At 41.9% G+C, this 51,501-nt stretch carries 49 protein-coding genes (1 of these 49 cut by a window edge); 19 read left to right on the top strand and 30 right to left on the bottom strand.

Features of this window, described 5'->3' with window-relative positions:
• Window positions 1-220 precede the first annotated feature (220 nt).
• The 9 genes from AB4167_RS13405 to AB4167_RS13365 form a co-directional block, all read right to left on the bottom strand.
• On the bottom strand, window positions 221-2,398 hold the full coding sequence (locus AB4167_RS13405) for a polysaccharide biosynthesis tyrosine autokinase (protein ID WP_136987081.1): 2,178 nt from the start codon (window positions 2,396-2,398) through the stop codon (window positions 221-223).
• Between the two features lie 170 nt (window positions 2,399-2,568).
• A complete protein-coding gene (locus AB4167_RS13400) occupies window positions 2,569-3,009 on the bottom strand; it encodes a low molecular weight protein-tyrosine-phosphatase (protein WP_017069276.1) in 441 nt (146 codons plus the stop codon).
• 99 nt (window positions 3,010-3,108) lie between these two features.
• A complete protein-coding gene (locus AB4167_RS13395) occupies window positions 3,109-4,242 on the bottom strand; it encodes a polysaccharide export protein (protein ID WP_372136644.1) in 1,134 nt (377 codons plus the stop codon).
• A 725-nt stretch (window positions 4,243-4,967) separates the two neighbouring features.
• Window positions 4,968-7,235: a YjbH domain-containing protein gene (locus AB4167_RS13390; protein ID WP_136977328.1), complete on the bottom strand. Its 2,268-nt coding sequence runs from the start codon at window positions 7,233-7,235 to the stop codon at window positions 4,968-4,970.
• A complete protein-coding gene (locus AB4167_RS13385; RefSeq protein ID WP_372136643.1) occupies window positions 7,235-8,158 on the bottom strand; it encodes a capsule biosynthesis GfcC family protein in 924 nt (307 codons plus the stop codon). The genes AB4167_RS13390 and AB4167_RS13385 overlap by 1 nt, the downstream gene beginning before the upstream one ends.
• 21 nt (window positions 8,159-8,179) lie before the next feature.
• The gene (locus AB4167_RS13380; protein WP_372136642.1) at window positions 8,180-8,884 is read right to left on the bottom strand and encodes a YjbF family lipoprotein; all 705 of its coding nucleotides are present in this window, start codon (window positions 8,882-8,884) and stop codon (window positions 8,180-8,182) included.
• Window positions 8,885-9,004: 120 nt separating this feature from the next.
• Window positions 9,005-9,250 carry a hypothetical protein gene (locus AB4167_RS13375; protein WP_017060480.1) on the bottom strand — a complete coding sequence of 82 codons (246 nt, stop codon included), beginning with the start codon at window positions 9,248-9,250 and terminating at the stop codon, window positions 9,005-9,007.
• Between the two features lie 268 nt (window positions 9,251-9,518).
• Entirely contained in the window at window positions 9,519-10,067 is a 549-nt protein-coding gene (locus AB4167_RS13370) for a sugar transferase (protein ID WP_136977412.1), read from the bottom strand.
• A 112-nt stretch (window positions 10,068-10,179) separates the two neighbouring features.
• Window positions 10,180-11,124 carry an SDR family oxidoreductase gene (locus tag AB4167_RS13365; RefSeq protein WP_136977332.1) on the bottom strand — a complete coding sequence of 315 codons (945 nt, stop codon included), beginning with the start codon at window positions 11,122-11,124 and terminating at the stop codon, window positions 10,180-10,182.
• Window positions 11,125-11,295: 171 nt separating this feature from the next.
• Between AB4167_RS13365 and AB4167_RS13360 the strand changes: the two genes are divergently transcribed.
• From AB4167_RS13360 to AB4167_RS13350, 3 genes are all read left to right on the top strand, one after another.
• Entirely contained in the window at window positions 11,296-13,188 is a 1,893-nt protein-coding gene (locus AB4167_RS13360; protein WP_136977334.1) for a nucleoside-diphosphate sugar epimerase/dehydratase, read from the top strand.
• A 73-nt stretch (window positions 13,189-13,261) separates the two neighbouring features.
• Window positions 13,262-14,290, top strand: coding sequence for a CDP-glycerol glycerophosphotransferase family protein (locus tag AB4167_RS13355; protein WP_136977336.1), 1,029 nt, complete (start codon window positions 13,262-13,264; stop codon window positions 14,288-14,290).
• Window positions 14,291-14,338: 48 nt separating this feature from the next.
• Window positions 14,339-15,652 (top strand): polysaccharide pyruvyl transferase family protein, encoded by a 1,314-nt coding sequence (locus AB4167_RS13350; RefSeq protein ID WP_240698151.1) that lies wholly within the window; start codon window positions 14,339-14,341, stop codon window positions 15,650-15,652.
• Between the two features lie 46 nt (window positions 15,653-15,698).
• On the opposite strand, the gene AB4167_RS13345 is transcribed toward AB4167_RS13350, so the two are convergent.
• From AB4167_RS13345 to ispD, 5 genes are all read right to left on the bottom strand, one after another.
• Window positions 15,699-17,915, bottom strand: coding sequence for a CDP-glycerol glycerophosphotransferase family protein (locus AB4167_RS13345; protein WP_136977338.1), 2,217 nt, complete (start codon window positions 17,913-17,915; stop codon window positions 15,699-15,701).
• Between the two features lie 23 nt (window positions 17,916-17,938).
• A complete protein-coding gene (locus AB4167_RS13340) occupies window positions 17,939-18,670 on the bottom strand; it encodes a hypothetical protein (RefSeq protein ID WP_136977340.1) in 732 nt (243 codons plus the stop codon).
• Window positions 18,660-19,736 carry a CDP-glycerol glycerophosphotransferase family protein gene (locus AB4167_RS13335; protein ID WP_136977342.1) on the bottom strand — a complete coding sequence of 359 codons (1,077 nt, stop codon included), beginning with the start codon at window positions 19,734-19,736 and terminating at the stop codon, window positions 18,660-18,662. The genes AB4167_RS13340 and AB4167_RS13335 overlap by 11 nt, the downstream gene beginning before the upstream one ends.
• A 124-nt stretch (window positions 19,737-19,860) precedes the next feature.
• On the bottom strand, window positions 19,861-21,024 hold the full coding sequence (locus tag AB4167_RS13330) for a CDP-glycerol glycerophosphotransferase family protein (protein WP_136977344.1): 1,164 nt from the start codon (window positions 21,022-21,024) through the stop codon (window positions 19,861-19,863).
• Window positions 21,012-22,388 carry a 2-C-methyl-D-erythritol 4-phosphate cytidylyltransferase gene (ispD, locus tag AB4167_RS13325; protein WP_136977346.1) on the bottom strand — a complete coding sequence of 459 codons (1,377 nt, stop codon included), beginning with the start codon at window positions 22,386-22,388 and terminating at the stop codon, window positions 21,012-21,014. Before ispD ends, AB4167_RS13330 begins: the two co-directional genes overlap by 13 nt.
• 208 nt (window positions 22,389-22,596) lie before the next feature.
• On the opposite strand from ispD, the gene AB4167_RS13320 reads away from it, so the two are divergent.
• From AB4167_RS13320 to AB4167_RS13300, 5 genes are all read left to right on the top strand, one after another.
• Window positions 22,597-23,031: a rhodanese-like domain-containing protein gene (locus tag AB4167_RS13320; protein ID WP_136977348.1), complete on the top strand. Its 435-nt coding sequence runs from the start codon at window positions 22,597-22,599 to the stop codon at window positions 23,029-23,031.
• Between the two features lie 106 nt (window positions 23,032-23,137).
• Window positions 23,138-23,605, top strand: a complete 468-nt coding sequence (gene secB / locus AB4167_RS13315) for a protein-export chaperone SecB (protein ID WP_009847959.1) — start codon at window positions 23,138-23,140, stop codon at window positions 23,603-23,605.
• A gap of 178 nt (window positions 23,606-23,783) precedes the next feature.
• On the top strand, window positions 23,784-24,848 hold the full coding sequence (gene gpsA / locus AB4167_RS13310; protein ID WP_136977350.1) for an NAD(P)H-dependent glycerol-3-phosphate dehydrogenase: 1,065 nt from the start codon (window positions 23,784-23,786) through the stop codon (window positions 24,846-24,848).
• A gap of 47 nt (window positions 24,849-24,895) precedes the next feature.
• A complete protein-coding gene (gene cysE, locus AB4167_RS13305; protein WP_136977352.1) occupies window positions 24,896-25,717 on the top strand; it encodes a serine O-acetyltransferase in 822 nt (273 codons plus the stop codon).
• A gap of 84 nt (window positions 25,718-25,801) precedes the next feature.
• On the top strand, window positions 25,802-26,953 hold the full coding sequence (locus AB4167_RS13300; protein ID WP_136977417.1) for a murein hydrolase activator EnvC: 1,152 nt from the start codon (window positions 25,802-25,804) through the stop codon (window positions 26,951-26,953).
• A 62-nt stretch (window positions 26,954-27,015) separates the two neighbouring features.
• On the opposite strand, the gene AB4167_RS13295 is transcribed toward AB4167_RS13300, so the two are convergent.
• Together AB4167_RS13295 and AB4167_RS13290 are read right to left on the bottom strand one after the other, a co-directional pair.
• Window positions 27,016-27,654 (bottom strand): TetR/AcrR family transcriptional regulator, encoded by a 639-nt coding sequence (locus AB4167_RS13295; RefSeq protein WP_017063104.1) that lies wholly within the window; start codon window positions 27,652-27,654, stop codon window positions 27,016-27,018.
• A gap of 108 nt (window positions 27,655-27,762) precedes the next feature.
• Window positions 27,763-28,926: a nucleotide sugar dehydrogenase gene (locus AB4167_RS13290; RefSeq protein WP_136977354.1), complete on the bottom strand. Its 1,164-nt coding sequence runs from the start codon at window positions 28,924-28,926 to the stop codon at window positions 27,763-27,765.
• 152 nt (window positions 28,927-29,078) lie between these two features.
• On the opposite strand from AB4167_RS13290, the gene rfaD reads away from it, so the two are divergent.
• The 4 genes from rfaD (at window position 29,079) to AB4167_RS13270 (ending at window position 33,190) form a co-directional block, all read left to right on the top strand.
• Window positions 29,079-30,020 (top strand): ADP-glyceromanno-heptose 6-epimerase, encoded by a 942-nt coding sequence (gene rfaD / locus AB4167_RS13285; protein ID WP_136977356.1) that lies wholly within the window; start codon window positions 29,079-29,081, stop codon window positions 30,018-30,020.
• Window positions 30,021-30,154: 134 nt separating this feature from the next.
• Window positions 30,155-31,108 carry a lauroyl-Kdo(2)-lipid IV(A) myristoyltransferase gene (lpxM, locus tag AB4167_RS13280; protein ID WP_136977358.1) on the top strand — a complete coding sequence of 318 codons (954 nt, stop codon included), beginning with the start codon at window positions 30,155-30,157 and terminating at the stop codon, window positions 31,106-31,108.
• Between the two features lie 77 nt (window positions 31,109-31,185).
• The gene (locus AB4167_RS13275) at window positions 31,186-32,499 is read left to right on the top strand and encodes an O-antigen ligase (protein ID WP_240698152.1); all 1,314 of its coding nucleotides are present in this window, start codon (window positions 31,186-31,188) and stop codon (window positions 32,497-32,499) included.
• Window positions 32,486-33,190, top strand: a complete 705-nt coding sequence (locus AB4167_RS13270) for a glycosyltransferase family 32 protein (RefSeq protein WP_136974374.1) — start codon at window positions 32,486-32,488, stop codon at window positions 33,188-33,190. Before AB4167_RS13275 ends, AB4167_RS13270 begins: the two co-directional genes overlap by 14 nt.
• A 60-nt stretch (window positions 33,191-33,250) precedes the next feature.
• Here the strand turns inward: AB4167_RS13270 and AB4167_RS13265 are convergent, their stop codons facing one another.
• From AB4167_RS13265 to AB4167_RS13245, 5 genes are read right to left on the bottom strand one after another with little or no spacing between them, the layout of a single operon-like run.
• Window positions 33,251-34,327, bottom strand: coding sequence for a glycosyltransferase (locus AB4167_RS13265; protein ID WP_240698153.1), 1,077 nt, complete (start codon window positions 34,325-34,327; stop codon window positions 33,251-33,253).
• Window positions 34,327-35,379: a glycosyltransferase family 52 gene (locus AB4167_RS13260; RefSeq protein ID WP_240698154.1), complete on the bottom strand. Its 1,053-nt coding sequence runs from the start codon at window positions 35,377-35,379 to the stop codon at window positions 34,327-34,329. The genes AB4167_RS13265 and AB4167_RS13260 overlap by 1 nt, the downstream gene beginning before the upstream one ends.
• The gene (locus tag AB4167_RS13255; RefSeq protein WP_136977364.1) at window positions 35,379-36,458 is read right to left on the bottom strand and encodes a glycosyltransferase family 4 protein; all 1,080 of its coding nucleotides are present in this window, start codon (window positions 36,456-36,458) and stop codon (window positions 35,379-35,381) included. Before AB4167_RS13255 ends, AB4167_RS13260 begins: the two co-directional genes overlap by 1 nt.
• Before the next feature lie 10 nt (window positions 36,459-36,468).
• Window positions 36,469-37,260, bottom strand: coding sequence for a glycosyltransferase family 2 protein (locus tag AB4167_RS13250; protein ID WP_017069246.1), 792 nt, complete (start codon window positions 37,258-37,260; stop codon window positions 36,469-36,471).
• 9 nt (window positions 37,261-37,269) lie between these two features.
• Window positions 37,270-38,301 (bottom strand): UDP-N-acetylglucosamine 2-epimerase, encoded by a 1,032-nt coding sequence (locus AB4167_RS13245; protein WP_136977365.1) that lies wholly within the window; start codon window positions 38,299-38,301, stop codon window positions 37,270-37,272.
• A 132-nt stretch (window positions 38,302-38,433) separates the two neighbouring features.
• Between AB4167_RS13245 and waaA the strand changes: the two genes are divergently transcribed.
• A complete protein-coding gene (gene waaA, locus AB4167_RS13240) occupies window positions 38,434-39,696 on the top strand; it encodes a lipid IV(A) 3-deoxy-D-manno-octulosonic acid transferase (protein ID WP_136977366.1) in 1,263 nt (420 codons plus the stop codon).
• 56 nt (window positions 39,697-39,752) lie between these two features.
• Here the strand turns inward: waaA and AB4167_RS13235 are convergent, their stop codons facing one another.
• Window positions 39,753-40,466 (bottom strand): 3-deoxy-D-manno-octulosonic acid kinase, encoded by a 714-nt coding sequence (locus tag AB4167_RS13235; RefSeq protein WP_136977368.1) that lies wholly within the window; start codon window positions 40,464-40,466, stop codon window positions 39,753-39,755.
• A gap of 96 nt (window positions 40,467-40,562) precedes the next feature.
• Here AB4167_RS13235 and AB4167_RS13230 point away from each other — a divergent pair, with 96 nt between their 5' ends.
• Together AB4167_RS13230 and coaD are read left to right on the top strand one after the other, a co-directional pair.
• On the top strand, window positions 40,563-41,627 hold the full coding sequence (locus AB4167_RS13230; RefSeq protein ID WP_136977370.1) for a glycosyltransferase family 9 protein: 1,065 nt from the start codon (window positions 40,563-40,565) through the stop codon (window positions 41,625-41,627).
• Between the two features lies 1 nt (window position 41,628).
• Window positions 41,629-42,111, top strand: a complete 483-nt coding sequence (gene coaD, locus AB4167_RS13225; protein WP_048661322.1) for a pantetheine-phosphate adenylyltransferase — start codon at window positions 41,629-41,631, stop codon at window positions 42,109-42,111.
• 73 nt (window positions 42,112-42,184) lie between these two features.
• Here the strand turns inward: coaD and AB4167_RS13220 are convergent, their stop codons facing one another.
• The 6 genes from AB4167_RS13220 to radC all read right to left on the bottom strand — a co-directional run bounded on the left by AB4167_RS13220 (window position 42,185) and on the right by radC (window position 46,204).
• On the bottom strand, window positions 42,185-43,189 hold the full coding sequence (locus AB4167_RS13220; protein WP_136977372.1) for an NAD-dependent epimerase: 1,005 nt from the start codon (window positions 43,187-43,189) through the stop codon (window positions 42,185-42,187).
• 91 nt (window positions 43,190-43,280) lie between these two features.
• Window positions 43,281-44,090 (bottom strand): bifunctional DNA-formamidopyrimidine glycosylase/DNA-(apurinic or apyrimidinic site) lyase, encoded by an 810-nt coding sequence (mutM, locus tag AB4167_RS13215; protein ID WP_136974382.1) that lies wholly within the window; start codon window positions 44,088-44,090, stop codon window positions 43,281-43,283.
• Window positions 44,091-44,092: 2 nt separating this feature from the next.
• Window positions 44,093-44,617, bottom strand: a complete 525-nt coding sequence (locus tag AB4167_RS13210) for a hypothetical protein (protein ID WP_032546317.1) — start codon at window positions 44,615-44,617, stop codon at window positions 44,093-44,095.
• Between the two features lie 203 nt (window positions 44,618-44,820).
• The gene (rpmG, locus tag AB4167_RS13205; RefSeq protein ID WP_002535344.1) at window positions 44,821-44,988 is read right to left on the bottom strand and encodes a 50S ribosomal protein L33; all 168 of its coding nucleotides are present in this window, start codon (window positions 44,986-44,988) and stop codon (window positions 44,821-44,823) included.
• A gap of 13 nt (window positions 44,989-45,001) precedes the next feature.
• On the bottom strand, window positions 45,002-45,238 hold the full coding sequence (gene rpmB, locus AB4167_RS13200; RefSeq protein WP_004728407.1) for a 50S ribosomal protein L28: 237 nt from the start codon (window positions 45,236-45,238) through the stop codon (window positions 45,002-45,004).
• Between the two features lie 291 nt (window positions 45,239-45,529).
• Complete coding sequence (gene radC, locus AB4167_RS13195) at window positions 45,530-46,204, bottom strand: DNA repair protein RadC (protein ID WP_017071069.1); 675 nt, start codon at window positions 46,202-46,204, stop codon at window positions 45,530-45,532.
• Between the two features lie 223 nt (window positions 46,205-46,427).
• Between radC and coaBC the strand changes: the two genes are divergently transcribed.
• The 3 genes from coaBC (at window position 46,428) to lpxL (ending at window position 49,419) form a co-directional block, all read left to right on the top strand.
• Window positions 46,428-47,669 carry a bifunctional phosphopantothenoylcysteine decarboxylase/phosphopantothenate--cysteine ligase CoaBC gene (gene coaBC / locus AB4167_RS13190; RefSeq protein WP_136977374.1) on the top strand — a complete coding sequence of 414 codons (1,242 nt, stop codon included), beginning with the start codon at window positions 46,428-46,430 and terminating at the stop codon, window positions 47,667-47,669.
• A 139-nt stretch (window positions 47,670-47,808) separates the two neighbouring features.
• The gene (gene slmA / locus AB4167_RS13185) at window positions 47,809-48,399 is read left to right on the top strand and encodes a nucleoid occlusion factor SlmA (protein WP_004741428.1); all 591 of its coding nucleotides are present in this window, start codon (window positions 47,809-47,811) and stop codon (window positions 48,397-48,399) included.
• 39 nt (window positions 48,400-48,438) lie between these two features.
• Window positions 48,439-49,419, top strand: coding sequence for an LpxL/LpxP family Kdo(2)-lipid IV(A) lauroyl/palmitoleoyl acyltransferase (gene lpxL, locus AB4167_RS13180; protein WP_017063085.1), 981 nt, complete (start codon window positions 48,439-48,441; stop codon window positions 49,417-49,419).
• Window positions 49,420-49,496: 77 nt separating this feature from the next.
• On the opposite strand, the gene pyrE is transcribed toward lpxL, so the two are convergent.
• Window positions 49,497-50,138, bottom strand: coding sequence for an orotate phosphoribosyltransferase (gene pyrE / locus AB4167_RS13175; RefSeq protein ID WP_017059267.1), 642 nt, complete (start codon window positions 50,136-50,138; stop codon window positions 49,497-49,499).
• Between the two features lie 232 nt (window positions 50,139-50,370).
• The gene (gene rph / locus AB4167_RS13170) at window positions 50,371-51,087 is read right to left on the bottom strand and encodes a ribonuclease PH (protein ID WP_019826449.1); all 717 of its coding nucleotides are present in this window, start codon (window positions 51,085-51,087) and stop codon (window positions 50,371-50,373) included.
• A 248-nt stretch (window positions 51,088-51,335) separates the two neighbouring features.
• Here rph and AB4167_RS13165 point away from each other — a divergent pair, with 248 nt between their 5' ends.
• Window positions 51,336-51,501, top strand: partial view of a YicC/YloC family endoribonuclease gene (locus AB4167_RS13165; protein WP_017059268.1) — the 5' end (the start) only. The gene runs 701 nt beyond the window's last position; 166 of the gene's 867 nt are visible here — the first part of the coding sequence; the start codon lies at window positions 51,336-51,338; its stop codon lies beyond the right edge, outside the window.

Genomic DNA, 51,501 nt, shown 5'->3' with positions numbered 1-51,501 from the left:
GTCTTCGAATAATTTGAAGATTGGATAAAGAATAGATACGGGTGGCGGGTAGACGGGATTCGAAGAGCTAAAAGAGCAGATTCGAGCAGCGGGTAAACGAGTAACAAGAGATGAAGAACGGATTCGAGATGCGCTTTTCGTATCTCGCCACTCGCATCCCGTTACTGTCTTTAGCTCTTCGTTTACCCGGTTACTCGCATCTCGTTACTGCTCTTTAACTTTATTTCTTGTCGCTCGAATATGCGTAATTATAGTAACCGTAGCCGTAGCCGTAAGAGCTTGATGCTTTCTTCTCGATGGCGTTGAAGATAACGCCTTTCACTTCGATGCCCGATTGTTCGAAGCGGTTGCGAGCTACATCGATCTCTTTAATGGTGTTTTGACCGTAACGCGCCACCATTAATGTGGTGCCAGCGAAGGCGCCGACAATGCTTGGGTCGGTTACCGCAAGTACGGGCGGGGTATCAACAATCACCAAATCATACTCTTTTGATGCCCATTCCATTAGTTCTGCAAAGCGTGGGTGCATCAGCAGCTCTGATGGGTTCGGTGGCACTTGGCCGCGAGTAATAATATCTAGGTTCTCTACCGGTGTGGTTTTCACTGATTGAGCGAACTCTTGCTTGCCGCTCAGCACATCAGAAAGACCATTGTCCCAGTTCACACCAAAGCTTTGTTGTAGGTAACCTTTTCGCATATCGGCATCAATCAACAATACTTTCTGGCCTGTTTTTGCGGCTACTGCGGCAAAGTTAGTCGAGATGAATGATTTACCGATGCCTGGCGCAGGGCCAGAAATCATCAAGATGTTGTTTTTCGCTTCTAGCATCGCGAAGTGCAAGCTGGTGCGAAGGCCACGCAGCGCTTCAATCGAAAGATCGGCAGGGTTCGATTCAGCAAGCAGTGCTTGAGTCCCCTTGGTCTGCTGTTTCTTCGATTTAAAGCGGTTGGTTAGTTCAATCTGTAAATCAGATTTTGGTACCGCTGCGTAAACAGGCAGGCCGATTTGTTCAATTTGGTCTGGGCTTTCCACACCACGGTGGAACGCTGCTTTTACTAACACAAACGCGACACTTAGCATGCCACCCAGTAGCGTCGCTAATACAACAATCAATGGCTTCTTCGGTTTAACGGCGCGAGCGTAAGCTTGCGCGTCATCTAAGATACGAACGTTACCGACCGTACCGGCTTTAATAATGCTCAGTTCTTGAACCTTGTTTAAAAGCTGGATGTAGATCTGTTGGTTTACTTCAACATCACGTGTCATACGTAGTACTTCACGTTGTGTTTTCGGCAACTTTTGTACTTGCTTGTTTAAGCGCTCTTTCTCACCCATCAGCGTTTTACGCTTATCAAGCAGAGCTTTATATGCCGGGTGATCTTTAGTAAAGCGTTGGCTGATTTCACTCTCTTTAAACGTCAGTTCATTCAATTGCGCTTCAAGCTCTACCATTACCTTCAGGGTTGATTGTGCTTCTAAGCCCAAGTCGATCGATTCGTTCTTTTGGCGGTAATTATTTAGTACGTCTTCATAACCAGTTAGCTCAGATTTAATACCAGGAAGGTGGCTCTCTAAGAACTGTAAGCTCTTCTCTGCTTCTGCTGAATTGCGCTTCACGTTTTGTAAGAAGTAGATCTGGCTAATGTGATTGAGGATTTCAGAAATCTGCTGTTTGTTTTCGCCTTCAAAGCTTAGCTTCAGAATACCGGTTTGCTTACCTTGCTCAGACAAAGACAAAGAAGCTTTCAACCATTCGATCGCTTCTAGTCGGCTACGTTGACTAATAGAGAATTCAAAATCGTTATGTGATTCAAAACCTGCCACAAACAAGCTGTAGTCGTCTGCTGTTGCTAGCTCACCCACTTTGCCTTTTAGGATAACGCGCTCATCGTCGCGAACTAATTGGTAAGTGCCCTGCTCGGCATCTAGGATCTGGATCGTGTGCCCGTAGTCGCTCGCATAGCTTGGCATGTTGAAACGGCTAACCGCAATGTGGTTGATGTCGCCAGTTAAGCGTGCAAAGCCTTTGCCGACGATTGGCGCATAGTTAGGTGAGGTCACAGTCGTTAAGTTAAACTTATCAACCGTTTCACCCAAGATCATACGCGATTTGATGATCTCGACTTCGGTTGTAGCTGAAGATTCTTGAGAGAACAATTCACCCATATCACCAACCATAGAAGATATGCCACCAGAGCTTTTCTCTTCAATTTGGATCAGGGCATCCGCTTTGTATATCGGCGTCGAAAGCAAAGCAAACGCAATACCAAACACAGCAAAAACGAATGTGGTGAGCATGATTAGCCATTTAGCATCTAATAAGATGCCAAGCAGTTTTCCTAAATCTATCTCATCAGAGTTATCTGTATGCGATTGCTGAGAGGGTTGTGTTGTCATTTGTTTGCTACTTCCTAAAGTATTGCTATTTAAGAGACGATATATACGCTCCGCGTACTTCTCTTTTATATTATTCCGTTGGTGGCTTTGCCATGCCTACATTTAGAGCATGACATTTAAAAAGCTGTCTATTTAAAACCTACTGCATCTAAAATCTATTGCATTTAAACCTACAGTTTTTTTGCCCAAGCTTGCGCCGCTTCGTCAATCAGCTTATAAGCGTGTTCAAACGCCTCACGACTTTGACGATAAGGGTCAGGAATGTCTTTCTGGCCAATCCACTGACCAAACAGCATCGTTTTTCCGCGAGCCTCCGGCGATATTTGAGTAAGCGCTTCTAAATGGCCCTTCTCCATCACCAAGATCAAGTCATACTGAGCACAAAGCTGTGGCGTAACTTGCTGAGACTGATGGTTTTCAACATCAACCCCATTTTCAGCGGCGATTAAAATGGCAGTGTCGTCTGCAGGCTTACCAATTAAACGGCTTTTCTCAGCCGCAATACCGGCAGAGGCCACTTCTTTGTTGGGCAGCAAGTTTTGTAAAACTCGCTCTCCCGTCGGGGAACGACAAATGTTGCCCACGCATACGACTAAAATTTTATTAAACATAATGGTCTCTAATTGTATTGGGCTTATAAGCTGGGTTTACTTTTAGATGTAAAAATCAGGTTACACGCACAATGCAACCTGATGATTAATCTTCAGTTATTACCAATTACGAACGCGCAACATACCTTCGGTTAGGTCGTTGAAGCCTGAAATGGTTGGTACAAGCTGACCGATTACACGGTTCCAGCGGCTGATTGGCGCTGCCGTTACGTAAACAATATCATAAGGCTTTAAATCAAACTCGGTGCCAATCACTAAAGCTGATGCATCTTCCATATTGAGTTGGTAGATGTCTGCCATGCGTTCTGATTTATCATCAGAAGTTCGGATCACAAACACACCCGTTGCATCTGCCGTCAGCTGGTTAATACCACCTACGTTGCTGAGTGCTTCCGTTAGGCTCATGCCTACACGGTCGATCTTCAACAGTTGTGGGTCATTCACTTCGCCCATCACGAATACTTTTTGGTTGTCATTACGCGGTACGTGAACAATATCACCGGCTTGAAGTAAGCGGTTTTGAGTTAAGTCACCACGTTGCATCAAACCATAAAGCGAGATGTTTTCTTCCACGCCATTACGGGTTAATGAAACATTGCGCCAATCTGCATCTTCAGACAAACCACCAGAGCGGTTCACTGCATCTAGTAAAGTTAATGGAATATTAGTAATCGGCTGTTGGCCAGGTTTTGAAACCTCACCCGTAATGTAGGTTTTCTTAGATCGGAAAGCCGCTACGTTCACATCGACTTGAGGGCTTTCGATGTATTTCGCCAAACGTTCCGCTATATCAGAACGAATTTCACGAACCGTTTTTCCTGCCACTTCGACTGTACCAATGTACGGGTAGAAGATGGTGCCGTCAGCATGAACCCAGTTACCCGCTTCAGTACTACTACGGTAAGAACCCGCAGGAATCGTCAGTTCAGGGTGATCCCAGATCGTGATATTTAAGATATCGCCCACGCCGACTTTGTATTCATACTTTGCGATGTCTACGTCGAGTTCAGGGTTGGCTTGTGACACCGACAATGTACCCGTTTGGTAAGTCGATACTGATTGAGCTGTCAGTGGGTAAAGGTTAACCACATCAGAGATATCAGATTCTTGCTGTTCCTCTGAAGGCTGAATCACATTCTTGTTGCCAGTAGAAAGGTGAGTTCCTGGAGTAGTACACCCTGCAAGCAATGCAGGAAGGAGCGCTAAAAGGAGACGATTTTTATTAATCTTCATGTTAACCAAGTCATAGAAACGGAATGTGTCGTGATATCCCAAAGGACACCCAAAGAAGTTAGAACAAACAATTTTATCAGCTACGCAGCATTTAATAGAGTTAAGGAGGGCTATTACTGTGATATCGCTCCCACTTAATATCAAAGATAGGAACGCTACCGCCCTTTGATATTCCGCGACATCACACTGCGTAGTTAATCTGCCTCTATCTATCTGGAATTGAGATAGAGGTTTTTTGTCATAAACCGAGCCAAAGATCGGACTTTCACCCGGTTATTTTATTGCGTATGCATTATCCACAATTTGTGTTTATTATCAACCTAGTTGAATGGTTAAAGAGCAGATACGGGATTCGAGTGAACGAGTGGCGAAGAGCTAAAGAGCAGATGAGAGTAGCGAGATACGAGTAAACGAAGAGCCTAAAGCCGTGTCGGGATGCTTTTAGCTCCTCCCCTTTATCACAACTGTTGCTTGGCAGAAAATACCAACATAAGGGGAGGCTGGGAGGGGTTGGTAACACATAGATTAATATCCCCCTCTAACTCCCCCTTTGATGAACATCACCGATCAAAAACGAACGGCGTTCAAGGGGGAGAACCAAAAGCTAGACCCAATGAATATCACGATATCTTAAGCTATTCGTTATTCGATTATTCGATTATTCGAGACTGCTCTTTCCCCGCTCTTCGTATCCCGCTTACTCGTCACCCGCATCTGCTTTCGATCTACTTAACGCTACTCGGCCTTTGGAACCAAGGTGAGCGAGCATCGGTTTGATCGAACAAGTTGTATTGCTTGTTCAGCACTTGGCCGCCGTCACGCGTGATCGGTAACCAGGTAAAACCTGCGCGGCTTGAGCTTGGTTTCACAGTAACAAGATCGAACGGAATCGATACATAGAAGCCTTTGGTGTAGCTGCCTTCACCGTATTCTTCGGTTGTCATGTCGGTTAAGCTAACAAACGCACCAGCAATCACGCCGCTCTTGAACTGCTTAGAGAAGTCGACACGAGTCCCGACATCACCCGCAAGAAATTTACCGACCCCCACTTTGAGTAAGGTATCGCTCAATAAATCCCATTGTGGGGTGTAATAACCAGTGATAAAGCCCGTCGTGCCTTTATCGATCACTTTGTACGTTCGGTTGCTGTTATCAGGATTGACTTGGATCTCTTCATCAAACGTGCCAAACCAGCTTTCTGGATCGCGCTGGCTTATTGCAGTCATGTCTGCACCAATGGCCCAGTTTTGGTTGAATGGTCGATACAGGATTTCGCCACCCACACCCGCAAACATGCTTTCAAGGTACCCCCCGTAAGCTTGGGTGTAGACACCGCTGCCGTAGTCTTCAAACCACGTCAGTTGTAAGCGATCTAAGCGAACCGGATCGTCAACGTAAGAGCGGAATAAGGTTCTTACTCTTGGCGTTTGGTCAGTGCCGTCTGATGGGACGGTATAGTTAAACTTGTCGTAGTTATCGACTAAGTTAACGTACAAAGAGCCCGACAGTTCAACATTGTTTAACGCCCAGAACGAAGCGTTGGTGTATAAACCCAAACTGTATAAATAGAAGTTTTCAGCCGAACCGAACGATTGCGCTAGGTTTGGTGAAATCGACACATCGAATCGCTCACGCCCATCATGATAGATAACGGATTTCTTACGCTCTAATTCGTGTGTATCGGTTGCATCACTGGTTTGAGCATTAAGGTAATTGTTGTTCGCCGCCGCTTTGAACGCTTGGGCACTGACCGTTGTCTCGGTGAGTTCCATCGATTTATCGTTTTCGATTATTTTGTAAGTATCAATGTAACTTGGCACCGCGTTGGCAATCACGGTCGCACCGCGCTCAAGGGCGATATCTCTGTCTCGGTATTTAACCTGAGTACCCTTTACCACAATACTATTATCGTCGACCAAGATTTGTGCTTGTTCATAGCCCGCGATCGTTTCAAGTTCTTCTGCAAGGGCCGCCATATCAATATCGTCAACCGTATCGACACCACTTGGGCGCAATTCTGCTGTTTCAGTATCTCGCCACACCGAATACATTTCATTGAAGTTGGTAGAAAGATCGAAGCCAAGGGTTAAAGTATCGCCTCGCTCATAGCTGACTTTCGCCGAACCCCAATCAGTGAAATGGTACACAGCACCCACGTTCCATGGCGTGTGCTGTGTCATGTCGACACCACCACGTACTACAGGGAAGTCTTGAGAGTAATCGTTGCCATCGTATTCAAGCTTTAAGGTTAACGGCTTATAAGGGGTTTGGTATTCAAAGCCGCCATAAATTGCAGCATCGCCTTTAAACCAACGCTCAAAATCGACACTGCCGCCATTACCTTTATAGTCAGACGGGCGTTCACAATACTTGTCACTGGCTTTGCACAGTGGGTTAGTGAAATTGCCACTGGTGCCCATGTATCCCCAAGCCATGCCCAAAGTGAAATCAACGGGCCCAAAACGCTTGGTTGCCGCGACAAATTCGCCATCGAACAAGCCAGTACCACCGAAGTCACGCACGCCTACTGACACTTCTGGTAAGTAGTACCCTTCTTCGATTAAACGCAGTTTAAAGTCGATGCCTTTATCGGTGTGCTTGGTACAGCCACTGAATGAATTCTGAGAACAGTCTTGATTGCCACTACCGCTATAATACAGGTCTTGCGTTTGTGTGTAACGAATGGTGGTTTCAAGCCAAGGCATCACCTGCAGGCTGACGTTATAAAAGTAGTATTCGTTATTAAACGAAGCACTAAAGTTGAACTCACCTTCTGGGGCCATTCGGCCTGTTGGCATTTGCATCAAGCCAACACCACCAAAGTTCATTTGCGATGTTCTGTATTCAGTGTCGTCGAATGATGATTTTTCTGCTCGAATCGAAGAGGAATCTATGGTTGTTTCGGCAAAAACGGAAGCACTGTTGGTCATTAATAAAGCACAGGTAACCGATGCACACACTGCCGATAGAGGGAATGATTTCTGTTTCAGCATTACAGGCCAACCTTATGACGTAGCAAATCGACAATATCTTGGTTCAACGTTGAGTATTCCGATGGCAAAGAGTAGAACGCCATAAATACGATGGCACCTGGTGCTAAGTAAACCGGCTGTTCGTTCCAGTATGCGTATTGAATGGTTTGTACCACGCCATCTGGCTGAACAACATAAGCCACACTTTTATCTGCAGATTCACCAATAAAGCCATTCGGTAATGCATCGAGGTAATCATTCAACGTGCCATGCTCAATCAGATTCATTGTTACCGACTCTTTCATTGCCCCCATCAACTGAATTGACGTTGGTCGTTGTGGTAAGTACAGAGAAAAGGCTTGAGTTTGACTGTCTGACGGCTTGTTAGTATGAGAACTTGAAACAAGCAGTGGGTTTTTATCTGATTGAGAGATAACGGCATTACGGTCTAGCTCAATAAAAACTCGATTGAGATATTGGAAAGAGGCTAACTGTTGGCGCACTAAGTTTGCTTCTGGCTCTTCTACTGCGAAAGCTTCAAGCTGGTTCAGTACATTGCGCTTTTTGGCTTCGATAGCTTGGTTAGCTTCTTTAAATCCAGTAACTGCAGTCGCTTCAGTATTGGTTATATCAAACAGTTGAGCCGAAAGGGGGAAATAACCAATAGTACCGTTAGCGTTAGAGCTCGCATTCGCATTTGCGTCGTCTAATACACGAAGCAGTCGAACGTTAGTTTGATACTCAAGCGTCACACCTTGAAGAGGAAGCTCGATTGTTGTTTTAACCGAAGGCGTAACAACGTTAGATGCCGCAGAAGCGTAGCTAACAGTGCACAGAGAGAACAGCGCGCTCAACGTCAACAGAGCTCTCATCGTTAATAGAGCTTTCACCAATGGCAGCCGACGTCCCGTCATTTTTGATGTATGACTCATATAATTCATCATTTTAGTTCATTACCCTGTTCGTTAATTGCTTTGATAATGCTTAAGGACGGTTAACTCAAGCCTTGTCATATCAGGGCCTAAATACTGTATGGTTTTTACCACTTTGCCTTCGCTGTCGACCCAATATTCGTTGGTGATGTCTTGTTCTAATATTGGGAATTGAATTTTTTCTTGGAATTTCTTGGTATCGATAGACGCTAACGGAGTTTCAACCGTGTCATTTCCCACATACGTTCGGGTGATGTTCGCTTTATAGCCGAATCGATAGTTAGGTTGCCAGTCGTAAACCGCTTGCCATTTTTGAGCTCCGGGGTTGGCAGACACATCAAACGCAGAAGAAGAATCGGCTGACGAATTGTTTGCAGAAGAGAATGTATTTAACGGTTGGAATGCCAAACCAGATAGGTTTTCGTAAGGAAGCAATAGCGTTTGTACGACACGTCCATTTTCAGTGACGATCATCGCTTTGTCAGAAGACATCCACTTTAACTGCTCTGCGCCCGTTTGCGGGTTTTCACCGACGTACGCTAAGACCATGAAGATCTTACCTTGGTCATTCACTTCTGCATAAATGCTGGAATAAGGTAACGTTTGAATGTATTCCTTGGATAGCTCAACATCGGAGCTTCCAAAAAAGGCTTCATCAAAAGTAGAGTTAACGTCTTGAAACTGCTGAGAACAACCAGCAAGAAAAAGACCAAGAGATATGATTAGAGGTTTAAGCATGACGAGTTCTGCTTCCTAGCAATCTGGTTGCTGATGTCCAATATGGAAAATTAATCAATTAGATATAAAAAAACCACTTTATGCTTTCACATAAAATGGTTTTAAACGCCTACTCAAAAATTATCGAGTCGTTGTTGTCGTTGTTGCACCGCTTTCGTTAGAAGCAACCGCTACTGCTGCTGCTGCCGCTACTGCTGCTGTCGCTACTGCTACTGTTGTAGCCGTACCAGTTGCAGCTGCAGATGCACCAGCGCCTGCTGCTGTACCAGTACCTGAACCAGTACCCGCCGCTGCTGTTTCTTCAGCTGCAAATGCAGCACCTGAGAAGCTAACTGCTAATGCAGCTGCTAGAGCCATCTTTTTCATAATGATTTCCATTAATATAAACGTTTATATGTAGAAGATGATTTTCACACCCTCAAACAGTTGCTCAGCTTAAACAACTGATTGATCATGATAGATAATAACCACAATCAAGTAAATGGATAAATCATAAGCAATACCTTATAAAGCAATATTTAGGAAATAGCGTCACATAAAAATGGCCTTAGAGACTGTGGAGGTCAACAAAGCTATGTTTGTATAACGCAGAAGCCAGTACCTATGATCATAAGAGAGCGTAAACCATATCTAACTAAACCCTGTCGCCCGAGCCTTTACCTAGTACGGTTTGAATAATGTATTGAAAGTACAATTTAGTACTCAACGTCTGAATCATGCGTTGATCCCACTCCGCGAGTTTTTCCGGTGTCGACATGTCGATATCATTGATTTGAGCCAATCCCGTCACACCAGGTCTAACAGAAAGAACGCCTCTTGATTCTCTCTCATCGATAAGTTCTTGCTGGTTGAACAAACAGGGTCTTGGGCCAACTAAACTCATTTCACCTTTCAAAACGTTGTATAGCTGAGGAAGTTCATCCAGTTTCGTCTTACGTAGAAATCCACCTAATTTGGTGACAGAGCTAGCGCCAACTAAATGTGTCGCAACAGATTTTGTTTCCACTGGCATGGTGCGGAATTTGACCAAGGTGAATGGTTTTTTGTTGCGTCCTACTCGAGTTTGAAAAAAGACCGGGGAACCAGTATCAAAATATCCGAGGATACAGATGACAACAAATACAGGCCAAAGGAACAGCAGGCCGAAGAAAGCAAAAAAGAAATCTAACAAACGAATCAAAATATAAGTCCTAATAAATTCGGATTGAACACGCAGCACTGTTTAAGTGCAACTAATTAATAGAGGGTACCTGAAGAACTGATGGATAATGAAGCCATAGACCACCTGAAAAATGTCAATGTGACTTCAAGTATGCTTCTACGGTTCTTTTGATCCCTTGTTCAAAGCTTACGGGAGGTTTCCATCCCATAATTTCCTTCGTCGTTTCGATCTCAACTTGCAGGCTGCCACATACTCTTTGTGCGATGTGTTTCTTGTTTAAAACTGAGGCAGCCAATTGTATCCAAGACATAGGAATGGGCACCAGTCTCGGTGACTTACCCATAGACAAAGCAATTGTTCGCATTAACTGAGTCGTCGACACATCATGATCATCAGAAGCTAAAAAGGTATGGCCCGGAGCTGAAGGGTGCTCGCAACAAGTTAGTATCAAATCGGACAAATTATCCAAATAAACCAAGCTTCTCTGGTTCTTTATAGCACCAAACGGTAACGGAATGCCTTTATCAATCAAACGCATCATAGATAAGAAATTTGCTTTGACGCCAGGCCCATAAACTAATGGAGGCCTAATGATAACCACTTCTAGCCCTGTCTCTTTTGAAAGCTTAGCCAACTCAACTTCAGCTTCATACTTGCTCAAACCATAAGGGTCTTGCGGAGTATTCTTTAAATTCGGTTCAAAGGGTAAATTTGGCTCACTGAATTCACCGTTAACTTTAATAGAGCTGACAAATACAAACCTTTTAACGCCCGCTACAGCGGCTTGCTTCGCTAGGTTCAAAGTGCCAAGGGTGTTGATATCTCGATAGGCAGTTAAAGCACCTCGCTCACTCTCATTCATTTGATGCACTCGAGCAGCACAATGAACAACACAATCCACACCTTCGAATGCACCAGACCAATCGGTAGAAGCATCAATGGAAGGGATAACCAAGCTATTAGTTAGTGGTTCTATTTGCTTACGCACAACCGGAATGACTGCCCAGTCTCGCTTTTTGGCCAACTCAACAACTCTAGAGCCGACAAAACCAGTACTACCTGTGACTAAAATATTCATAACAAAACGGCCTCAATAGAACAAATAATGAGCGAAATTAATAGCAATGCTCCTGAGCACCACAGAACCATCAATAACATCTAGCTTACCGCACTCAACAGCATTAAAATATCTTGAATAAAAACATTGTGCAGCGATTGCTAAACAAATATCAATATCTCAGGGACAACAATGATCAAGCCAATACGAGCAATTCTCAACACCAAGCGGAAAAATAAACGCTTAATTAGTATTGGTTACGACATCTTTGCAATAGCAATGTCTATTTATCTTGCTATTGCTTTAAGGCTAGGTACATATACATTTGAGCTAGGGCTAGACGAGTGGGTCACATTACTTTTGACAATTTCAATCACGGTATTCACCTTCGCCAAACTTGGCATGTACCGAGCAGTACTACGCTATATGATGTTTCCTGCCGTCGGTAACATCTTCCTTGCTGTATTTATCTCATCTCTAACCTTAGTTATGAGCGGATTCTTTTTTCATACTTTTATCCCAAGAAGCGTTCCATTTATTTACGCTGGGTTAGCGATTCTGACCTTAGGTGGGCCAAGGATAATGATCCGCTCTGCCTATGATCAGATGATCAAACGCAAAAAACCCAATGTATTTATCTACGGTGCCGGGGCTACAGGTCGCGAACTTGCATATGCTCTAATACACGGCGATGAATATAACCCGGTTATATTATTAGATGACGACCCGAGCAAAAGGGGCAATATCTTATTTGGGCTAAAAGTCCATCACCCAAGCGAATTTGAGCATCTTCAATCTCTTTATCAGCCAGTAAAGCTATTACTAGCAATTAATAATATTAATAAAGGTAAACGATTAAGACTCGTAGAAAAATTATCTGATTGGCCTATTGCGATTCAGTCTGTCCCATCGGTAGAGGACATAGCTGCAGGTAAAGCGACTGCGACAGAGATCAAAGATCTCGACGTAGCTGATCTATTGGGTAGAGCGCCTATCACACCTGACAGTGAATTGCTGGCAAAGAATATTCATAACAAGTGTGTCATGGTAACCGGTGCCGGTGGTTCCATTGGTTCAGAGTTATGTCGTCAAATCTTGGCGCAGCAACCTAAAACATTAGTTCTATTCGAACTCAATGAGTACAACCTATACAAAATTGAACAAGAACTACTTTCTACAAAGAAAAACTTAAAGAGCCAAACTCAGATCATTGCCGCTCTAGGTTCAGTCCAAAGACAGAACCGTCTTGAAAAACTCATTAATACATATGAAATTGAGACCCTGTATCATGCTGCCGCATACAAGCATGTCCCCCTAGTCGAGGATAATGTTGTTGAAGGGATTCGTAATAATGTTTTTGGGACACTATCCTGCGCACAAGCCGCTATAAAGTGCGGTGTGAAAAACTTCACGCTAATTTCAACTGACAAAGCCGTAAGACCAACGAATGTAATGGGTGCAAGTAAACGGATGGCTGAACTCGTTCTTCAAGCGCTTGCAGATAAAGGGACAGATACTGTCTTTACCATGGTCAGGTTTGGCAATGTGTTAGGCTCTTCCGGATCGGTAGTGCCACTTTTTAAGAAGCAAATTAAAGCTGGCGGCCCTGTTACCGTTACTCATCCAGATATCATCCGTTATTTTATGCTAATACCAGAAGCTGCACAGCTTGTCATTCAAGCTGGTGCGATGGGAAACAATGGACAAGTTTTCGTACTGGATATGGGTGAACCCGTTAAAATTCTAGACCTTGCAAAACGCATGGTACATTTAATGGGAATGAAGGAAAGCCTTAATTCAAGCTCGGATGAAGGTGATGTTGAAATCAAATTTACAGGTTTAAGACCCGGAGAGAAGCTATATGAAGAGCTTCTCATTGGTGACAATGTCGAAGGAACTAGCCACGAAAAAATCATGACGGCAATGGAGAGTAAGCTCAATTGGCCAGAGATGCAGATACTATTGGACGAGCTAGACGAGTGCTGCCATGATTTTAATGTAGACTGTATAAGAAGAATACTGTTAGAGGCTCCAACAGGCTTTGTACAACATATAAATTTGAAAATCGCATCTAAGAGTGGCTAAATCACAAACTCATCGACTGCTCTTCGCTTATTTAAGGGCCAAAAGCATGGTTAAACATTAGTGGTGTAACTCAATGAAAAATCTTGTTCTCTATTTTGGCTCTTCAAAAAAAGAGCTTTACCAGGTTGATATGTGGTCCCAGCTACTGCATGAACTAAGCAAAACCTTTGCGGTAGAGATAATATTTCGCCAGCCTATGGCTTACTACACCTACAAAGGCCCATTTAAAAAGCACCTCTGCTTGCGGGCGAGTAAGCTTGAAAGCTACGTACTCAACCATGATATTGCTGCATGTATTTACGTCAACAATACCATGCTTAACTACCATATGCTTAAGTATCACCACTTTCCTCAGCTCCATATTGGCCATGGTGAGAGTGACAAGAGTTGCTCTAGCACTTTCCACTTCAATGCCTACAGCAAAGTATTGGTTGCAGGTCATGCAGCTAAAGAGCGATTATTAAAAATTGGCATAAACGATGCGAATATCGCTGTGATTGGCCGACCAAGCACAACGATAGATCCATCCCCAGAAATTGATTCCATCCGCAAACTCGCTGGCGACCGAAAAATCATTGCTTATACACCAACATGGGAAGGTGGGAGTAAGGAAACACGCTACAGTTCTATTGATGTGATCGGAGAGGAATTAATTGAATATTATCGAAATCACAGTGAGTATTTCCTTGTGTTCAAGCCTCATCCACTGATTGGTAAGAAAAGCAAAACGTCTAAGAAAGCACTTAAAGATATCAAAAAAACCATTTCAAGTAGTAATAATATCGCAATCTTTGAAGGTGATATAAACAGCCTACTCCCAATCGTGGATGGGCTCTATACCGATATTTCTAGTGTTGTTATTGATTACATGCAATACAACAAGCCATATGTCACTTATGTTCCTGAATGGGAAACCGAAAACCTCAAATACATTCAAAGCGCCAATACTTCAAAGTATGGGGATAATCTTAATGTATTGATTAGTAATCTAAATGATTTAATTAAAAAAGGCGTTAATTATTCAATTACATATAAACACTATGTATTTCAAGACGATTTAAAATCCATCACTTCAAAAATCACACTAGAAACAAAGCTTTAATAGCAGCTATATCTTTAAGCCAGGTTAGATTGATTATAGGTACAAAAATTGAAAATTTTACTACGTTCTGGAAAACTGCCATTTGAGTATATATCACCAGAGCAAACACTGAGAAACAACACCTTAGGTACAAATAGTGGAAATTTAATTTTTTCACATTCGATGCATAGAATGCTATCAGTAAAGGGGGTAGATATATCCTCAAACTACTACAAATTTAACCCTGGTCTTGCATCAGAAATTAACGATAACTACGATGCTTTTGTAGTACCACTTGCAAATGCATTTCGTAAGTCCTTCATCGAACAACTCGATGAAATGACAACTCTCATACAACGCCTAAATATTCCTGTTATTGTTGTTGGTGTTGGAGTACAAGCCACGCTTGACTACAATACTGATGCCCTTAAGCCATATACTAAAAGCATTTACAATTTTGTTACTGCTGTACTGGATAAATCAAATACAATTGGTGTTCGTGGTGAGTGTACTTACAATTTTTTAGTTAACATCGGCATACCTAAGGACAGAATTGATATTATTGGCTGCCCTTCAATGTTCTTGGATGGCGCAAACTTATCGATCACTAAGAAAAAAGAACATTTAGACAAAGAATCAAAAGTAGCGATTAATATCTCACCATATGCTAAGAAAATATTGGATATTGCTGAGCACAACCGAAACTTAATTGATGACCTAACTTACATTCCTCAAAACAATGATTCTCTAAAGCGATTAATTTGGGGGGGGAACCCAATAAACCCAAAACTACCAGACGACATTACCCATCCAATGTACATGAATGACAAAGTTCGCTTCTTCGTCGATCCTACTACTTGGATTGACCACCTTAAGGCATACGACTTTGTCTTCGGCACCCGAATTCACGGGACAATAATGGGCATTCTTGCTGGCACTCCATCGTACTTACTTGCTCACGATTCGAGGACGTTAGAACTGGCCGAATATTTTGAAATACCACACAAAAGAATTGATGCGATTAAGTCTACATGTAATGCTTTTGACTTATATCAAGAGGCAGATTATTCAAAAATGCTCAGTGGTCATATTGATCGTTTTGATCGATTTACATCTTTCATTGAAAAAAATGGGCTCAAGCATGTTTATCAATCAGGAGAAGACCATGGAGCACAGTTTGACACTCGAATTGCTACATCTGTATTTCCACGTGAAGTTACAACCCCCTATGGAGCAAATAACTTTGAAATAATTTCACGGATACAATTTCTTCATCAAGAAAATAAGCGAAATATTGCATTAAGCAATAAAACAATAAAGACGTTAAAGAAATTAACTCCAAAGCCAATTATAAGAGCTTTGCGATCACTAAAAGATATTTAACATATACTTGGCCTCAATATTGAGGCCAATATTCTACACTTGATAATTATTGCAAGTCTTTATAAATTTTATTTATAACATCAGCTGTTCGCATGCCACTTTTTCCATCGCAAGAAGATAAATAAAAACCCTTGAAGTTGTCATATTTGACTTTATCAAAATTACCGGCATTCCTGATCGATTGTAATAACTCATCAGTAGAAGGGTTCAGAACTTTATTACCAGGTAATTCATCATAATCAAAATAAAATCCTCGCTCATAATTTTCTAAATCTTCAGCATAAAAAACAATAGGCTTATTCAATAGCATTGCCTCATAAAATGCCGAAGAATAATCTGTAATGAACACGTCAGATATTATAGTTAACTTAGTCGTATCTTCAGATGAAACGTCAATAATCCTCCCTTTCTCAACCAAATTAGTAATACCAACAGGTGTTCCTTTCTTTAATATACGCTGATAGACGGCTGGGTGATGTTTGAAAAGTATCACTTCATCATCATTAAGCTGGCTTGAGATTTTTTCCAAATCAAGATCTAAGAACAAACAACGACTAGGCAGTTCTCTATATGTAGGCATATACATATAAATTTTCTTACCTTTTAAATTTGGATATGTCTCGAAAAACTCATCTCTTAATTGAGATGATTGGTTAGAATTAAAGTAAAGGTCAGTTCTTGGTGTTCCTACAGGGAAAACATCAGCTTTGTTTAAGCACATCGTATCAGCATATTCTGCTTGTATTGGTTCGCTTGAGCAAATCATATAATCTGTTTGACCATAATTAGAACTAAAGAATGTAGGATCATGACGACCAAACTTCTTAAAAAGACCTGACGCATGCCAAACATTAAATACTTTCTTTCCTTTACCATATTTGCTTAAAGGCGAGTATGGAACGGATGTTATTACAAGTCTTGCTTCCTTCAGTTTTTCTATTGTTTCTTTCGATACATCCCATGAATTTGTACAGAATACATTCATGTTTAAATAAGGAACAACAAATTTCTTGCATTCATCCATTCCTGGATAATCTATAACGATAACATCCGTTAAATTGGAAGTCGGTACAATATCTACTGATTTTTTATTGGTTGAAAGTAGTTTATCATAAACAGTGCGAATCAAGCCTGAAAAATTATGCCTATTATACATATACTTCAGGTAATTTATTATTTCATTTTTTGTTGTTTTTCTAAACTTAACTACTCTTTGTGGTTTAGATTTTACTACTATTTCAAACAACTCATCATATTCAATATCTAGTTTACTTTTAACTAATGAAAAAGTATCTTTCATTCCCGCCTTCAATATAGCATTAGAAGCAAGCTTTGATATTACAAGATGCAATGACTGCTCATCAAAATATTGCTGATTACGTGCAATACAGTCAATATAGTTAGTATATAATTGACGCATCCTATTCATAGATGGATTATCAGAGTGAAGTCTATTAACTATATAGCTTGATGCTATATTCTTTAGAAATCTTCTATACGCTAACTTTGACTCAATAGTATTGATTTCTTTAACGAGAATATTAAATATATATGAAATTGCTTTATCAAAGCTTGAAATTACTTTCTCTGTATTCCTTGTAACTGAATTAGGATTAAAGCAATAATAATATGAATACTCTGATGAAATTATATATTTACATTTCAAGTTTTTAATCAAGAACATATTCATGATTACATCTTCAAATATGTCAGGTATTGAACTATATTCTTCAGAAAAATCTGCAAGTAAATCCGTTTTAATTACTTTGTTGTGAATAGAATAGCTAATGTTATCTGACTTGCCCCAGCAACCTATTGCTTGAAGGCTATCTTTTTGATCATAAATAATAACATCACTTGGTTTATCATGCATTGATGGTTCAGCATCGGGTAACTCAGAAATTTTAAATCTTTTACCTTCAACAACATCTGCATTTTCTTCAACAGCTAAAGTCAATAAAGACTCTAATGCTTTTTCTTCCAAGTAATCATCAGAATCTAAGAAAAAAAGGTAATTCCCTTTCGCTTCCTTTATTAGTTTCAATCTATTGTAAAGGATACCTTTGTTTTCTTCATTAATTATCAGCTGAATACGACTATCTCGAAGAGCATATTTATTAATGATATCAGTTGAGCTATCATTTGATTTATCATCAATAAGAATGATTTCAAGATCTATATTATTTTTCAATACACTGTCTATACAGCGTGAAATAGTTTTTTCTGCATTATAAACTGGAATTAATATTGATAAAGTACTCATTTTACTCCCAACTCCATCATTCACTAAATTTGAGACACAATTTTAAATTTCTTTATTGATGTGATATTTTTTGTCAATCTTGGTATCGATACAACAATCATTCTAGATACAAAAAATATTGGAACTAGATGGAGTATGTTTCCTTGATGTGTATATGCCGTATATGCCAAATAACCCACCATTATAATATACATTACCAATGAATAAACTTCAGTATAAAACTCAATATTCTTTGACATTATCTCAACAAGGAGTTCATCAAAAATATACAGACTGACCGCTACAACTAGAGTACAAAAAATAAAGTATGGAACATTAAATACTGCAATAACTGAGAGGCAAAATACATTCAATAAAATATCTGCCTGAACTTCTACTGACTTAGAAAAAAACTCTTTTGCTTTATTAACTGATTTAATGAAATCTGGGTATTCCTTATGCTTCTCTGCTAGGCTCTTTTTCTTACAACTAGTGCTTTTGTAATTTACAAACATATAAGAGAGGAGTAAAAAAACAAAGCCACTTATCATCAATACCAATAAAAAAGCCAAATCATTGGTTAAAAAATCAGGCAATAACGCTTGTAGTTTATGTGGTACCGAGTTTGTCCCCATGATTAGCACAAACTGAAGTGGTACAATCATGATGACGACTTTCATCAAGCGGTTTAGCGCAATATAAAAAGATGCCATGAACAATGAGTTAATGCTAAATCTTTTGTATGTGGCTATAATACTTTTTGTTTTATTTAACATACTCTTGTCCAAGAACCTCGTCTTTAAAAACCTTCACAGAGTTATTCATTTTACCATTAAAACGTTCAGAAATAGCTTTCCTTTTTAGTCGCATATCATCACTTGATTGGGTGTCTGTTAGAAATTCAATTAAATCTGCTTGAGTTCTAATTCTAACGCCAGGACAAAACTCATCGAAGTCATAACAGAAACCATTCTCTTCTCTATATTGTTCACAGTCATAGTCATAAATTGCTATTGATCTATCAAGTATTAAGTAATCAATCACTATACTTGAATAGTCAGAGATTATAGCATCATAAGTATGCAAAAAATCATTAATTTCCGGCTCTGTCACTGGTGTCGACAACTTTATATTTTCCGAAAGAAAGCTTTGATCTTCAGGTAGAAATAAAGGGTGTGGCCGATAGTATAAAAAAATATTGTTTTGCCGCAAGAAACAATCCAACTCCATAAGATTTAAGTCATCAAATTTAAAAAATGATGGCTTCTCATTGTAACGCCATGTTGGTGCATATAAAACTTTACGAGAACTGTCAGTAATAGAGTCATTTCTACTCAATTCAATAATTCTGTCCGTTCTTGGCTGTGAAGCATATATGAATTTTTTTATTGGGCAGCCAAACATATTAGAGAGAATTTTTGCCACCTCTTCTGTCGGTGCAAAATGATAAGTGAAGTTTGATTGATTTAAATAATAATAGATACGCTTTAGTACACTAACCTTACTCTCAAGTAGCCCAGAAGCTTTAACTGGAATGCCATGGCCAAGGTGTAAAACAGTTCGATTTATCGCCAAACCAAAACCTTGAACTGGCATATCAAAGTACGAACAAACCCACACAGCAGATCGAAGACAATAGATTTTATCAGCTAATGTATTGTTACTGATAAAATAATCGCCATACTCTTCTGTCAGCTTAGCTCTCTCTTCAGCATCCCTAATAACAAACTTACACTGATAATAAGAATTATTAGCAATATAGTCTTCAAATAAATATTTTGAATTTGAAGTAAAATCTCCTTTAAAGGAAGACATAAAAATAATTCGCTTTTCTTTCTGCATTGGAATACATAATAAACCCAATAATAAAGTAGAAAAAAAACGATATATTCTTAGTAATGTGTATTTATTCAAAATCAGCCACCAAAACGGTGTTGATAAAAATTCAACACCGTTGTTATGTCTATTATTTTCCAGTCAATGAATATAGAGCTAGTTTAAATTCATCAAATGCATTTTCGGGACACTCACCCATGACATATTGACGATACTCTTGCCTTTCCTTATACCTATTATCTACAGGATCATTATTGCTGAAAAAATATTTAACATCTTTTCCATGAATAACATTGCAACACTTTGCTATAGGAAAGGCTTCTTCAAAATCCTCTTCCTTGTACGGGTTAGTGATGTAGATAGGTTTATTAAAATACAAATAATCTGATATAACACTTGATACATCAGAGATTAACAGATCAGACCGACTCATTTGCATGTATATATCAGATGCAGAATCAAAAACTACTGAACTATTTTCTTGATATTTTTGCTTTAATTCTTCAACTTTAGCTGAAAAGGCTTTATTAACTGTACCAGTAAAAGGATGTAGACGGACAATTACATCCAAATCAATAGCAACTAACTGCTCAAGTAAGGACTCCATCATAACAACTACTGATGAATAGCTGGAATCTGAATGAGCGCCTTCCCATGTTGGTGCATATAAAACAGTTTTCTTTTTAGGTGAACCATCGCCTACTTGCATGTCAGCCATCTGAATCGCAACATTAGGGCGTCCTACCTTAAAGAAATAATTATCGGGAAGGGTAATATTATTTCGCTTAAATCTATCTATATGCGCATCTCCGGCAACAAAAGAGTGATCATACATTTTGAATAAGTTATGAGCACTGGATAATTTGTCACTATCACCGTGTCCAATAAAAACATGTTTTATATCAAGATCACGGACAAGATGGATATTGTTCCCAGTATTCGCTGTATAGAGAACAACTTTAACATCAGGTGCAGAAACTAAATTAGAAATATCACCCGCTTTAGGTATGTATAAAACTGGAATATTAGTTTCATCTTCCAATTCTAACCCGTGTAATTTCCGAACTACAATTACTACATCATTACCAAGTTGCTCAATAACAGGTAACCACATCCTAACTTGGTATAAGCTTTTTGCTGTCCCGCAATGGTGCAAAACAATAGGAGTGCTAATTTTCTCTTTATGGCTTAGCCCATCATGTAGATGGGCTTGAGCTTTTTTCAAAATAATACGTCCAAGGGCAAAAGTTTTTTTAACCCCTTTTTTGAAAAAGTAATCACTTACAACTGACATCTAAAATTCACTCCAGTGACATCATTTGTCAGAGCAATCAATGTAACGTCTGCAACTTCTTCCGGCGTTAGTAACGTTGACTGGCATTCAATACCAAAGTTCTTTTCTCGCATCGGTGTTTTTGTACGATCTGGCGTTACACAGTTGATTCGAACATTATGTGGTGCCCATTCTTCGCCTAACGCCTGGGTCAGGTTGACAATCGCTGCTTTTGTCGATGAGTAAACCGAGTAGAACGCACGACCGCGGGTATAAGAGCTAGAACTGAACAAAATCAAGCTGCCTTTGGTTTCTTTGAGATAATTGAAACCAATGCGCGCCAAATTGAAGTTTGAGATAAGGTTAACATCAATATCTTCGCGGATTTCAACCTCGGTCGTTTGAGCAAGTGGTTTCTTGTTCAAGCTGCCGGTTGTGTTCACGATCGCATCAATTCTGCCATGCTTAACATGGATATCAGCTAAGAATTTTTCAATTGCCGCAGAGTCAGTGATCGATGCTCCCGTCTCGGTACGAGAGAACGAGTAAATTAAAGCACCGCTGCCATCGAGTTTTTCGATCACGCTCTTGCCAATACCGTAACTACCACCGAAAATTACGACAACCTTATCTTTAAACTTAGTCAGGTCAACTGGCAAGTTGGCGACATCTTTCTGATTAAGTTGGAAAAGAATATCAGCAACTTGGATATCATTTGGATTGGTGATTTTAATATTATTGTAATCACCATATACTACCTTGATACCCACTTCAGGTAGGAAGTGCTTAACAACTCCGCAATCGTCAGTAACCACAAAATCAGGATCTTGGGCCATAAGTTCATAAGCATGAAGCAATGTTGACAGCTTAAAGCCCTGAGGTGTTTGTCCCTGGTATAGCTCACTACGTTTCGGAATGTCAGCAATACAGCCACCTTTGACTTTAATGATGGTGTCTGTACATGGAACCGCTACGTCGACAGATTCATGCTCGTCAAGGTCATGAATACAGCGGTTAATGATATCGCTTGAAATGAATGGCCTTACACTATCATGGATAAGAACCTTAACCTTAGAAGCCTCATGCCTTGCTTTGATACATGCTAGCGCCGAACGAGTCGAGTCTGCCCGCTCCTTGCCACCACCAACGATATTGGTCACCTTGCTTGAAGATTGCAAGTTGACAATATTCTCAACCCTTTCAATGTACTCGGCCTTACAAACGACAACGATTTCGTCGATAAGCGCATGTTCTTCAAAAGCGGCTAAAGTGTGCTCAAAAACTGTTTTACCTGATAATTTTACAAATTGTTTTGGCAAGTCTCCACCAAATCGGCTACCCACGCCACCGGCTAAAATCACAGCTATGTTTGTATATTTCGACATTTTTGACCTTTAGAACACGAACTTATAAACGGGGCAAAATTATAAACTAAAATATGAGAATAACCTAATACCACGGGCAAAGCCTCTCCCCAATTTAAAAAGACGCCCTCTTTAGAGAAAGTCGTACTTCTTATGTATTCTCATTTCTATTGTCGTTATACTCCTAATCTATAATTTTTTCGCCCAATAACGAATAAGAGTTCAAGACATGCAAGAGTTAGTTCCATTTGTTCAAGAGAATATGATTTTAGCCATCGTATGGGTTGGCTTGGTTGTTGCCATCATTGCGAACGTAATCAAAACATCAAACGCAGCCTACAAAGAGATCACGGCAGCGCAAACTACACAGCTGATCAACCGTGAAAACGGCATTGTGGTTGATATTCGTACTAAAGATGAGTTCAAAAAGGGCCATATTACTGACGCACTTCACATTTTACCGTCAGACATCAAATCAAATAACTTGGGAAGCCTTGAAAGCCGTAAAGCTGACCCAATCATCGTAGTATGCAAGACAGGTCAAACTGCTCAAGAAAGCGCTAACTTGCTGGTTAAAGCAGGCTTCGAAAACGTAAGCGTACTGAAAAGTGGCTTAGTGGCTTGGAGCGAAGCGAATCTACCTTTAGTTAAAGGTAAAAAATAGGTTAAAGGCAAGAAGTAAGCTGACCTGATTCAACGAATATGACTTTAAGGTTTTGTCCGGCAGATATGACGAACAAAACCTAATTTAAATTTTTAAGGACAAGAAAATGGCTGAAGCAGCACAACAAGACGCACAACAAAACTTCGCAATCCAACGTATCTTCCTAAAAGACGTATCTTTCGAAGCGCCAAACTCTCCAGACATGTTTCAAAAAGAGTGGAACCCAGATGTAAAACTGGATCTAGACACTCAAAGCCGTGAACTTGGCGAAGGCGTGTACGAAGTAATTCTACGTCTAACGGTTACAGTTAAGAACGCAGAAGACACAGCATTCCTTTGTGAAGTTCAGCAAGGCGGTATCTTCTCTGCAAGCGAAATGGAAGCTGGTCAACTGGCTCATTGCCTTGGTGCATTCTGCCCGAACATCCTGTTCCCATACGCTCGTGAAACGATTTCTAGCCTAGTGGTTAAAGGTACGTTCCCACAACTGAACCTAGCACCTGTAAACTTCGATGCTTTGTTCATGAACTACCTACAGAACCAAGCTCAGCAAGCTGAAGGCGAACAGGCTTAAGTCTCAAAGTAGAACTTAACTCTAACGATTCAAGCGCTAGTTCGCTTTTAAATGCACATCGCAACTTCTGCGATGTGCATTTTTTCTTTACACTGTACTAAAGTTGAAAGCTCTTCTTATTTTAGTGGAAAGCTTTTCCAGAATTCTTCGATTTCCCTCAATATTTTTAGGTGGAAGCATGACAGACACAACTCACCCGACCAACACGACAGACGCTTACGGTAAAGACAGCGCTTACGGAAAAGAGATCGCCATGACTGTCATTGGTGCAGGTTCTTACGGAACCTCTTTAGCTATCTCTCTAGCGCGTAACGGTGCAAACGTTGTTCTTTGGGGGCATGACCCTGCTCATATGGCTCGCCTTGAATCTGAGCGCGCTAATAATGAGTTCCTGCCAAATATCGACTTTCCAGAAAGCCTAATCATCGAATCCGATCTTGAGAAAGCAGTAACAGCAAGTCGTGACCTTCTCGTTGTTGTACCTAGCCACGTGTTTGGTATTGTTCTAAACAGCCTGAAACCTTACTTAGGTACGGATTCTCGCATCTGTTGGGCGACCAAAGGCCTAGAGCCAGAAACAGGCCGCTTACTTAAAGATGTCGCGCACGATGTGCTGGGGGATGGGTACTCGCTAGCGGTTCTATCAGGGCCTACTTTTGCCAAAGAGTTAGCGATGGGCATGCCAACGGCTATCTCTGTCGCTTCACCAGATGAAGTTTTCTTAGAAGAGCTTCAAGAAAAAATTCACTGCGGTAAAACATTCCGCGTGTACGCAAACTCAGATTTCATTGGTATGCAGCTTGGCGGCGCAGTGAAGAACGTTATCGCAATTGGCGCAGGCATGTCGGATGGTATTGGCTTTGGTGCCAATGCACGTACCGCGCTTATCACTCGCGGTTTAGCTGAGATGAGCCGATTAGGTGCAGCTCTTGGGGCGCAACCAGAAACCTTCATGGGCATGGCAGGGTTGGGTGACTTAGTACTAACCTGTACTGATAACCAATCGCGTAACCGTCGCTTCGGTTTAGCGTTAGGTTCCGGTAAAGATGTTGATACTGCACAAGAAGAAATTGGCCAGGTGGTAGAAGGCTATCGCAACACTAAAGAAGTTTGGTTACTATCAGAACGTATGGGCGTTGAGATGCCAATTGTTGAACAAATTTACCAAGTGCTGTATCAAGGAAAGGATGCACACTTAGCTGCGCAAGATCTGCTTGCTCGAGACAAGAAGTCAGAGCGATAACATCGCTTATTAAGTCGTGGAATGAAATAGATAAAATGGATGGAAAAATGAAACACTGTGAACAGCAAAAGGTTTGGCAATGCATTGTGAAGGAAGCTCGACAGCAGTCAGAGCAAGAACCTATGCTTGCGAGTTTTTACCATGCCACCATTATCAACCACGAAAGCTTAGGCGCTGCGCTTAGCTACATCCTAGCAAATAAGCTAAAAACAGCATCAATGCCAGCAATGGCAGTGCGTGAAGTGGTTGAACAAGCATTCAAGCAGGACCAATCGATTATTGATGCGGCCGCTTGTGATATTTGCGCGACGGTAAATCGAGACCCTGCGGTTGAGATGTACTCGATGCCTCTGCTTTATCTAAAAGGCTACCACGCTCTTCAAGGTTACCGAGTGGCTAACTGGTTGTGGATGCAAGGCCGTATTGCGCTTGCCACTTACCTACAGAACCAAATTTCGGTTGCTTGCCAAGTGGATATTCACCCAGCGGCTCGTATCGGTAAAGCGATCATGCTCGACCACGCGACAGGTATTGTGATTGGTGAAACCGCTGTCGTTGAAAATGATGTATCGATTCTTCAAGACGTTACTTTAGGTGGTACGGGGAAAGAAGGTGGCGATCGTCACCCTAAGATCCGCGAAGGCGTAATGATTGGTGCTGGCGCTAAAATCCTTGGCAATATTGAAGTGGGTGAAGGCGCTAAGATTGGCTCTTGCTCTGTAGTTCTGCAGGCTGTACCACCTCATACTACCGTGGCGGGCGTGCCAGCAAAGATCGTAGGTAAACCTAAAACTGACAAACCATCTTTAGACATGGATCAGGGGTTTAACGGTCGCTCTCAGAACTTCATCCATGGTGATGGGATTTAAGAGCAGGTTCGGGATTCAACGAATAACCGATAGCCGAGATGCAAAAAGATTTAAAAGCAGCTGTTGATCATGAATAAGAGCAAAATGACGATAATGATGAAACAAATTCGAGCCATTAACCGGACTCTTTTGATATCTGCCAGCCTTTGTGTTGCTCTTTTATCTACATCGTCATTTGCCGCCTCTCAGGGGGAACTGAAAGGCGTATCAAGCGAAATCTCTCGTCAACAGAAAGCGCTCTCTTCCCAGCAAAAGAAACTCGATAGCCTACAGGCAAACCTCAAGAAGCAGGAGCTGTCCATCGCTTCACTTGAAAAAGCGATTCTAGACAGTAAAAAGCAGCTCAATACCGCTAATGCTAATATTGCTAATTTAGACACAAAGATTAAAGCGCTTACGGCTCAGAAAAAAGTCCAGACAGACAAGTTAGAGCAGCTCATTCAGACTTACTACATGACGAGTCGAGCTAAGGCTTCTTCTCACATTCTCAACACCGGTGTAGAAGAAGATCGCATCAGTCATTATTACCAGCACCTTGCCAAAGCTCGCTCCGCAACCATTAAAACGATTGAACAGACGCAACTTGAATTAGAAGAAAGCCACAAACAGCGTCAACTCGAGCAAGAACAAATCGCAACATTGTTAAAACAGCAAACCACCAAGCGTGACAAGTTGTCTCAGACTCAAACACAACGTAAGAAAACCGTTGGCAGTATTAAGAAGAATATTTCTGGCGACAAAAATTACTTGGCTGAACTTCAGCGAAATGAAACTCGCCTGAAAGCTGAAATAGCAAAAGCAGAAAAAGCGGCTCGAGAACGACGTAATGCCGTCCCGATGGATGGCCTAGCAAAACGTAAAGGTAAGCTACCTTGGCCGATCAAAGATAAAGTTCTACATAGCTACGGTTCTCGCCAAACGGGTCAAATCAACTGGAAAGGCATGGTGATCAACGCCAAGTACGGTCAGCAGGTGAAATCGGTTTACTCAGGCACGGTGGTATTTGCCGAGTATCTGCGCGGTTATGGTTTAGTGGTTCTTCTCGACCATGGTAAAGGTGATATGACGCTCTATGGCTTTAACCAAGCACTACTAAAGAAAGAAGGTGACAAGGTTAAAGCGGGTGAAGCCATCGCGCTTGCAGGTGACACTGGCGGCCAAACACGCCCATCATTGTACTTTGAAATTCGTAGAAACAGCCAAGCTCAGAATCCAAAGAGTTGGTTGGTTAGGTAAAGAGCAGATACGGGATGCGAGTATCTTTCTTCGAATCCCGTATACCGCTTACTCGTCTCTTTCTATTTAGAGTTCAACGCCCTTACACCATCTTCCAACAATGTCAGCTGTTCAAAACCTTGCGCGGTCGCAATTGGTTTAACGGTCGCTATCATCTGCAGCATTCCTTGATGAACGACTTGCTCGGTAATTTGGGCTTTTGGAGACATCGCAGACTGATACGCCAACCAACCCGATGCGATCAAGTGAAGAGAAGTGACCATCGATTTCATTTCCGTATCCGTTGCTTTGAGCAGGTTCAACTCAACGAAGGCTCGCATGATATCGACAAGATTCGTTTGCAGCTTTTCTTGTACGGCCATGTAATCAAGGTGGAGTTTTTCATCACGTGACAATATTTCAGGCAGATTCGCATAGAAGAATCGGTACTTCCACATCAGTGTGAAGATAGAATCTAAGTAAGTCTTTAGTAACGTCAGGCTTTCTTGTTGGCCTTGAATCGGTGTGAACCTTTCAAGTAACTCTGTCGAATAGAGAGTAAAGATGTCACGGACAATTTCTTGCTTGTTGCGGAAATGGTAGTAGAGGTTACCAGGGCTAATCTCGATATGCTCAGCAATATGATTGGTCGTAATACTACGCTCACCGTGCTCATTAAAAAGCTCTAGAGCAGCGTAAACAATCTTGTCACGTGTTTTCATTAGTTATTAGTATCCCTATCCGTTTAGAGGTTCAGTATATCGCCACTAAACGGATAGATCGAGCTGTTAACATCTGGTCTAATTAGCATTAGCTAAAATAAAACCAGATCAATCACTGCCAAAGAGGTCTCGCGTGTAAACCTTATCTGCAACGTCTGCGATCTCTTCTACCATTCGATTAGAAACAATCACATCGGACACCGCTTTGAACTCAGCAAGATCAGAATAGACTTTCGAGTTAAAGAAGTGCTCTTCTTTCAATACCGGTTCAAACACGACGACTTCGATGCCTTTGGCTTTTAAACGCTTCATGATCCCTTGGATGGAAGAAGCACGGAAATTGTCAGAGCCCGCCTTCATGATCAAACGATAAATACCGACAATTTTAGGCGAGCGCTTAATAATTGAATCCGCAATGAAGTCCTTACGAGTACGGTTAGCATCGACAATGGCACCGACAATGTTGTTTGGTACATCTTGGTAGTTCGCTAATAGCTGTTTGGTATCTTTGGGTAAGCAGTAGCCACCGTAGCCAAACGAAGGGTTGTTGTAGTGACTGCCAATTCGAGGGTCTAAGCCAACACCTTCGATGATCTGACGAGAATCCAAGCCATGCGCTTCCGCGTAAGAATCAAGCTCATTGAAATAAGAAACTCGCATCGCTAGGTAGGTATTTGAGAACAGTTTTACTGCTTCTGCTTCTGTTGAGTTAGTAAACAAAACATCGATGCTTTCTTTTTCTGCGCCTTCAACCAGCAGATTCGCAAACACTTTAGCGCGTTCAGAACATTCACCAACGATAATACGTGATGGGTGTAGATTATCGTACAGGGCCTTGCCTTCACGCAAAAACTCCGGTGAGAACATGACGTTTTCGCAGTTCAGCTCTTGCTTAATACGCTCGGTATAGCCAACCGGCACCGTTGATTTAATAACCATCACCGCATCAGGATTGATCTCCATGACGTCTTTGATGACAGATTCTACAGAGCTGGTATCAAAATAATTGTTTTTAGGGTCATAATCGGTAGGTGTAGCAATGATGACAAATTCAGCATTTTTGTAAGCGGCTTTATCCGTTGTTGCCATGAAGTTCAGCGTCTTATTTGATAGAAAGTGCTCAATCTCATTATCTACAATCGGTGACTGCTTATTATTCAGCATTGTCACTTTTTCATCGATGATATCTACCGCGACTACTTCATGATGTTGTGCTAACAGCATTGCGTTTGATAGACCCACATACCCAGTACCGGCTACTGCAATCTTCATGATAATACCTATAGTTTTGAGTAATTAACTCAACATAATTTATAACTTAGCTTGCCGTATCATACTCTGGTTGGGGAATTATTCCACTAGCCCGCTTTATCCATTCCTTGCTATACTCGTGACAGTTTTGTATTCAAAAGAGTTAGAAAATTATGATTATCGTAACGGGTGGTGCTGGCATGATTGGCAGCAATATTGTTAAGGCGCTTAATGAAGCGGGCCACAACGATATTCTAGTCGTCGACAACTTAAAAGATGGTAAGAAATTTAAGAACCTTGTAGACCTAGACATCACGGATTACATGGATCGTGATGACTTCCTAACTCAAGTCATGGCCGGTGATGATTTTGGTCATATTGAAGCTGTTTTCCATGAAGGAGCATGCTCTGCTACCACTGAGTGGGATGGCAAATACATGATGCTCAACAACTATGAATACTCAAAAGAGCTACTCCATTACTGTGTTGAACGTGAAATTCCTTTCTTGTATGCCTCTTCAGCTGCAACTTACGGTGAAACCGACACTTTCATTGAAGAACGAGAGTACGAAGGTGCATTGAATGTCTACGGCTATTCAAAACAACAATTTGATAACTACGTTCGCCGCTTAACCGCGGATGCAGCAGCACACAACGAAAAGCTTTCGCAAATCGTAGGGTTTCGTTACTTCAATGTTTATGGTCCACGCGAGCAACACAAAGGCAGCATGGCCTCTGTCGCTTTCCACCTAAACAACCAAATGAATTCCGGTGAAAACCCGAAATTGTTCGCAGGTAGCGAAACCTTTAAGCGTGATTTTGTGTATGTCGGTGATGTTGCAGCAGTAAACCTGTGGTTCTTAGAAAATGGTGTTTCTGGCATCTTTAACCTAGGCACCGGCAATGCTGAGTCGTTTGAAGAAGTCGCCAAGGCAGTTATCAAGCACCATGGTAAAGGCGAAATCGAAACGATTCCTTTCCCTGAGCATTTAAAAGGTGCTTACCAAGAATTCACTCAAGCAGACCTAACGAAGCTTCGCGGTACAGGTTGCGATATCGAGTTTAAAGCAGTAGCCGATGGCGTTGCTGAGTACATGAAGATCGTAAACGCTTAACGGTATATTTCAGATTAGGACCAATAATACACCCTACTTTTAGCGTGTATTATTGGGAATGTCTAACGAATATAATCATTCCCAGAGTGACCGATATTAAGTTAACTCTCTGATTTAAATAATGTAGTGAATGAATGACCACACAACGCAATGATTTTGATCCAAAAGCTTACAATCCTGAGTTTGAATGGGGTTTTCTAGCACCTAAATACTGGGGAACTTGGATTGCTGTTTTGTTATCGTCTTTAGTCTGCTTCTTACCTAATAGCATTCGTTTAGCATTAGCTAAGTTTATGGCTAAGCAAGCTGTAAAAATTAAGAATAAGGCTAACCGCCGGGCTCGAGTGAATCTTGAGATGTGTTTCCCTGAGCAATCTATCGAAGAGCGCGAAGAAACTCTCTATCAGTCATACGTTACTTCCATCTCATTTTTGATGGGATTTGCTTCACTGACACTCAAGAGTAAAACTTGGCTAGAGAATAACACTGCGATAAACGGCCTGAGCAATCTAACCGATATTACAGACAGTGGCGAGAATGTGATCTTGCTGGTGCCACACACATGGGCTATCGATATCCCAGCGGTATTATTAGCTTCACGCAATTTACCTGTATCTGCGATGGCGAAAGCACAAAAAAACAAACTCAGTGACTGGCTAATGCACCGACAGCGCGTGCAATACGGCGGTCGTGTTTATGATCGCAGCGGTGGTATCAAACCTTTCATCAAGTCGGTACGTGATGGGTACCTGGGTTACTACCTCCCTGATGAAGATCTTGGCCGTGAGCACAGTGTCTTCGTTGACTTTTTCGCGACTCAAAAAGCAACTATCTCAGGCCTTGGTCGCCTATCAAAACTCAGTAAAGCTAAAATTGTGCCCTTGTTTGCTCAATACGATAGCAGTACAGGCCAATACGCCTTGGACTTCTACCCTGCTCTACCCTTCCCAACAGGAAGCGAAGAAGAGGACGCACGTATGATGAACCAATGTATTGAAAATTACGTGAGCAAAAACCCAGAGCAATATATGTGGATCTTAAGACTGCTTAAGACTCGCCCTGAAACCCATACCAACCCTTATAAGTAATTATCACCTTGAATTTGTCACAAAAAAACAACAACTTGTTTAGCCTAATTATGCTTATAAGTATTTTGGGGTACTTCATGTTTAAAACATCTTATCGTTATCTTGGTGATGTCTTTCAAGCTCTACTATATCTAGGAACTTTAGGTGCTTTATACCTACATAAGGTCAATATTTTAAAGTGCCGTGTAGTACAGCTTTTCTTGTTATCAATTCTCTTACAAACGATCAGTTGGTATAACTTACACCTCTTAGACCCTACTTATCCCAATGAGTTATCACTTACTTGGTTGGGTTACCTATTTATATTCTTTACAGTTGCACTATGGCTCAAAGGCAATCAAAAGAAAATAAATGCCACGATGCTTGCTTTTGTTATCGGTACTATACTTACGTGTTTACTGCACTCAAAGAACATTCATGCCGATTTCATAAAGGTCATTAGTGGTTTAAGAACTGATTACCATTTCATGAATGCAAACCATTCAGCAGCTCTTCTTGCTACGTCTTTAGCCATAATTACGTATCTGACTTCAAAGTTAGCGTCCAACATAAAATATATGACATTATTACTAATACTTTCAGCAATAGTCATTTTTCTATTGATGGGAACTCAGTCTCGTTCAGCTTATGTCGCATTAGTAATACCATTTTCAATTTTAATCTATTACGGCGGTAAAAATAGTAAAAAGAACTTAGCTTTTACTGTTTCAATTACTGTGTTAACAATTGGTAGCTTTATTTACTCTTCCATGCCCCGAGTAAAATCCGAAGCTGAAGTCTTTCAAAAAAAATATGAACATAATGTTGAAGTTAATAATGAAAAGTCACGCCCTATAACAGCTAAACCTAAGTTACCTTTAACGAAGAAAGTAGAAGACTTGAACCAAGAGCAAGAACTACTCGAGCGTTTAAGTTTAAGAGAAAACATGGTTAAAAAATTAGCTCATCTCTCTGAGAATATACCTTACACACCTGTAGGCTTCCGCTTTCATTTCTGGATAGATACTGTTAAACAATCCCTATACAACCCGATTTTTGGTCTAGGAAATAATGCAAATAAATACATATTAGAACATTCTGATCACAAGAAAATATATAAAAAGAAAAAATTTAGACATCTTCATAATAGCTACATGGAGATTGTAGCGTCCTATGGTTTACTTGGTATATTATTGATAGGCTATTTATATTTTTATGTTTTCAGTGTTGTGAAAAATAATGGCGGGAAGGAAGTACTAATTCTTGCTGTATGCCTATACTCATTGTTGGGTGTTATAAACATTTTTGAGTCATATATTTTTGTAAAAAGTGGAGTTTTAATTCATACACTAACTCTCGGGATATTATATAGTTACAAATTCAAAGGTGAGGTTGAAAATGAAGCAAAATAGAACAATTCACGCGATCTGGTTGGGAGGAACTCCAAATAGTTTCTCTAATGCATGTATCGATGATTGGGAAAAACAGGGATTTACTTATAAACTTTGGTTAGATGATAACCCTGTAATAATCGACTTGATAGATGGCTGTGATTTTGCTCGAGAATGCTATAAGAGAAAACTCTATGCTTTCGTCACCGATTACTTACGCCTAAAAATATTGTCTTTGGAAGGTGGTCTCTATTTAGATACAGACGTAACAATTACCAAAGATCCCTTCCCACTATTTGATGATTTGTCTTTTTCCGCTGGGTGGGAAAGTGATAAATTTCTTGGAAATGCAATAATTTACGCCAATAAAAACTCAAAAATATTGGCGAAACTTGTTCATTTCTATGAAAACGAAATAATGTCATCTTCACTATATATGGGACCTAAGGTTTTATCCTACAAGTTAACTCACGATGGTTTCCAAGAATTGGAACCATGTCGATTGTATGAACAAGCTTATTTTTATGCATATGATGGAAAGAAACTATTAGATATAAATAGTCATACACCTCGCTACATGACTCACTGGTATCAACATTCTTGGAAAAGTAATAAAGGTATAGTATTTCTAAAATCCAAGCATAAAAACTTCTGGGGAAAGCTCTATACTCACCAAAAATACCTATTCAAACTTAAAAACAAGTTTAGATAAGTGAAAGGGGTATTAAGCCCCTTCCCCCAAGAAAGCAATACAACTTGCAAGTCATCGATTCTAGGATACGTTTAGCTGGTGGTAAGCGTTAGCTATACACATAGCCGAAAATTTATTATCAAATGGAACGGTATAACATTGCTTGTCAGCTAGAATTTTTTCCATATGCATGGGTAAGTCACTTTCTGCCGAAATTACGGATTGATTATCACCAACTATTTCATAGATACCACCCGAACAATTTGTAGTAAGTAACGGCTTTTCAAGGGCTATTGCCTCTATTAATACCGTAGGCAAACCCTCGAAATCAGAGGTCAGCACTAAGCCTTTAGAATGCTTTAAATAAGGGTATGGGTTCGCTAAAAAACCTTTAAAAATAACACGTTCTTCAAGACCTAGGGCTTTAACTTGTTGCTGAGCTTTCTCTAACAGGCCACCATTTCCAAGTAAGACAAGCTTGACTGATGTGTTAGTCATTTTTGAGAATGCATCAATTAAACGGTCATGTCGCTTAGCTCGATTGAATCGTCCAATGTGAACAAGATAGTCACCTAAACTATCCACATCAACAGGTTCATCAGCTAAATCTTTAAGTTCTGCTAACTCTGTTGGGTTATAAATAACAGTATTTGAAAATTTAGACTCAAATGATGATTCATACTCACATTTTGAAGCTTCGGAAACAAAGATCAACGGATGATTTTTATACGTAGTATTGATTTTTCTTTGTATTTGTTTCTTTTTAATCCAACTCTTGCCTCTTAAAAACGCAGAAGAATATGAGCTATGTATCACATGATGAGTTTTTAAAGTACTTTCAGACATTATTTTGTCAGCAAGTAACATGTTACTCAGTACCAATGCATCTTTTGAGATTTTCTTAGTGATATATGCATCTATGGATTTTGCCACATTTTTCTTATATGAAAGACGTCTTAAACCCTTTTTAGATACGTTACAAAAATCACTAACAAAGTGTACTCTATACCCTGCAATATCGTGTTCAACAGCTTTTTCTATTGAGACAATATGACACTCATAGTCTTGATATTTTTCCATCGCCTTATAAAGGTTAAGAACAAACTTCTCTGCTCCACCTCCCCGCAAAGCTGATATCACAAAAACCATTTTTTTCATCAAAACATTGCCTCTAAGCGTTTATTTAAGTCTAAAAGACTTTCTTTCCATTTATTATAAATCTCAGCCTGAATCTCAGCTTCATCATCCGCTATCAAAGTCATTCTACGGCAAAAACCTTCAAATCCCATGCCAGCACTAGAGTACACCGATAGGACTACTGGTGAGCTTGTAGAACCAAACACCAACAACTCCAATGGGACTTTGCTTTTTATAAACTTTGAATCTGGAAACGCACTTTTATACTTATCTTCATTTTCTCTAGGGTGTACTTTAAAAGCATATGTACAGTTTTGATCTTCAAGGTACTCCGCCATCTTACGATAAATGTCTATATCCTTTCCTGACTCGTTCATGCCAGAGATAGAGATAGGTTGAGTTGCAATGATTACATCAGGGATCACTACGTTTGAATTATCCAACTTAAAAATTGAATACAAGAATGTGTTGACGTTATTAGGAACGATGAAGTCTATACGTTGTACTTTGCTTGCAATTTTACTAGGAGCCAATTCAGGGGTTAGTAAATGGATAAATTTACAGCGTCTATCATCTCCAATATAACGTCGACCTTTTTTATTACAAAAAAAACGGTCAGTGAAACTTAGCTCAGTGCCTGTATAATTCGACAACCCGTCTTCTATAACTTCATAAAAGGGGAAAGCTAAACGTATTAGTCTTGAAAGGCGGTTACGATCATTAAATAAAAACAAACGAGTATTTTCGGTTGTGAATGGCTCACTTAATATTTCACTTTCATATAGCTTATTATCGGTTCTCTTTTTGAAAAAATCATTTTGATAATTAGCAACAGCAAAGCATTTATGAATAATTCCCATACCACCACTATATATTTCTTCAAGAAGTTTTTTTCTCTCAATAAACTTCACGGTAATGGTACTGGGTAAGATAGACAAATCGAAGCTTTCAGGATCAAGTCCCTGTTGATCCGTAACAACTATGATTCTACTTTTCTGCTCTATCTCATTTAATGATTTCAATAAAGCAAATAGAAAGTGTCGTAATGTAGAACACAAATACAGGTTCATCATTATTTACTCAACAATCTATCAAAAAATTCCAAATGCTTCTTCACTGTCACTCGTGAGCTAAAGCTTTCATCTAGGCGCTTCTTAGCCGCTTCACTCATGGCTGTGCACTTGGCCTTGTCTTGTGCGAGCTTGTCCATAGCCTCACCCAATGCTTTAGCGTCTCCCGTAGGGACAATATAACCCGTTTCACCATCCACAACGAGTTCAGGTGCTCCACCAGTAGTCGTGACTACAGAAGTAGTACCATTGGCCATTGCTTCAACAATAGTGCGTGGTAGCCCTTCTCCGCTGATCGATGGTTGAACTTGAAAGTCAGCCATACACATGATTGAAGGGATGTCAGTACGATGACCAATGTAGTGAATACGCTCACTCATAGGACTTGCTTTCATCTCATCAAAATGAGTCTCATAGCCGCTGCCCGCTAAGATCAAATGGAAGTTCGGTGCAGTAATGTATTTGGTCGACTCAAGTAAGACAGAGATGCCCTTACTTGGCCTTACGTGCGCTGCAGTAATCGCGACGACATCATCTTCATTCAAACCAAACTCAGAACGCTCGGTTGGTGGTACTTTATACCAATCCAATTCATGCCCTTTGTATATGGTAACAACGTTATCTTTGTTCTTCCAAACTCGTTTTACCACGTCTTGTCGCACCGCTTCTGAAACACAGACAATACCGTCTACACGAGGGTGAAGTTGAGTTAAATAAGCACTAGGGTCATGTCGATATAACCCGCCAGTAGTGCCTCGATAAACGACTAATTTAACGTTGAAACCAATACACGCAAACGCCGCATTAGGTATCGTCTTTGAGTTAAAAGCATAGCAGATGTCGTAATCATGAGTTTTCAGCTCGTGGCGAATCTTTTTAATGGTGTCAAAACAAATTTTACGTTTCGGATAGCCATCTACTACTCGGATACCATGCTCTTCTAGCTTCGATACGTGCTCAGATTCTCCCTGAGTCATTATCGTCACTTGATGCCCTTGACGAGCTAGTTCGATAAAAATCGCAGCTTCTGGACGCAAACTATTCCATGCATGTAAGTAAGATGCACAAACTAAAATCTTCATCTATCGGTCCCTATTTAGCTTGGTCTGTTGAACGGTCTTCTGAGCGATTTTCAAGAATCCACAAGCCGACATATTTATTGAAATTCACCTGAGCGTAAGTCATAGCCATAATGAAACCGACACTACCATCCATAAAGCCACGACGGATAATGTACACAAGGAAAAACGTCCACATCGCTCGAAGTAGAGCAAGGAATAAGCCGTGTGATTTCTTGCCTTTACGATGGTACTTTTGCGAGCCGAGCCAGGCGTACTGCGCTGCTTTATCTAGGCCGTGGCCATAGTCACGATGGGTGTAATGAAGAAGAAATCCCTTCAATATCCCTGTAGAGCCTTGCTCCGGAACGACGGTCTCGTGAACCTCGTCTAACGTATATCGAGAGCCTTCTCTCTTAAACAGTCTTAATACTGCACGAGCACTGCGGCCATGTTTTAGAGTCGTGCCATAAAGAGTCACTCCCCAAGGAAGTTTATAAGCAGTGTGTTTGATTTGATCTTGTTTTAATAGTTCAACAAGAGCGTCGCTCATCTCTTTATCGAGAGCTTCGTCAGCATCAATTGATAGCACCCAATCACATGTCGCTTTATCTAGCGCTCGCTGTTTTTGCTTACCAAAGCCAGGCCAATCTGTGATGGTCACGTTATCTGTGTATTTTTGGCATATCTCAACGGTTGCGTCCGTTGATCCGCTGTCTAACACAATTAGCTCATCGGCAATATCAACCACAGATTTAAGGCAAGTTTCAATTCGGTCTTCTTCATTCTTGGTAATAACAATGACAGACAGGGTATGTTTTCTCATTATTCAGCCCTAGAATTTCCAATAGTTTAATGATTTACGGATTTTAAAGTTACGAATCCAATTTTTTGGCTTGTTATCTTGCCAGCCGCTTTCTAGCACATCCGTAATAGCACTCAGAACTCTCGCTGAGGATTGCCCATCTAAATATGGCGTTATTGACGGGCCGTAATGAGCGATAGCGTTATCTCTTGTTTCATCAGGCAGCATAGCTTGTTGAATTGCTGACTCTAATTGCTCGGCTTGAGTAATGTTAATAAAGCTTGCTTGAGGGTCTCGATTATTTACCGTGACAACAGGCTTATTGAGCAACAAGAATTCCTGAAATATCGATGAGTTGTCACACACCATAACATCAGCACGATGTTGCATTTCAATCACTCGGTCATTATCGAAAAAGAGAAGGTTATCCCCTTCCAGTGCTTGATATTTCGCTCTCGTCTCTTGATTCATTTTCGGATGAAGAGTCACTAACCATTGCCACTGACTCAGTTGACTGAGGCGCTTAAGCTCTTCATAAACCAACTCTGCACACGATAAGCTTGGCGAAAAGGTAGAAGCGAATAGAATTTGCGGTCTTTCAAAATGCTTGTCACTGGTTTGATAATTAAACAAGCTATCGAGCTTCAGCCACCCGGTCTCTTTAACTTGAAAATAGCCGCGCTGCTTAGCTAGCGGCTCAAGCGAGCTTGTTCTTTCATGGCCTTCGGTGCAATACAAATCAAATAGACCACGTTCAGGGTATAAGTTCCCACGTTTGCTCTCGTTCAAACCATGAAATACTTGTACCTTCAACCCTGGAATAAACGCTGGAACACGATCACCGGGCACTAGAACGGCAGAAGGATTAAAAGCAATAGCTTCTGTCAAAGAGACGCTCTGCTCTTGATCCAGTAAAAGATGTTCAGAAGCGTCTTCACCAACAAGCAACCACTTAACCTCATGGCCGAGTTGCTTCGCGTAATCATAGAATGGGCGAAGAATAGCAAATGAATAATTTTGCTCGACGTAGAGCAAGAAACGATAGGTTTGATCGGTTTGCATAAGCGATGAGATAAAATTCACCATGTCCGTTTGAAAGCGCAACTAAGCATTTAATTATAACGCTCTTTACTTTCGAGATTGAAGAAAATACTCTTCTGAATATTGATTTTGCCTTCTGGTGTCACTGTTCTTATGCTTATACGACTTATCTATACTCTCATATTGTCATTAGCTTCTCCGCTACTGCTGTATGGGCTTTATACGAGCAAACCTGGAAAGCCAAGTTTTGGTCAGCGTTGGAAAGAACATTTCGGGATCACACCGCAAACTCAAGGTAAGAATCCTATCTGGATTCACGCAGTATCGGTTGGTGAATCGATTGCCGCCGTACCGATCATCAAGCAACTGAAGCGACGCAATCCAAACCAAGCCATTATCGTTACCACGACAACCAGCACGGGTGCAGAGCAGATAGAAAAACTCGGTGATTTAGTCGAGCATCGCTACATGCCGATTGATTTTTCTTGGTGTATTCGAGGTTTTTTGAAGACTGTTCAGCCTAAACAGATGCTAATCATGGAAACCGAGTTATGGCCAAATACACTGCACTGCGTCGCGAAAGCTGGAATCCCCATTTCGGTACTCAACGCTCGCCTATCTGAACGCTCGTGCCAGCGTTATGCTAAATTCCAAGCCGTTTTTGATCTCTTAGCCAAAAATCTCTCTCAAGTACTTTGCCAATACCCAAGTGATGCTGAGCGTTTTATACGATTAGGGTTAGATAAAGCATCTGTGCATGTGACTGGATCGATCAAGTTTGATATTGAAGTTTCAGCTGAACAAGTATCAAAAGGCAAAGCGTTACGTGAACAAATTGGCTTTGAACGCTGTGTGTGGATAGCAGCCAGCACTCATCAAGGCGAAGATGAAATTGTCTTAGACGCTCATAAACAGCTCCTTAAAGACAATCCGAATACCTTGCTGATGATTGTGCCTCGTCACCCAGAGAGATTTAACCAAGTGTCTGAGCTAGCTCAAGAGCACGGCTTCAAGACTATCACTCGAACGAGTCAGCAACCAATCACCTCTAATGTTGAAGTTTATATTGCGGATACGATGGGAGAAATGTTGGTATTACTCGGCGGATCTGATGTGTGCTTTATGGGAGGAAGCCTTGTGGGCGGTAAGGTGGGTGGCCATAATCTTCTAGAGCCTGCGGCACTGCAGTTACCTTTACTCAATGGCCCTAGCTATTTTAACTTCAGCGAGATCACAGACAAACTGCTTGAAGCTCAAGCCGTCACTATTTGTCAAAATAGCCAAGATATCGCTGGCCAACTCCAACAACTGTTCAAACAATCAGAACTGCGTAAAACTAAAGGCTTAGCGGCTTATCAAGTGGTTGAACAGAATCGAGGGGCGTTGGATAAAACCTTGGTATACATTCTTAATTAATGACCATTCTTAGCTAATGGCCTTCTTAGCTAGTCACCACTCTTAACTAACAGCAACTAACCTTGGTAGCCTTGCAATAACAGTTCCCAATCCGGCTCTTGCCATTGAATCTGGCGCTTGTTCACTTCTTTTAAGAACGAGCGCTTTAAGCGATTCAAGTTGCCTTCTTTCCAGTCATCACCCGCTTGATGACCACACTTATCAAAATCAATGATCCACACCCTTTGCGAGTCATCAAGCAAGATATTATGAATGTTGAGATCGGTATGATTAACCCCAGCATCGTGCATCTTGCGTACCTCTTGCCCAATTCGACGATAAATATCCGCATCTATCGGGCCATTGACCAAGACATCAACCAGATCTTTGGCATTGGGAATTCGTTCAGACATTAAGTCCGCTCGATAAAGCAGCCCGCTTTTAATGGCTCTAGCAGCAATGGGCTTCGGTACATTAACACCTGCATTAGCCAAGACATTGAGAACGTTGAGCTCCATTGCACAGCGCGTGTTTTCCCAATCAGAGAAACGATATTGATCTTCGACTAGCTTCCCAAACAATCCGCCACGGCGATAATGGCGCAATGCGGCCTGTATTCCATCAAGCTGAATGAACCATGTGGTACCGCGTCCTTGAGCACTGCCTGAAATGGCGTCTTGTTGCTGCCAATATTCAGCCTCAAAAATCTGAGCGATATCGCCCTCTGGTACCTGAGCCAAAAGTTCAGGGTCGTACCAAATTGTTTGGTTCTTGGTGCTAATCGTTTCCATCTATGAGGCCTTTGGGTCGCTTTTCGTCATTGCTATTTTACAACTAATGCGAGTATCTGCATAATTCTGATGTTATTCACTTTTTTCGGGCACTTTATGTCACTGTTCTCAACTGCACCTCAATCTCTTTGCATACTTCGCCTCTCCGCGATTGGCGATGTTTGTCATGCTATTTCTGTGGTTCAAGCCATCCAGAAGCAGTGGCCTGAAACGAAAATCACTTGGATAACGGGCAAAATAGAAGCCATGCTGATCGGCGATCTACCCGGTATTGAGGTGATTGTTTTCGATAAGAAACAAGGCTTCAAAGGAATGCGTGAATTATGGCGTCAGCTATCTGATCGTAAATTTGATGCACTTCTGCATATGCAAGCCGCACTCAGAGCCAGCGTGCTATCTTGGGGGATAAAGGCGAAGTGCAAAGTGGGATTTGGCAAAAACCGTACTAGTGAAATGCAGTCACTCTTTACCAACCACCACCTACCTATTTCAGATAAGTTTCATGTGTTGGATAACTTTGCCGAATTTGCTCGCTACATTGGTGCCCCCTTCGATAAGCCTCAATGGGATATCCCTTTAACACCTGAAGATGAACAGCTAGCCATCGACACTATGGCTGATAAGCCAACCTTGGTTATCTCTCCTGCAGCCAGTAAGGATTCGCGTAACTGGTTAACTGAGCGATATGCAGCTATTGCTGATTATGCTGTCGAACAAGGCATGCAAGTGGTGTTATGTGGTTCTCCGGCACCAAGAGAAATTAACCTAGGTAGCGACATCGAAGCCTTATGTCAATCTCCTGTCATCAACTTAATTGGCAAAACCAACCTCAAGCAGCTCACTGCCGTACTTAAACATGCGACAGTGGTAATCGCACCAGATACAGGCCCAGCACACCTGGCAACAACACAGTCTACGCCTGTAATCGGCTTGTACGCACATAGCGATCCCCGTAGAACTGGCCCTTACAACGATCTGGATATCGTGGTCAGTGTTTATCAACAACATGTAGAAGCACAACAAGGGAAACCGGTTAAAGACCTTCCATGGGGAACCCGAGCAAAAGGCAATGATTTAATGAAAGACATCACGCTCGACATGGTAAAGCAGACACTCGACAAAGCCTTAAATTCCATAAAAACACTAAGCAAGGACCGCTAATATGACCACACACGTTATCTACCCTGGTACTTTTGATCCGGTAACCAATGGTCACCTCGATATTATCGTCCGTGCCGCGAGCATGTTTGATCATATCACCGTTGGGGTGGCCGCGAGCCCAAGCAAAAAGACCATGTTTAAGTTAGAGGAACGAGTAGAGCTGTTGCGGGATGCTGTGTCTCACTTACCTAACGTGTCTGTTGAGGGGTTTTCTGGGTTACTGGTCGATTTTGTCAAACAACAGAAAGCTAATGTGCTAGTACGCGGCCTCAGAACGACCATGGATTTTGAATACGAATTCGGTCTCACGAGTATGTACCGAAAACTCCTGCCCGGCCTTGAAAGTGTGTTTCTAACCCCATCAGAAGAGTATGCATTTCTTTCTTCGACAATAGTTCGAGAAGTGGCTATTCATGGTGGGGACATTAGTCAGTTTGTACCACAAAAAGTTGCGGCTGAAATCAAAATAAAAACAGCTAAGTAATTCGCTTGATCTACACCGAAAAAACAAAAATAGCGCTCATTGAGCGCTATTTTTAATTAAAAGCTATCAATTACTACAGCGAGTAATAGGCTTTATACCAATCCGCGAAAGCTTTCGCGCCTTCTTGGATCTTAACTTGAGGCTTGTAGCCAACCGCTTCAAACAGATCTTCCGTATCAGCATAAGTCGCGTACACATCACCTGGTTGCATTGGCATGAAGTTCTTTTTCGCTTCAACACCTAAAGCACCTTCTAATGCTTCGATGTAGTCCATTAATTTAACCGGGCTGCCATGACCGATGTTAAACACGCGATACGGAGCAGAACTGGTTGCTGGTGACCCTTGCTCAACGGTCCAATCTGGTTGCTTGGCTGGTATACGATCTTGAACACGAATAATACCTTCAACGATATCATCGATATAAGTGAAGTCACGCATCATGTCGCCGTTGTTATAAATGTCGATTTCTTTGCCCGCTACGATTAGATTCGCAAACTTGAACATCGCCATATCAGGGCGACTCCAAGGGCCGTAAACCGTAAAGAAGCGAAGACCTGTCGTTGGTACGTCGTATAAATGAGAATAGGTATGCGCCATCAACTCATTCGACTTCTTAGTCGCGGCGTACAGTGAAATCGGGTGATCAACACTGTCTGCTGTATGGAATGGCATTTTTTGATTCAAGCCATAAACGGAACTCGATGAAGCATAAACGAGGTGTTCAACCTTATTATGGCGACAACCTTCAAGAATAGCTAAGTGACCGACAAGGTTGCTATCGGCATACGCCATTGGGTTATCAATTGAGTAACGAACGCCCGCTTGTGCCGCTAAATGAATCACACGATCAAATTTCTGTTCAGCAAACAACGTTGCCATGCCTTCTCTATCAGCAAGATCCAGCTCGATGAAGGTAAGCTTTTCATGCTCAATGCGCTTTAGGCGATCATGTTTCAGAGAGACTTCGTAGTAGTCATTTAGGTTATCGATACCAACAACCTCATGCCCTGCCGCACATAGTCGCTCTGACACTGCAGAGCCAATAAAACCAGCAACGCCAGTTACTAAATATTTCATTCTACTATTCTCAATTCATATAATTAGTACAATTGTAGCCACTCGCTAGCCTATCGACTAGCAATAAAAAGTGAACACGAGTTCAGATTTTCTATACTTGGCACTCTTCGCAATAAAACGTATTGCGCTGTCCGATTTTTAGCTCTTGAATCAATGCTTCGCAGCTTGGACACTTTTCACCTGCTTTACCATACACTTGCAGCTCTTGTGCGAAGTAGCCTGGTTTACCATCAGCCTGAGAAAAATCTTTCAGCGTAGTACCACCTTGCTTGATAGCCGTTGCGAGTACTTGTTTAATCTCATCGGTTAACAAGATCCATTCGGCTTTGGTCACTTTGTTTGCCGATCGTAACGGGTGGATTTTTGCAGAGAACAAGGCTTCGTTAGCGTAGATATTCCCGACACCGACCACTACTTTGTTGTCCATGATGAACTGCTTGACTGCGACTTTACGCTTTTCTGCTTTCTCAGCGATGTAATCAGCGTTAAAGTCGTCCGTTAACGGCTCAGGACCAGAACCAAGCAACACAGAGTGGACTTCATCAGGCGCCGACCACAACCAAGCGCCAAAGCGGCGAGGGTCGTTGTAGCGCAATACTTTGCCATTGGTGAGCTTAAGATCCACGTGATCGTGCTTTGCTGCTGGGAAGTCAGCATCTAATACGCGTAGTGAGCCAGACATACCAAGGTGAACAATGGCAGTGCCAGTATCCGTTTCAATCAATAGGTACTTTGCACGACGCGAGATAGAGCGAATCACCTGCCCTTCTAATGCTTTTAGCTCTTGTGGGATATCCCAACGCAGCTTAGGCGTGCGAAAAGTAAGGGTTTTAATGGTCTCGCCAACTAAATGAGGCGAGATCCCCATACGGCTTACTTCGACTTCGGGTAATTCAGGCATAGTTAGTCGTCCGATTTAGAGGAGTGGTTAGCGTTAAAGCTTGGAAACAGGTAGCTCTCTTCAATAGACACCGCCAACCACTGATCATTCCAGTTTTTTAACAACCAGAACTCAGGCAATTGATAATAGGTAATACGCTGGGGCTCTTCTTGGTCTTGATACCATACTTCGATGGTGTGTGGTGTATTTAACCGAGGCGTAAGGTCTGTGTAGGTCTGTGAGTCGACTTCCGTGCCCACAAGCTCTTTCCAACGTTGTGACAGCTCTTGTGCATTGGTGGCTTGAGGAAAGTCAGTATCTTCGAACTGGTAAACCCATTGATTATCTTGTTGAATGACAGACCACTTAGCAAAGTGTAACGCTTGAAGCTTTGCTGTTGGGTTCAGGAGATAAGGATAAGGGCTATCAACCTGCGGTTCAGGCTCGATAAGGTACGCTTTGATCAATGTTGGAAGGTTTAACACGCCAATAAAAGCGATCACACTGAACATGAGTATGTTGTTCCACCGGCGTCCACGATATCTCATCTGATTCTGCTCATCTAACCTATTGAACATTCAGTATATCGTGAAAGTGGCAATACTTTCTATGTTGTACAGATTTCTATCTATCAGAGGCTATATCAAGCAAGAATAATTGAGTCCTCAAATTGTAGATATAAAAAAACCCAGCGATTAAACTGGGTTTTTCAATTCTTTCTTCTACTGAAGAAGAGCAAAAAAAGCATCAATTACTTGATTTTAGCTTCTTTGTACATAACGTGTTGGCGAACTACTGGATCAAACTTTTTGATCTCAAATTTGCCTGGCATGTTACGCTTGTTCTTATCGGTTGTGTAGAAGTGACCAGTACCTGCAGAAGATACTAGACGAATTTTCTCACGAATGCCTTTAGCCATTGCTTAATTCCTCTTAAACGTTTTCGCCACGTGCACGGATATCAACAAGAACAGCATCGATGCCTTTCTTATCAATGATACGCATGCCTTTAGCAGTTAGACGTAGTTTAACAAAACGTTTTTCGCTCTCTACCCAGAAACGATGAGTTTGTAGGTTCGGCAGAAAACGGCGCTTAGTAGCATTGCGTGCGTGTGAACGGTTGTTACCCGTTACTGGACGCTTACCAGTTACTTGGCATACTCGGGACATGAATGTCTTCTCCAATCGTTTCAGCTCGATATCAACCTTGGTGGCCGAACCTCTCTATCAATTAAAATAGAAGGTAAAAACCGTTATGGAAAATCCATACAAGGCTATCAAAGGTCGCGCATTATACTAACTTGACACGCATTGCTCAAGACCCGAACAGATCCTTTTTACGGATTTCGTGATCTTTTTTTGTGCAGCGCAGCTTGCTTGAGTAATCAGAGCTGATTTTAGGTCTAAAAATGTGGGCGGAATAATAGCAGATTTAACGCAACTAACAACCTAAAATGTGATTCAAATCCATCCACGCTCTGCAAAAGAGACAACTTCACCATCTCCAACGACAAAATGGTCGAGAACTCGGATGTCCACCAGCGCTAATGCGTCGGTTAATCGGCGTGTAATCCGCCTATCCGCTTGGCTGGGCTCAGCAACACCTGAAGGATGGTTATGAGCTAAGATTAATGCCGCCGCATTATGATGAAGTGCCCGTTTAACCACTTCCCGCGGGTAAACCGATGCGGCATCGATGGTTCCTTCAAACATCACCTCGTCCTTTATTACCCTATTTTGGTTATCAAGGAACAATATATAAAAGGCTTCTCGCTGGCGATCGCGCAACATGCTCGAGAGATAAAGCTTAGTATGACTTGGGCTAGTAAGCGCATCTCCACGAGATAAAGTCTCTGCTAGATAACGCTGCGTCATCTCTAATACAGCCTGCAATTGAACATACTTGGCCTGCCCCATCCCTTTATGAGCACAAAACTCTTCCTGTGTTGCTGAAAAAAGATGACGGAGTGAGCCAAAGTCTTTGATCAACTTGTCAGCGAGTTCCAACACGTTCATTCCTTGTGTCCCTGTTCGCAGGAATATCGCGAGCAGTTCAGCATCACTCAAAGAATCAGGCCCTCTATTTAACAACTTTTCTCTCGGCATCGATTCGGCAGGTATTTTATCTATTGGCATATAAAGACAATCATTGGTCATGAACACAACCCATCACCTTAATGAGATCGTAATCAGAGATCCTTCGATAGAGATCAAAGGAAACGAGACACTAACAAAATCGTGTAATTGATAAGTTTGATAACACCAACTTGATGAGCGTCAACTCTGTTCGAGTTCTGCTTCTAGGCACTTATCCTTTGTTCTGATATCGTAAGTCGCAGAGAAATTAAGGAACAGAATCATGCAAACATTGGTTAATCAACTGGATAACGCTGACCTACAAGGCCTGGCTGGGAAAAAAATCCTACTTGGCATTAGTGGTGGTATCGCTGCGTATAAATGTGCCGAACTGACTCGACGCTTAATTGAACGTGGAGCACAAGTACAAGTCGTGATGACGAATGCAGCCAAGGAGTTCATTACTCCTCTCACCATGCAAGCCGTCTCTGGAAGGCCAGTGTCTGATAGTTTGCTTGATCCTGCTGCTGAGGCTTCCATGGGGCACATTGAGCTCGCAAAGTGGGCTGACTTGGTATTACTAGCGCCAGCAACCGCAGACCTGATTGCTCGTATGACAGCGGGCATGGGTAACGACCTACTGACCACTTTGGTTTTAGCAACCGATGCGCCAGTTGCGGTATCTCCGGCAATGAACCAACAAATGTACAGCCACCCTGCCACTCAAGAGAACATTGCGACACTAAAACGTCGTGGTTGTGAAGTTTGGGGGCCAGCGGCTGGCGAGCAAGCGTGTGGTGATGTCGGTATGGGTCGTATGTTAGAGCCAATGCAGCTCGTGCATCGCTGTGAAGACTTCTTCCAACCTAAGCCACTTGCTGGCCGTTCTGTGCTTATTACTGCAGGCCCGACTCGTGAAGCGATTGACCCGGTGCGTTACATTACCAACCACAGCTCGGGCAAGATGGGCTATGCACTGGCTGAAGCAGCCGCGAAACAAGGCGCAACAGTGACTCTAATCAGCGGCCCTGTTTCATTAGCAACGCCAAATAAAGTTAATCGTATTGATGTCGACAGCGCACAACAGATGTTTGATGCCGTTACTGCTAACGCTTCTCAACACGATATTTTCATCAGCTGCGCCGCAGTTGCCGATTACCGCCCTGAGACCATTGCAGACCAAAAGCTTAAAAAGGTCGACGGTAAAGACGACATGACCATTCAAATGGTTAAAAACCCAGATATCGTCGCTTCTGTCGCTTCAATGACCGAAGGTCGCCCATTTACTGTCGGCTTCGCAGCTGAAACTCAAGATGTTGAAAAATACGCGCGCGGTAAGTTAGAAAGAAAGAACCTCGACATGATCTGCGCTAACGACGTTTCAGTCGAAGGTCAAGGCTTCAATAGCAGTAGCAATGAGCTGCATCTTTATTGGAAAGGCGGCGATAAATCTCTGCCACTGGAAAGCAAAGACACACTTGGTTTCCAGATCCTCGCTCAGATCCAACAGCTTATTGATGCATAAACGCACAAATTTGCTCTGACAATCTGCTGACACCTCTCGATTCTGTTGACCTAGGGCTCACAAAACTAGGAAACAGAATTGAATGGTGTTTATAATCCTTCTTCACTCAATCCTCATCTTTAGGAAAGGAAGTAAATAGATGGCTGGTACTCGAAAATCAAACCGTCGTGAAGAAATCCTACAAGCTCTCGCACAAATGTTGGAATCGACCGAAGGTGCTTCTCGTATCACAACGGTAAAGTTGGCCAAGCAAGTTGGTGTTTCTGAAGCTGCGTTATACCGCCACTTCCCAAGCAAAGCCCGCATGTTTGAAGGCCTGATCGAGTTCATTGAAGAAGCATTGATGTCTCGAATCAACCGTATTCTGGATGAAGAGAAAGACACGCTAGAGCGCATACGCCTAGTACTACAACTTATCTTAGTTTTCTCAGAACGTAACCCAGGCCTGACTCGAATTTTGTCTGGTCATGCTCTAATGTTTGAAAATGAACGCCTGCGTGATCGCATCAACCAACTTTTCGAACGCATTGAGACGCAACTTCGCCAGATCCTGCGTGAAAGAAAGCTTCGTGAAGGGAAATCATTCCCGGTTGATGAGAAAATCTTAGCCGCTCAACTGCTCGGTCAAGTTGAAGGCAGCTTGAATCGATTTGTTCGCTCAGACTTCAAATATCAACCAACAGAAAACTTTGATGCTTATTGGGCACTGCTAAGCGCTCAGATTAAGTAGCAATCAAATTAAGTGGCAATCAAATCTTAAGTGATGGTTATGACGACGAAAACTTCTTCAGCAAACGGCACAGCACAACACGTGATTACTAAGCCGCCTTTTACTCTAGCTCTACTTCACCCTAAATATTGGGGTGTATGGTTTGGTTTTGGGTTATTGGCGCTTATTGTTAACGTTCTCCCTTATCGCCTCTTACTGCTGTTAGGCCGATCGTTAGGCTCTTTGGGTGCTCGCTATGGTAAAAAGCGCGTCGCGGTAGCAACACGTAACTTGGAGCTCGCCTTCCCAGACAAGCCAGCAGATGAAGTCGCGGCAATGGTCAGTGAGAACTTTAAGAACACAGGTATGGCACTCATCGAAACCGGCATTACCTGGTTCTGGCCAACGTGGCGTTTCAAGCGAATCCTAGTAGATAAAGACACCCAAACACTGCGTACACATAAAGCCAACGGTAAAGGTGTTCTTCTATGCTGTGTGCATGCCTTAAATCTAGAGATCACTGCGCGAGCAATGGCTGTATTAGGTATTTCTGGTTTAGGTGTTTATCGCCCGCACAACAATCCGGCTTATGAATTCATTCAATACCGTGGTCGTACTCAAAACGGCAACCGCCTGATTCACCGTAAAGACGTGAAGCGTATGATTCGAATCCTGCGTCAAGGTGAGATCCTTTTCTACCTACCGGATCATGATTACGGTCGTAACAAGTCTGTGTTTGTGCCTTTCTTCGCAGTAGAAGATGCGTGTACCACAACAGGCACCAGTATCCTAGCTTACACTAGCCGATGTGCACTTGTTCCGGGGTCTGGTTTTAGAAATGCCGATGGCAAATATGAGATCATGGCCGATGAATCAATTGAAGATGACTATCCACAGAAAGATGAGAAAGCGGCTGCCGCCTACATGAACCGCTACCTTGAGAAGATTATCTTAAGAGCACCAGAACAGTGGATGTGGCTGCACAAGCGCTTTAAGACCATGGAAGACCCAGAAGTGGAGCGCGGCATTCGTTATAAATAATGAATACTGAACCAAAAGGAAAGGGGCTGATGAATCATCAGCCCCTTGTGCATTCTATAGTCTAATTACGAGTAGTATTAGATGCCGTATTGAGCGCGGTACGCTTTTACTGACTCTAGATGTGCTGCGTCTGTGCCTTTCTCTTCAAGGAAAGTCACCAAGTCAGTCAGGCTAACGATTGAGATAATCGCACAACCGAAGTCACGCTCAACTTCTTGAATCGCAGACAGTTCGCCTTTGCCCTTCTCTTGACGGTCGATAGCAACAAGCACGCCCGCTAAATCAGCGCCATTTGCTTGGATGATTTCCATCGACTCACGAATCGCAGTACCTGCAGTGATCACGTCGTCCACTAACATGATGCGACCTTCAAGCGCGCTACCGACAAGGTTGCCACCTTCACCGTGGTTTTTCGCTTCTTTACGGTTGAAGCAGTAAGGCGTGTCTACATCGTGGTGATCCGCTAGTGCAACCGCTGTCGTCGTTGCAATTGGGATACCTTTGTATGCAGGACCAAATAGTACATCAAACTCAATGCCAGAATCAGCCAATGCTGCTGCGTAGAAGCGACCTAAGCGCGCTAGGTCACGACCTGTATTAAACAATCCAGCATTGAAGAAGTAAGGGCTCTTGCGGCCAGACTTTAAAGTAAACTCACCAAACTTAAGTACTTCTTTCTCTAGTGCAAATTCAATAAATTCACGTTGATATGCTTTCATGCTCATCCTCTAAATTAATTTACTTTCCAGTTCCTAACTTCCAATCGCTCAGGAAGCTAACAATGATGTATTTTCTAAATAGATAGCTCTACAACAAGGCAGCAAGGTTTTTCAGCCCTATGAGCATAGGGGACCTATGTGATTAGGGTGAAAAATTGCAGCTAACGCTGGTGTAGAGTTATATATGACGAAAATAAAAAAATAGCCCCTTAAAAAAGGAGCTATCTAAAAACTATTCTGCTAACGCCGACTTCTGCGCTTCAACAATATCAGCAATGCCCTTATTCGCCAGGGCTAAAAGCTGCATCAACTCTTCGTGGCTGAACGGTTCGCCTTCTGCGGTACCTTGAATCTCAATCATCTTACCGTCTTCCGTCATTACAACGTTCATGTCGGTATCGGCTGCTGAGTCTTCAACGTACTCAAGGTCACACAGTGCTTGTGCACCAACGATGCCCACTGAAACTGCCGCTACGTGGCCTTTCATTGGGTTCTTTTTCAGTTTGCCGCTTGCTAGTAGGCTGTTGATAGCATCAGCCATTGCAACGCTTGCACCTGAGATAGAAGCAGTACGAGTACCGCCGTCTGCTTGGATAACATCACAATCGACAGTGATCATAATTTCACCCATTACTTTCAGGTCAACAACAGCACGTAGGCTACGAGCGATCAGACGTTGGATTTCCATCGTACGACCACCTTGCTTGCCGCTCGCCGCTTCACGACGGTTACGAGTGTGCGTTGCACGTGGCAGCATGCCGTATTCAGCCGTTACCCAACCCTTTCCTTGGCCTTTTAACCAACGCGGTACGTTTTCTTCTACCGTCGCATTACATAGAACTTTAGTGTTGCCGAACTCAACTAATACAGAACCTTCAGCATAAGCTGTGTAGTTACGAGTAATTTTAATTGGACGAATTTGATCTACAGCGCGGTCATTTGGACGCATTGGTATCTACCTTATTAACAGTCTGAAGTGATTTACTATCGAAAGAGTGCATCACCTAAGAAAGGGGTGAGACAGTTTTGATTGGGGCAAGATTATATAGCAGTTTATCGTGCAAATCTATTTACCGTTCAAAGCTATTTATCACGAAAGGCTATTTACAGTGAAAAGCGACAGGCTTCGAGAGCACACCATATCGTGATACTATGCGTGCGCGTTATTTTCAGAATGATAAAAGACAGGAAAATTCGATGATTTATAGTATGACTGCGTACGCACGCAAAGAAGTAAAAGGCGATTGGGGCAGCGCAGTATGGGAAATCCGTAGTGTAAACCAACGCTACCTAGAAACTTACTTCCGTATGCCTGAACAGTTCCGTGGTTTAGAGCCAATCTTGCGTGAGCGTTTCCGTAAGC

The organism is Vibrio sp. 10N.286.49.E11, from assembly GCF_041469505.1.
Lineage (GTDB): Bacteria > Pseudomonadota > Gammaproteobacteria > Enterobacterales > Vibrionaceae > Vibrio > Vibrio crassostreae_C.
Note: the sequence above shows the minus strand (reverse complement) of the source record. Positions and strands in the feature narration are given on the sequence as shown.

Bases quoted from the DNA above. Each gene is read 5' to 3' on its own strand.
- AB4167_RS13405 (WP_136987081.1), bottom strand. From the start codon at position 2,398: ATGACAACACAACCCTCTCAGCAATCGCATACAGATAACTCTGATGAG.
- AB4167_RS13400 (WP_017069276.1), bottom strand. From the start codon at position 3,009: ATGTTTAATAAAATTTTAGTCGTATGCGTGGGCAACATTTGTCGTTCC.
- AB4167_RS13395 (WP_372136644.1), bottom strand. From the start codon at position 4,242: ATGAAGATTAATAAAAATCGTCTCCTTTTAGCGCTCCTTCCTGCATTG.
- AB4167_RS13390 (WP_136977328.1), bottom strand. From the start codon at position 7,235: ATGCTGAAACAGAAATCATTCCCTCTATCGGCAGTGTGTGCATCGGTT.
- AB4167_RS13385 (WP_372136643.1), bottom strand. From the start codon at position 8,158: ATGATGAATTATATGAGTCATACATCAAAAATGACGGGACGTCGGCTG.
- AB4167_RS13380 (WP_372136642.1), bottom strand. From the start codon at position 8,884: ATGCTTAAACCTCTAATCATATCTCTTGGTCTTTTTCTTGCTGGTTGT.
- AB4167_RS13375 (WP_017060480.1), bottom strand. From the start codon at position 9,250: ATGAAAAAGATGGCTCTAGCAGCTGCATTAGCAGTTAGCTTCTCAGGT.
- AB4167_RS13365 (WP_136977332.1), bottom strand. From the start codon at position 11,124: ATGAATATTTTAGTCACAGGTAGTACTGGTTTTGTCGGCTCTAGAGTT.
- AB4167_RS13360 (WP_136977334.1), top strand. From the start codon at position 11,296: ATGATCAAGCCAATACGAGCAATTCTCAACACCAAGCGGAAAAATAAA.
- AB4167_RS13355 (WP_136977336.1), top strand. From the start codon at position 13,262: ATGAAAAATCTTGTTCTCTATTTTGGCTCTTCAAAAAAAGAGCTTTAC.
- AB4167_RS13345 (WP_136977338.1), bottom strand. From the start codon at position 17,915: ATGAGTACTTTATCAATATTAATTCCAGTTTATAATGCAGAAAAAACT.
- AB4167_RS13340 (WP_136977340.1), bottom strand. From the start codon at position 18,670: ATGTTAAATAAAACAAAAAGTATTATAGCCACATACAAAAGATTTAGC.
- AB4167_RS13335 (WP_136977342.1), bottom strand. From the start codon at position 19,736: ATGCAGAAAGAAAAGCGAATTATTTTTATGTCTTCCTTTAAAGGAGAT.
- AB4167_RS13330 (WP_136977344.1), bottom strand. From the start codon at position 21,024: ATGTCAGTTGTAAGTGATTACTTTTTCAAAAAAGGGGTTAAAAAAACT.
- ispD (WP_136977346.1), bottom strand. From the start codon at position 22,388: ATGTCGAAATATACAAACATAGCTGTGATTTTAGCCGGTGGCGTGGGT.
- AB4167_RS13320 (WP_136977348.1), top strand. From the start codon at position 22,597: ATGCAAGAGTTAGTTCCATTTGTTCAAGAGAATATGATTTTAGCCATC.
- secB (WP_009847959.1), top strand. From the start codon at position 23,138: ATGGCTGAAGCAGCACAACAAGACGCACAACAAAACTTCGCAATCCAA.
- gpsA (WP_136977350.1), top strand. From the start codon at position 23,784: ATGACAGACACAACTCACCCGACCAACACGACAGACGCTTACGGTAAA.
- cysE (WP_136977352.1), top strand. From the start codon at position 24,896: ATGAAACACTGTGAACAGCAAAAGGTTTGGCAATGCATTGTGAAGGAA.
- AB4167_RS13300 (WP_136977417.1), top strand. From the start codon at position 25,802: ATGACGATAATGATGAAACAAATTCGAGCCATTAACCGGACTCTTTTG.
- AB4167_RS13295 (WP_017063104.1), bottom strand. From the start codon at position 27,654: ATGAAAACACGTGACAAGATTGTTTACGCTGCTCTAGAGCTTTTTAAT.
- AB4167_RS13290 (WP_136977354.1), bottom strand. From the start codon at position 28,926: ATGAAGATTGCAGTAGCCGGTACTGGGTATGTGGGTCTATCAAACGCA.
- rfaD (WP_136977356.1), top strand. From the start codon at position 29,079: ATGATTATCGTAACGGGTGGTGCTGGCATGATTGGCAGCAATATTGTT.
- lpxM (WP_136977358.1), top strand. From the start codon at position 30,155: ATGACCACACAACGCAATGATTTTGATCCAAAAGCTTACAATCCTGAG.
- AB4167_RS13275 (WP_240698152.1), top strand. From the start codon at position 31,186: ATGTTTAAAACATCTTATCGTTATCTTGGTGATGTCTTTCAAGCTCTA.
- AB4167_RS13270 (WP_136974374.1), top strand. From the start codon at position 32,486: ATGAAGCAAAATAGAACAATTCACGCGATCTGGTTGGGAGGAACTCCA.
- AB4167_RS13265 (WP_240698153.1), bottom strand. From the start codon at position 34,327: ATGAAAAAAATGGTTTTTGTGATATCAGCTTTGCGGGGAGGTGGAGCA.
- AB4167_RS13260 (WP_240698154.1), bottom strand. From the start codon at position 35,379: ATGATGAACCTGTATTTGTGTTCTACATTACGACACTTTCTATTTGCT.
- AB4167_RS13255 (WP_136977364.1), bottom strand. From the start codon at position 36,458: ATGAAGATTTTAGTTTGTGCATCTTACTTACATGCATGGAATAGTTTG.
- AB4167_RS13250 (WP_017069246.1), bottom strand. From the start codon at position 37,260: ATGAGAAAACATACCCTGTCTGTCATTGTTATTACCAAGAATGAAGAA.
- AB4167_RS13245 (WP_136977365.1), bottom strand. From the start codon at position 38,301: ATGCAAACCGATCAAACCTATCGTTTCTTGCTCTACGTCGAGCAAAAT.
- waaA (WP_136977366.1), top strand. From the start codon at position 38,434: ATGCTTATACGACTTATCTATACTCTCATATTGTCATTAGCTTCTCCG.
- AB4167_RS13235 (WP_136977368.1), bottom strand. From the start codon at position 40,466: ATGGAAACGATTAGCACCAAGAACCAAACAATTTGGTACGACCCTGAA.
- AB4167_RS13230 (WP_136977370.1), top strand. From the start codon at position 40,563: ATGTCACTGTTCTCAACTGCACCTCAATCTCTTTGCATACTTCGCCTC.
- coaD (WP_048661322.1), top strand. From the start codon at position 41,629: ATGACCACACACGTTATCTACCCTGGTACTTTTGATCCGGTAACCAAT.
- AB4167_RS13220 (WP_136977372.1), bottom strand. From the start codon at position 43,189: ATGAAATATTTAGTAACTGGCGTTGCTGGTTTTATTGGCTCTGCAGTG.
- mutM (WP_136974382.1), bottom strand. From the start codon at position 44,090: ATGCCTGAATTACCCGAAGTCGAAGTAAGCCGTATGGGGATCTCGCCT.
- AB4167_RS13210 (WP_032546317.1), bottom strand. From the start codon at position 44,617: ATGAGATATCGTGGACGCCGGTGGAACAACATACTCATGTTCAGTGTG.
- rpmG (WP_002535344.1), bottom strand. From the start codon at position 44,988: ATGGCTAAAGGCATTCGTGAGAAAATTCGTCTAGTATCTTCTGCAGGT.
- rpmB (WP_004728407.1), bottom strand. From the start codon at position 45,238: ATGTCCCGAGTATGCCAAGTAACTGGTAAGCGTCCAGTAACGGGTAAC.
- radC (WP_017071069.1), bottom strand. From the start codon at position 46,204: ATGCCAATAGATAAAATACCTGCCGAATCGATGCCGAGAGAAAAGTTG.
- coaBC (WP_136977374.1), top strand. From the start codon at position 46,428: ATGCAAACATTGGTTAATCAACTGGATAACGCTGACCTACAAGGCCTG.
- slmA (WP_004741428.1), top strand. From the start codon at position 47,809: ATGGCTGGTACTCGAAAATCAAACCGTCGTGAAGAAATCCTACAAGCT.
- lpxL (WP_017063085.1), top strand. From the start codon at position 48,439: ATGACGACGAAAACTTCTTCAGCAAACGGCACAGCACAACACGTGATT.
- pyrE (WP_017059267.1), bottom strand. From the start codon at position 50,138: ATGAAAGCATATCAACGTGAATTTATTGAATTTGCACTAGAGAAAGAA.
- rph (WP_019826449.1), bottom strand. From the start codon at position 51,087: ATGCGTCCAAATGACCGCGCTGTAGATCAAATTCGTCCAATTAAAATT.